The sequence below is a fragment of the Mesorhizobium sp. M7A.F.Ca.US.011.01.1.1 genome, assembly GCF_003998295.1.
Lineage (GTDB): Bacteria > Pseudomonadota > Alphaproteobacteria > Rhizobiales > Rhizobiaceae > Mesorhizobium.
On the sequence record NZ_RZRT01000001.1, the window covers coordinates 112,416 to 168,325 of the forward strand.

Genomic DNA, 55,910 nt, shown 5'->3' on the forward strand with positions numbered 1-55,910 from the left:
TGCGGGCAAGAGCCGCGGTCAGCCCTTCATGGTCGTTTCTTTCCAGGGCATCGTCATAGGCAGCGGTTCGGCCATAAAACATCTTTGCCAGCTTTTTCATGCGTTTGGGCACGCCCACGTCGCCAATGCCCAATTCCCGCAACGAATGGTCGACGTCGAGGAAGAACTCGTCGATCAGCACCTGGGCGACCTCTTGCGCCGCACCGCCCTTCCCGCGCAACCTGTGCTGGAACAGGAACATGTGCAGCGACAGCATCTCGAAACGGCCAAGCGGCGTGTCCGGCACATTCCAGTGGGAATAAAACACGGTCTGCCGCGCCGCCGCCACGATTTGTGCGTAAAGCGCCTCGGTGATAGCGCGGTTGGCGTAGCGTTCGCGGCCAAAAAAGCGCTGGAACATTGGGGATGGTCTCCTGGGGACCGTTTGTTGAAGTGGGCTTGTTGCATCGGCAAGCAAGCTGGTTTACCGGTTTCGCGGCCCAGCGCAAGTTGCGGCCAGCTAATGGAGTTGTTGTTGCGCGCGCTGAATTTCAAGTCGACCTTCTCGTCCAGGCCCGCCGGCGCGATCTCGCTGCTGATGATCGTTTCGGCACTGTCCGCCTGCCACACCTCCAAGATGATCGGCGACCTCAGCCCAAGTGAGACGCTGACGCAAGGTTACGTCATAGACCAGCAGGCAATCGACCTGGTGCCGGTCGGTTCGAGCCGCGAGCAGGTGCTTCTGGCGCTCGGAACACCGTCGACGACCGCGACCTTCGACAACGAGGCCTTCTATTACATTTCGCAGACGCGCAAGCGCTACGTCGCCTTCGACAAGCCACGGCTGATTGACCAGCATGTGCTGGCGGTCTATTTCGGCGCCGATGGCCGCGTCACCCAGATCGCCAATTACGGGATGAAAGACGGCAAGATGTTCGACTTCATCTCGCGCACCACACCGACCGGCGGCAAGGACCAGAACTTCCTCAGCCAGATCATCAACGGTGCCAGCAAGCTGGCACCCAGCATTCCGGGCGGCGGCGTCTAATTCCTTTCGGCTTCCATTCCGGAAGCCTCTTCATCTCAGGCGACCAAAAACCCGCGGGAGCGATCCTGCGGGTTTTTGTTATGGGGATCGTTCACCGGGTGTGGCCGTGGCCAAGGAAACGCGAGCCGAGCTTGGATGAGATGCTTGCACACCACGCACTGGAGGACCCAGGCGAGCGAAGCGCTGAAGGGTCGACGTTGTCATCGCTTCAACAAAAAACCCGCGGGATCGCTCCCGCGGGTTCTGTTTTCGAGTGGATGCTTTTGATCAGCCGTGCGCGAGCACGGCCAGCAGCAAGAGCGCGACGATGTTGGTAATCTTGATCGCCGGGTTGACGGCCGGACCGGCGGTGTCCTTGTAGGGATCGCCGACCGTGTCGCCGGTCACCGAAGCCTTGTGCGCCTCGGAACCCTTGAGATGCTTGATGCCGTCCTTGTCGACAAAGCCGTCTTCGAAGGACTTCTTGGCGTTGTCCCAGGCACCGCCGCCAGAGGTCATCGAGATGGCGACGAACAAGCCATTGACGATGACGCCGAGCAGCGAGGCACCAAGGGCGGCAAAAGCGGACGCCTTCGAGCCCGAGATCAGCAGCACGCCGAAATAGACCACGAGCGGCGCCAGCACCGGCAGCAGCGACGGGATGATCATTTCCCTGATTGCCGCCTTGGTCAGAAGGTCGACCGCGCGTGCGTAGTTCGGCTTCGAGGTGCCGGCCATGATGCCCGGATCCTCGCGGAACTGCTTGCGCACCTCCTCGACGATGGCGCCCGCCGCACGGCCGACGGCCGTCATGGCGATGCCGCCGAACAGATATGGGATCAGACCGCCGAAGATCAGGCCAGCGACGACGTAGGGGTTGGAGAGATCGAAAGAGATCTCGCCAATGCCCTGGAAGTAGGGATATTTGTCGCCATTGGCGGCAAAGAACTTCAGGTCGTTCGAGTAGGCGGCAAACAGCACCAGTGCGCCGAGACCGGCCGAACCGATGGCGTAGCCCTTGGTCACCGCCTTGGTGGTGTTGCCGACCGCGTCGAGCGCGTCGGTGGACTGGCGCACTTCCTTGGGCAGGCCGGCCATTTCGGCAATGCCGCCGGCATTGTCGGTGACCGGGCCGAAGGCGTCGAGCGCAACGATGATGCCGGCAAGACCGAGCATCGTCGTGACCGCGATCGCCGTGCCGAAGAGGCCGGCAAGCTGATAGGTCGAGATGATGCCGCCGACGATGACGATCGCCGGCAGCGCCGTCGATTCCAGCGAGACCGCAAGGCCCTGGATGACGTTGGTGCCGTGACCGGTGACCGACGCCTGGGCGATAGAGTTGACCGGGCGCTTGTTGGTGCCGGTGTAGTATTCGGTAATGACCACGATGAGACCGGTCACCACGAGGCCGATCAGGCCGCATATGAATAGGTTCTTGCCGGTGATGACCATGCCGGCGACGGTGCCGATCTCACCCCAGCCGAGGGTGACATGGGTGGCGACGCCGAGGCCGACGATGGATAGCAGGCCGGTGACGATCAGGCCCTTGTAGAGTGCGCCCATGATCGAGCCGTTGGAACCGAGCTTGACGAAGAAGGTGCCTACGATCGAGGTCAGGATGCAGGCGCCGCAGATAGCGAGCGGATAAAGCATGGCTGCACCCAGAACGGCGGTACCGCCAAAGAAGATGGCAGCCAGAACCATGGTGGCGACAACGGTCACCGCATAGGTTTCGAACAGGTCAGCGGCCATGCCGGCGCAGTCGCCGACATTGTCGCCGACATTGTCGGCGATGGTGGCCGGGTTGCGCGGATCGTCTTCGGGAATACCGGCTTCGACCTTGCCGACGAGATCGCCGCCGACGTCGGCGCCCTTGGTAAAGATGCCGCCGCCGAGACGGGCGAAGATCGAGATCAGCGATGCGCCAAAGCCGAGCGAGACCAGCGAGTCGATGACGATGCGGTCATTGGGCTGGAGGCCCATGAAGTGGGTCAGGATGAGGTAGTAGATCGAAACGCCGAGCAAGGCCAGGCCAGCAACCAGCATGCCGGTGATGGCGCCCGATTTGAACGCGATGTCGAGGCCGGCAGCGAGGCTGTTCGATGCGGCCTGCGCCGTACGAACATTCGCGCGAACGGAGACATGCATGCCGATGAAGCCGGCGGCGCCTGAAAGCACCGCACCGATCAGGAAGCCGATCGCGGCGGTGATGGACAGCAGCCACCAGGCGAGCAAGAGGACGACGACGCCAACGATGGCGATGGTGGTGTACTGACGCGCCAGATAGGCCTGTGCGCCCTCGCGGATGGCCGCGGAGATTTCCTGCATGCGTGCATTGCCCTGATCGGCCGCAAGGACCGAACGTGTCGCCCAGATGGCGTAAAGGATTGAAAGCAGGCCGCAGGCGATGACGGCGGAAATAATTGTCATTGCCGGATTTTCCTCGATTGATGGCCCAAAAGAACCCCTCCCTGGGCCGTTGAGACAAAGACCGGATTCCGAGCACGGAATCCGCCTCTTCGCAGCGGTGTATGCGAAACAGGGCTGCGAACGTCAAGATATTGTTCGGTTTTTGCCCGGCTTTCGCCTAAATGGTTGGGGCCAAGCGGCGGCTGCCGTTAGCACCCTCCTATTAGATCGATTGAAATTGGCCTTGACGCAGGACGCCGCTACTCGGCTTCCCGGCCCATGCGGCGCGCCGTGTAGCGCTCGATCGCCGACAGACCGTCATAGATCAGCACGGCTAGGGCTGCCACGATCAGGCCGCCCTGCAGGATGAAGGCGAGATTGTTGGACAACAGCCCGGCGATGATCACTTCGCCCAGCGTTTTGGCTGCCACGGTCGAACCGATGGTCGCGGTGGCAAGGCTGATCACCACCGACAGCCTGATGCCGCCGAGAATGATCGGGGCGCTGAGCGGCAGCTCGACCTTGGTGAGCCTTTGCCAACCGGTCATGCCGGCGCCGCGCGCCGCCTCGACGACATTGGCCGGCAGCGTCGTCAGGCCGGTCAGCGCATTTTCGAAAATCGGCAGCAGGCCGTAGAGAAACAGCGCGATCAGCGTCGGCTTCTCGCCGAAGCCGACGGCCGGCACGGAGAGTGCCAGCACCGCCACCGGCGGAAAGGTCTGACCGATGTTGACCAGGCTGCGCGATAGCGGCAGGAATTCGGCGCCGGCCGGCCTGGTGACCAGGATGGCAAGCGCCACGGCGACGATGGTTGCGGCCACGGTGGCGATCAGAACCGTGCGTAAATGCAGCAAGGTCAGCGTCAGCAGGCTGCCCTGGTTGTAGATCACCGGCGCATTGTTTTCGGTCAGCGGCTTCAGCCGCGGCTCGAACCAGCCCGGATTGGTGACGAAGGCAACGAGCAGCACCACCAAGGCTAGCCTGAGCAGCGATGGAAGCCAGGCCTTCATGCCGGCCTCGCCGCGCGCTTCACCAGCCCGTCGACGGTCACGCGGCCAAGCGGCTTGCCGTCGGTGCCTGTGACCGGCAGCGCCGGCCGACCCGACCACAACAATTCGGCCAGCGCGTCGCGCTGGCTGGCATCGCCGGGGATCGCCTCGCCTTCGGCGGAGCCCTTCTCCACGGCATCGCGGACCCGGCCTAGCGACAGCAACCGGAACGGCCGCTCGCTGGCGCCAACCAGGGTCTCGACGAAGGCGCTTGCCGGCTTTGCCAGGATCTCGGCGGGCTTGGCGTATTGCACCAGCTTGCCGGCATCCATGACCGCGATCTTGTCGCCCATATGCACGGCCTCTTCCATGTCGTGGGTGACGAGGATGATGGTGGTGCCGAAGCGCTTCTGGATCGCCAGCAGATCCTCCTGCGCCTTGGTGCGGATGATCGGGTCGAGGGCGCCGAACGGTTCGTCCATCAACAGCACGTTGGGCTCGGCGGCGAGTGCGCGGGCAACGCCGACGCGCTGCTGCTGGCCGCCGGACAGTTCGTGCGGATAGCGCGGCCCGAAGGCTTCGGGATCGAGCTGATAGAGCGTCATCAGCTCGTCGACCCGGGCCTTGATACGGTCCTTGTCCCAGCCAAGCAGCACCGGCACGGTGGCAATGTTCTGTGCCACCGTGCGATGCGGAAACAGGCCGTGGCCCTGGATGGCGTAGCCGATGCTCCGGCGCAACTCGTAGCCGGGCAGCGAACGATTGTCGGCGCCGTCGAGCTTGATGATGCCCGAGGTCGGTTCGACCAGCCGGTTGATCATGCGCAGCAGCGTCGTCTTGCCGGAACCGGACGTGCCGACAATGACGGCGATGGTGCGCGGCTCGATGACCATCGACACGTCATCGACCACGGTCGTCGCGTCATAGCGCTTGGTGATGCCTTCGATCTCGATCATGCCGTTTCAACCCTGCGCTTGGTGGCGGTCATTTCGATCACCGCATCGAGGATGATGGCGGCGGCAAAGGCGAGCGCGACCGTCGGCACGGCGCCGAGCAGCACAAGGTCCATTGCCGTCTGACCCACACCCTGGAAGACAAACACGCCGAAACCGCCGCCGCCGATCAGCGCGGCAATGGTGGCGAGGCCGATGTTCTGCACCAAAACGATGCGGATACCGGTGAGGATGACAGGAAAAGCCAGCGGAAACTCGATGCCGAACAGGCGCTGCCTGTCGGTCATGCCCATGCCGCGCGCCGCGTCGTTGGCCGCGCGCGGCACGCCGGCGAGACCGACCACGGTGTTGGCCACCACCGGCAGCAGCGAGTAAAGGAACAACGCGACGAAGGCGGGAGCGGTGCCGATGCCGCGAATACCGAGCGCGGCAGCCCCCGGCACATGCGCGGCAACCCAGCCGAGCGGCGCGATCAGCAGGCCGAACAGCGCGATCGAGGGAATGGTCTGGATGATGTTGAGCACGTTGAGAACCCCGGCCCGCAGATTTTCGACGCGATGGCACAGGATGCCGAGCGGCAGGCCGACGATCACCGCGGCGGCCAGCGAACCGAGCGCCAGCGTCACATGCTTGGAGCCCTCCGCCCAGAAACTGTCGGCGCGGTTGAAATATTCCTTCAGGATCGACAGATTGTCCCAGCTTCCCGAAATCAACAGCAGCCCGATCGCCAAAGCCGCGACCACAAGCACGCCAACCCGCGCCAATGGCGACAGGTTCAGCCTTGTCAGCACGTCGGCGAGCAAAAGCGTGAAGGCAAAGATCAGAATCCAGAAACCGGAGGCTGGCGAAACTCTGGCGAAGGTGTTGCCCGCCGGTGTGAGAAATGTTCCGGCGACACCGATCAGCAGCGCGAGCGCGGCAAGCGCCATCACGCTGGCGGCAAGGCGCAGCACAAGTGGTGTCTTGAACAGCGCGATGAGTGCTGCGGCGACAATGATGGCGAGCAGCAGCGTCCCGGTCGTTGCCGGCAGCGCCTCGATAATCGAGCGCGCCTGGCCGGGGACGATGCGGTTGGCACGGAACGTGGCAAAGGGCGCGGCGCAGGCCGCATAGGCTGATATCGCGGCGATGACCACGCCGAGCTTGTCGAAGCGGGGAGTCATGGTTGCCCCTCATGAGGGGCGATTTGCCACATCGCGCAGCTTTCTTTGGGGATTGGCGAAAACCGACGCGATATCCGATCTCCCCCCTTGCGGGGGAGATGGCCGGCAGGCCAGAGGGGGGTGTGAAGGATCGCCAACTTTCGGGTGTCGGCTTGTTCAGAAGCAACCCTGTCGAGGCACGCACCTTTGACGGGTTGAGAGGTCGGCGGGACAGCACCCCCCTCTGTCCTGCCGGACATCTCCCCCGCAAGGGGGGAGATCAGCAGCTTCCAGAGGGGGGTGCCTTGCACCGGTGTCACTGACTACTTCAAAAACCCGTTCTTCTTCAAAAAGTCCTCAGCGACGCCCTTGACCGGCTCGCCGCCGACCTGCACGCGACCGTTCAGTTCCTGCAGCGTGACGAGGTCGAGCTTGGCGAAGACCGGCTTCAGCAGCGTCTCGATCTCGGGATGTTCCTTCAGCACCGCTTCGCGGATGATCGGCGCCGGCTGGTAGACCGGCTGCACGCCCTTGTCGTCGTCGAGCACGACGAGCCCGGACGGTGCGATGCCGCCATCGGTGCCGTAGACCATGGCCGCATTGGCGCCGTTGGTCTGGTTGGCGGCCGCGGCGATGGTTGCCGCCGTGTCGCCGCCCGAGAGGGTGATCAGTTGGTCCGGTTTCAGCGTGAAGCCATAGGTGGTCTGGAAGGCCGGCAGCGCAGCCGCCGAATTGACGAACTCGGCGGAAGCCGCCAGCACCACCTGACCGCCGCCCGCGACATATTTGCCGAAATCGGTGAGCGTGGCGAGCTTGTTGGTGTCGGCGACTTCCTTGCGCAGCGCGATCGCCCAGGTGTTGTTGGCGGGCGACGGCGACAGCCAGACGATCTTGTTGGCGTCGTAGTCGAGCTTCTTGGCCGTTTCATAGGCCTTGGCGGCGTCTTTCCAGACGGGGTCGTCGGCCTTCTCGAAGAAGAAAGCGGCGTTGCCGGTGTATTCGGGATAGATGTCGATTTCGCCGGCGGTGATCGCCTTGCGCACCACCGGCGTGCCACCGAGCTGGATGCGGTCGGATGTCTTGATGTTGTTGGCGTTGAGGACGAGCTGGATGATGTTGCCGAGCACGCCGCCCTCGGTGTCGATCTTGGAAGAGACAACCACCTGGGCATTGGCGGAAGCCACCGTGACGCCGAGCGCCAATGCGGCGCTGGCGAGAAACTTGACTGAAAACATCGTGAAACCCCTTGCTATGAACCGAAACGCAATGACCGCATATGAGCATGGCTTCAACGGCCAGTCGGGGCACACGGTTTCATAACAAGGGGGACCAGCGCAATATTTTTGTTCCAAAGGCCGTTTTCGAGGCGGCGCTGGCGATCTGCCGCCATCTGGCGGATAATGCAATGAGGGTGCGGGTGGCAAACACGGAGAGCGTGTCATGGCCATACACAAAGTCGGTTACCTCATCGGAAGTCTCGCCCGGGAATCCATCAACCGCAAGCTCGCGAAGGCGCTCGTGCAACTGGCTCCTCCGGAACTGGAAATGACGGAAATCGCCTTCAGGGATCTGCCTCTCTACAGCTACGATTATGATGCGGATTTCCCACCGGTCGCCCGGGATTTCAAAAAGGCGATCGCTTCCGTTCAGGCCGTCCTGTTCGTTACCCCGGAGTACAATCGCTCGATCCCTGGCGGATTAAAGAACGCGATCGATTGGGCCAGCCGCCCCTATGGAAAGAATTCATTCGCGCGCAAACCGTCCGCCGTCATCGGAACATCGCCGGGCGCCATCGCAACCGCTGTCGCTCAACAAAGCCTGCGCAGCGTTCTGAGCTTCTGCAACTCACCCCAGATGAATGCGCCGGAAGCTTATATCCAGTTCACGCCGGGACTGATAACGGCCGACGGCGAAGTGACGGTCGAATCCACCGAGGACTTCCTACGCAACTACATGGCTGAGTTCCACATGTTCATAGCGCGGGTGCTTCAGGTGTTGCCGCCGGATGCATAGGCTTGGCGTCAAACCGGGCGCGCGCTCGTCAGCTTGAGCGCGCCGAGCGCCACGAAGCACAGGACGGTGACCGGAAAGACTATCCAGTTCAGCATCTCCCAGCCCCAGGCGTTGTAGACCATGCCCGACATCAGCGAGGCGCAGGCGACGGAGCCGAACAGGACGAAGTCGTGGAAGCCTTGCACCTTGCCCTTTTCCGACGGCCGGTAGGTGGCGGCCACCATCGCGGTCGCGCCAATGAAGCCGAAGTTCCAGCCAAGGCCTAGCAGGATCAGCGACGTCCAGAACTGCCACAGCGCCAAGCCCGACAGAGCGACAATGGCGCAGCCGATGAGCAGGATCAGGCCGGTGGCCACGATGCGTTCGGCGCCGAAGCGATGGATCAGCGAGCCGGTGAAGAAGCTTGGCGCGAACATCGCCATGACGTGCCAGGAGATGCCGAGCGTCGCGTCGTTCTCCGACAGGCCGCAACCGACCATGGCCAGCGGTGCGCCCGTCATGACGAAGCTCATCAGCGCATAGCTGCCAACCGCGCAGAAAAGCGCGGCGACGAAACGCGGCTGCGTGACGATTTCAGCCAGCGGCCTGGCGTCGCTGTCGGCGATCTCCACCTTGCCGGATGCTTTCGCCGGCAGCCGCAGGAACGACAGGATGATGGCGCCGACCGCTGCCAGCGGCAGGATGGAGACGAACGAACCGGCAAACATGACCGGCGCAAGCAATTCGCGGGTGAAGATGACGATCTGCGGTCCGAGGATGGCGGTGACGATGCCGCCGGCCAGCACGAAGGAGATGGCGCGCGCCTTGAATTCAGGCGGTGCGTTGTCGGCGGCGGCGAAGCGGAACTGCTGGACGAAGGCGCCGCCGACACCGATCGTGAGCAAGCCAAAGGCAAACAGCCAGAAGCTGCCTTGAAAAAGCGCTAGCGTGGCGATCAGGCCACCGAGCGCCGTGACGATCGTGCCGGTCATGAAACCGCCGCGCTGGCCCATACTACGGATGATAGCCGCCGCAGGCAGCGCGCCGAGCGCCACGCCGATGTTGAAGCCGGTGATCGGCGCTGTCGCCAATGATTTGTCGGGACCAAGCAGATATTGCCCGGCCAGCGCCCCCACGGAGATGGCGATGGGGGCCGCCGAGCCGATGATCGCCTGCGAGGCGGCGAGGATCAAAGCGGTGCGGCGCGCCTCCTGACCAGCCTCGAAGGCGATGGCCGTCATGATGCGTCCTTGCCGCGCCCTTCGCCACGCACCCGGCGTGACACGCGGTCGAGCACGGCGTTGACCAGCTTCGGCTCGTCCTCCTCGTAGAAGGCCTTGGCGATGTCGACATATTCGGAGACGATGACCGCGACGGGGACATCCTCGCGCTTCATCAACTCGTAGACGCCGGCACGCAGAATGGCACGCAGCGTCGAATCGAGCCGCGACAATGGCCAGTCCTCGGTCAGCGCCTGGCGGATGATCGGATCGATGGTCTTCTGGTTCTCGACGACACCCGCCAGAATAGCGCGAAACCATTGCGCATCGGCCTCGCGGTAGAGCGCGCCGTCGACTTCCTTGCCGAGACGAAAGGCCTCGTATTCGGCGGTGATCTCGAAGACGCCACTGCCGGCGACATCCATCTGATAGAGCGCCTGCACGGCGGCCAGACGGGCAGCGCCGCGTTTGTTGGCGTGGCGCACCGAGGGCTGGCCGGGCGAAGCGGGTTCGCTCACGATCGCGCTCCCAGTTGTTCCTTGAGGGCAATCATGGTCAGCGCCGCACGCGCGGCAAAGCCGCCCTTGTCGCCTTCCGAGCGCTTGGCGCGAGTCCAGGCCTGGGCGTCATTCTCGGTGGTGAGGATGCCATTGCCTATGCAGACCGAGTCCTGCACGCTCAAATCCATGAGCGCGCGGCTGGATTCATTGGCGACAATGTCGAAATGATAGGTGTCTCCGCGGACGACGGTGCCGAGCGCGACAAAGCCATCATAATGTGTGCCGCCTTCCGTCGCGCCGTCCAGTGCAAAGGTGATCACCGCGGGGATTTCGAGCGAACCTGGAACGGTGACGACATCATAAGTCGCGCCCGCTTCATCGAGCGCGCTTGTCGCGCCATCGAGCAGCGCGTCGGCAAGGTCGTCGTGAAAGCGCGCTTCGACAATGAGCAGATGCGCCTTCGCCTTCGGACGAATGAAGGCTTTGCCGTGTTGGGATGTACCAGCCATAAAAGTCTCCGGGGAGTTGCCGGTGACTTAGGCCGAAGCCGGTTTGACCGCAAGCGGAAGATTGTCGGTGGCGTCGAAGGTCCGCAGAACTTGTTGGGTTTCCAGTGTTCAGATGCCTGTAACGTGACGGTAGCGACGCACCGTATCGCGCAGACGATCGTTCACCGATCGCGGATTGATCAAGGCTTCAACGAAGATTCTGCTGTCGTTGATAGACAGATCAAACCGCGAGTCCTCTTCGGTGTTCACATCGGCCTGCGTCTCACGCATCGGCTTTTTTGCCTGCGTGGAATTGACTCTGTTCTTGGTCATCAAAGCCCCTCTTTCGCTGCCTCCACCAGCCGCGCCGCATAGCGGGCCATGGTGTCGATCTCGAGATTGACGCGGTCGCCGACCTTGCGCTCGCCCCAGGTCGTCACGGTCAGCGAATGGTGGATCAAAAGTACGTCGAAGCGCGTGCCTTCGACCTTGTTGACGGTGAGCGAGGTGCCGTCGAGCGCGACGGAGCCCTTGGGCGCGATGAACTTCGCCAGGTCGCGCGGCGCCTCCAGCGTGAAGCGCACAGCGTCGCCCTCATCCTTGCGCTCGACGATCTCGGCCATGCCGTCGACATGGCCCGAAACGATGTGGCCGCCGAGTTCGTCGCCGATCTTCAGCGCACGTTCCAGATTGACCTTGGTGCCGGATTTCCAGCCCGAGGCCGTCGTCAGCCTGAGCGCCTCTTCCCAAGCCTCGACCTCGAACCAGCGCGCGTTCGAGCCGCTGTCGGGCAAGGCAGTGACTGTCAGGCAAACACCGCCGCAGGAGATCGAGGCGCCGATGGCGATGTTCTCAGGGTCATAGGCGGTGTCGATACGCAACCCCACCCCTTCCCTCAGCGGCTTGACGGAAGCGACAGTGCCGACATCGGTGACAATTCCGGTAAACATCGGTGTTGATCCTAGAGGTCTCTTATCCACTCGGCGTAGCTGTCTTCGCCGAAACGCATGTCGCGCAGCTTGCGAAATCCTGCCGGGATATGGTCGGCGTCGATCGGCGATGCAATGCCGTCGTCGCCGATCGCTTCCGGCCCCTGGAACAGCACAATGCGGTCGACCAGCCCATCGGCCAGGAAGGCGCTCGCCACCTTGGCGCCGCCCTCGACCAGCACGCTGCCCATGCCGAGCGCGGCCAGGTCCTCGAGCAGTTCCGGCAGCGCGATGCCGCCCTCATGAGTCTCGGTGCCTATGAAGCGGACGCCAGCGCGTTCGAGCGCTGCCCGCCGCAGCGGATCGGCCTCCAGGCAGGCGGCGACATAGAGCGGCACCCGGTCGACGCCCGAAACCAGCTTCGAGGCCTCCGGCAACCGGATCTGGCGGTCGAGCACGATGCGGGCAGGCGAACGGTTCTCCAGCCCCGGCAAACGCACCGTCAGGGCTGGATCATCCTCAAGGGCCGTCCCGATACCAACCAGTATGCCATCCGCCTCGGCCCGCATCAGATACACTTCGCGGCGCGCGATATCTCCGGTGATCGACACCTGCCCACCGCCTTCCCTGCCGATCTTGCCGTCGCTGGAAAGCGCAAGCTTGAGAATCACTTCTGGGCGTTTTCTCAATGATCGGATCAAATAGCCGGCCATCTGCTCGGCGGCTTGCTCGGCCAACACCTTCTCGACCACCTCGACACCGGCGGCACGCAGGATCGCGTAACCCTTGCCGGATACGCGCGAATCGGGATCGCTGGCCGCACCGACGACGCGTGCGACACCGGCATTGACCAGCGCATTGGCGCAAGGCGGCGTGCGGCCGTGATGGGCGCAAGGCTCCAGCGTGACGTAAGCGGTGGCGCCGCGCGCGAGGTCGCCGGCCTCGGCCAAGGCCTCGGTCTCGGCATGCGGGCGGCCGCCGACAGCAGTGACGCCGGTGCCGACGATCATCGGGCCGTTGCCGTCATCGCGTACGATCAGCGTGCCGACGGAGGGGTTGGTCGCGGTGCGCCCGGCATTTTTTCGCGACAGTCTGAGTGCCGCCGCCATGAAGCGGCGATCAAGGGCGGCCTGTTCGCTTGCAGTCATGCTCAGCTGGCTTCCTCTTCACCCTTGATTTCGTCGCCCTTGAGTTCGCCCAGCAATTCGTGGAAATCCTTGGCCTCGCGAAAATTGCGGTAGACCGAGGCGAAGCGGACATAGGCGACATCGTCGAGCGATTTCAGCGCTTCCATGACCAGCCGGCCGACCTCGCCGGAGGCCACTTCGGTCTCGCCGGAACTTTCGAGCTGGCGCACGATGCCGGTCACAGCGCGGTCGATGCGCTCGGGATCGACATTGCGTTTGCGCACGGCGATCTCCACCGAACGCAGCAGCTTGTCGCGGTCGAAGGGTACTTTGCGGCCCGATTTCTTGACCACGACGAGGTCGCGCAACTGCACGCGCTCGAAGGTGGTGAAGCGACCGCCGCAATCGGGGCAGACGCGTCGCCTGCGGATCGCCGCGCCATCCTCGGCGGGGCGCGAATCCTTCACCTGCGTATCTTCCGACTGGCAATAGGGACAGCGCATGGAGAAGCCTTTGGTTGGCGAATCTGGTGAAGCGAAAGGCTTAGAGGTTTTTGCAGCGATGGCAAAGTGTCGCCAACGGCCCCTCGCCCTTCAGAGCCCCTCGTCGCACAGAGATAGCGAGGCGCAAGCAGGATTGCCAGCCTCGCCAGGCGGCCGCACAGCGTACCGATGTCTTCAGGGAGCGACGTCGGCGGTCGGAAATCCGCATGATGTGCCGAGACTGCGATAGGCCTTGGTGAAGCCGTCCATGGATATGCTTCCAACCGGCACGTCGCCGAAGGAGACGTCAAGCACCGATGCCCGCCGCATGGCGCGCAGGAGCGCCAGGCTGGTCTTGGCCTGGTTGTCCACGGTCCAGCTGAGCCGGCCGTTGACGGCGCCATCAGAATGGAGTTTTGCGGCGACACGGCCCTTGTCGTCGCCGAAGGTGGCGGCGACGGACTTGCCCGCCGGCAGATCCTTGTTGTCGAGGGCGATCGTTACGGACGGGTAGGCATCCGGCGGCAGTGCATCGCCGTTCGTGATGACGAGCGTCAAGGTACCGGGCACGCCGCCCGCGCCGATAAAGGCGGTCGAGGCAGCACAGGTCTTGCGCAGATCCTCACCGGTGTCGACCTCGTCGACCAGGGTCGACCATCTGCCGAAAGTTTCCAGCTTGGGTGCCGCCTGGGCGGGCGCCGCCGGCTCGGCCTGAGGTGCGGGTTGCGCGGGCGCGGCTTGAGCAGGGGCGGTTTGCGCCAAGGCGATGCCGGGGAAAGGCACGGCGATCAAAGCAGCCAGAGCGCCAACGGCGCTAAGGTCGGCGAAACGAAACGGTCGCATCATCAAGGCTCCTGCCGGTCGCCCCGGCCTGCTGAAATGACGCTTGTCGTTGCAGCAGGCGGTAAGACTTCCTATCGCGTCAGCCGAGATAGGGATAGAGCGGGAAGCGATCGGTCAGCGCCACGACCTTGGCCTTGACCGCAGCTTCGACAGCGGCATTGCCCTCGTCGGAATTCGCAACCTTGAGACCGTCCAGCACTTCGGCGATCAGCTTGCCGATCTCGCGGAATTCGGCCTGGCCGAAGCCGCGCGTGGTGCCGGCCGGGGTGCCGAGACGCACACCCGAGGTGACGAACGGCTTTTCCGGGTCGAACGGGATGCCGTTCTTGTTGCAGGTGATGTTGGCGCGGCCCAGCGCCGCCTCGGCGCGCTTGCCGGTGGCGTTCTTGGGCCTGAGGTCGACCAGCATGAGATGGTTGTCGGTGCCGCCGGAGACGATGTCGAGACCAGTCTCCTTGAGGCTGGAGGCCAACGCCTTGGCGTTGGCGGCGACGCTCTCGGCATAGACCTTGAAGCTCGGCTTCAGCGCTTCACCGAAGGCAACCGCCTTGGCGGCGATGACATGCATCAGCGGGCCGCCCTGCAAGCCGGGGAACACCGCCGAATTCATCTTCTTGGCGATGTCCTCGTCATTGCACAGGATCATGCCGCCGCGCGGGCCGCGCAGCGATTTATGCGTCGTGGTGGTCACGACATGGGCATGCGGCAGCGGCGACGGATGCACGCCGCCGGCGACCAGGCCGGCGATGTGCGCCATGTCGACCATCAGATAGGCGCCGACCGCGTCGGCGATCTCGCGAAACCGCTTCCAGTCCCAGACGCGCGAATAGGCGGTGCCGCCGGCCAGGATCAGCTTCGGCCTGGTCTCATGGGCGGTCTTCTCGATGGCGTCCATGTCGAGCAGATGGTCGTCCTGGCGCACGCCGTAGGAGACGACCTTGAACCATTTGCCGCTCATGTTGACCGGCGAACCGTGGGTCAGATGGCCGCCGGAATTGAGGTCGAGGCCCATGAACGTGTCGCCCGGCTGCAAGAGCGCCAGGAACACCGCCTGGTTCATCTGGCTGCCGGAATTCGGCTGGACGTTGGCGAAGTTGCAGCCGAACAGCTTCTTGGCGCGCTCGATGGCCAGTTCCTCGGCCACGTCGACGAACTGGCAGCCGCCATAATAGCGCTTGCCGGGATAGCCCTCGGCATATTTGTTGGTCATGATCGAGCCCTGCGCCTCAAGCACGGCGCGGGACACAATGTTTTCCGAGGCGATCAGCTCGATCTCGTGGCGCTGGCGGCCGAGTTCGTTGCGGATGGCGCCAAAAATCTCCGGATCGGCATCTTCCAGCGTGGTTTCGAAGAAGGATTCGAATTTGTTCGACACTGCCGCTGCTGTTGCCATGGCCTGAAATCCTCGGGGTTCGGGGGCAATTTTCGATTTATGCAAGTCGTTGCCCCAAAACCGCTGCACACTTTTGGGCGACTTGCATTTGCCGGGCCATTAACACAGTTGTTTTCGCCCCGCCACGTTTGCGGCGCGAAATTTGCTGGCCGGTTTGCGCCAGCGAGGCAACAAGAGGCTATTTCCTCGCCTTGCGGCCTTTCAGCAGTGCCTCGGTAAGCGTGATTTCGGCAAACAGCGCCTGCGACGTATGGTCGTTGATCTCGCCGCTGCGAAACATGGCGCGCACGGCCTCGCGCTCGGCTTCGATGCCGGCAGATCTCAATTCGAGTTCCAGCCTTCCGGCTTCGCGCGCCTCAGCGCGGGCCTCATCGGCTTCGTCCGAGGCGGCGATGCGGCGCCGGTAGCCGGCGACGATGTTCTCGGCGGCGGCAAGCCTGGCGCCGGGCACCTCGCCTCCCTCATCATCAGCGGCTCCGGCAATGCTCTCGATGCGCGCGATTGCCGCCTTGGCGGCGCCGACGCGCGCCAGGCGCTCCTCGGCGGCGCCGGCATCCTCACCGGGCTCGACCAGCCCCCTGGCGATCGTCGGCAGAGCGAGGCTGGCGATGACCAGCGAGCAGATGATGACGCCGGCGGCCAGAAAAATGACCAAGTCGCGCGCCGGAAACGGCGAGCCGTCCGGCATGGCGAGCGGCAGTGACAGGATGCCGGCCAGCGTAATGGCGCCGCGCACGCCGGCCACCGAACCGGCAAGCCGCACGCGCAACCCGAACGGCTCCACCTTGCGCTTGCCCAGACGCGCGGCGATGCCGGCCGCGATATCGCCCACCCAGATCCACAGGAAGCGCAACGCGATCAGGCACAGCGTCAGCGCGATGACGGTCGCGATCGGCTGGATGATCGGGTGCAGGCTCATGAGTTCCGGCGGCACATGGCGGATGATGTCGGGAAGCTGCAGGCCGAGCACGATGAAGAGAGCGCCGTTGAAAACGAAGGAAAGCGTCGTCCACAGCGACATCGTCTGCATGCGCGCCGAGACACCGAGGAAGCGAAACACGCCGGAGCCGCCGGTGAGCAGGCCGGCGGTAACAGCCGCCAGGATGCCGGAAGCTCCGACATGCTCGGCGCCGAGATAGGCGATGAAGGGCAGCAGGACCATCACCAGCACCTGCGCCTCGGCCGGCACGCCGCCGATCCGGTTGAGCAGTTGCAGCAGCTTGGCGGCAACGAACAGCGCCGCCACGCCGATCAGGATGCCGATCGCCACGGCATAGAGAAAACTGAGCGAAGCCGCGGCAAGGGAAAAGCTGCCGGTCAGCACCGCCGCGACGGCAAAGCGGAACATGACCAGCCCCGACGCATCGTTGAGCAGCGACTCGCCTTCCAGAATGTGCATCAGCCGCGCCGGGACGACATTTCTGTCGACGATCGAGGACACGGCCACCGCGTCGGTCGGCGACAGCACCGCGGCGAGCGCGAAAGCGACGACCAGCGGGATGCTCGGCACCAGCCAGTGCAAGGCGTAGCCGAAGCCGACGATGGTGAAGAAGACGAGCCCTATGGCAAGATCGAGGATCGGTCCGCGCAGCGCCATCAATTCACGCTTCGGCGCGCCATAGGCATCGCCGAACAGCAGCGGCGGAATGAATACCAGCAGAAACAGTTCCGGATTGATCTCGACATGGATGCCGCGCACCGGCCAGGCGAGCGCGGCACCGATCGCAATCTGCAGCACCGGCAACGGCACCCGCACCAGGCGAACCAGAGCGCCGGAAAGCGCCACGAAGACGAGCACGACCAGAATGAAGACGGCGACTTCCATGGTCCGGTTCCAGGCTTTCCGCCGACCAAAGCCGGCCGATCCGTCCAGCCGCCCGTCCCGTGAAAAACGCCGCGGCCCCCCAATCAATAAAAAGGCCGCCCTGAGAGGCGGCCTTTTTAGATAAGAATCAAATGCTTACAGCGCAGACGTGATCTGCAGTTCGTTGTTGCCATCAAGCGCGTAGACGTCGTCGCGGAACTGCACCACGCCCGGACCGGTCGACCAGGCCGAGAGATAGAGGAAGTGGACCGGCACCGGATTGGTGACCTGGATCGGCGTGTTTTCACCGGTCTTGATCGCCGCCTCGAAATGCTGGCGATCCCAGCCGGGCGTGTCGCGCAGGATCCAGGTGACGAGGTCGCGCACATTCTGCACGCGCACGCAGCCCGAGGAATCGAAACGCAGCATCTTGCCGAACAGGCTCTGCTGCGGCGTGTCGTGCATGTAGACGCCGTCAGGGCTCGGGAAATTGATCTTCACCGAGGCCATGGCGTTTTCCGAGCCGGGATCCTGGCGGAACCGGTACTTGGCGGCGTCGTCGGTCGACCAGTCCACATTCATCGGATCGACTTCGCTGCCATCGGGCGCGAACAGGCGGATGTGGCTGTTCTTGAGATAATCGGGATTTTTCCGCATCAGCGGAATGATGTCCTTGCGCACGATCGAGACGGGCGCGTTCCAGTATGGATTGACGATGATCTCGTTGATCTTGGAATTGACGATCGGCGTCTGCCGGTCGATCTTGCCGACGATCGCGGTGTGGCGAAGCACGACACGGTCGTTCTCTACCGCTTCGACCTGCGCTGCCGGTATGTCGACCAGCACGTAGCGGCTGCCCAGCGTGCCGGCCTTCTCGCGCAGCCGCTGCAGATTGGTCTGCAACTGGCCAAGCCGGATCTGCGCCGAAACGTTCATCGCCGCATAGGTGTATTTGCCGAGCGCACCATCGGCAGGCAGGCCGTGACGCAGCTGGAAGCGCTTGACCGCCGAGTCGACATAGGAATCGAAAGCCGTCGAAATGCCGGCGCTCTGCGACAGGTCGCCGGAAACCATCAGCCGCTTGCGCAACGGCACCACATCCGGGTCGTCGACGCCAAGCTGCAGCTTCTTGGTCGCGGGAACCTCGACCCAGCCACCCTGCCCGACAATGTTCTGGTATTGCCCGACCGCCTGTTCCGTGAAGGCGACGGTCTGCGGGCTGAAGATCGGCAGCGTCGAGGCCACCTTGCCGCCCTCGCTGGCGCGGGCGTCGAACTGGTCGTCCCAATTGCCGCGCGCTGAGGATTTCAGGATATCACCGATCACATCCTGCGCATTGGCGCCGCCGGCGACCACCGCGGCTGCGAGCGCGGAGGCTCCGGAGAGGAAAAAACGACGGCTGGTTCTCATGGACGTTCCAGACATTTGTAGCAGTTCGATCACTTGCTGCGTTGATCACCGGGCGATCTCGCCCGCACTGTAAAATTGGCAATCTTAACAATTAGCCAACCATGCTCCGTATCACCTTGGTGTGACAGCGCCCAGGCGCGATACGGATTGCGGGTGAACGCATGGTCTTCACACCAGCATCACTGCCACTCTCGGTTCCATTGGAATATGGCGGCAACGTGGCCTTGGCCCGCGATTTGCATCGGGCGCCGCAGCGAAATGAAAGGCCCGTGCTTTTTCGGTATCGATCGGCATCCTTGATCGCGTCAAGCAGACGGCGGTTCGGCCGCTCCACGAGACGCGCTGCCTATCCTCACGATCCCTCAGTGTGAGGTTTCAACCTTTGGGCCCGGACCTGGCTTCGCCTTCAATTCCGAACATCGTTGCAACACCTCATGCTGGGGGTAGCGCAGGACTTTGTTGTCCTCGAGTTTGAGCAGCAGCTCCCGCCTCTTGTCTGTGCTCTCGCCATCCGTACACGTCATATCCAGGATGACGACATCCAGGCGGTTGATCTTCTGAACCTTGTCCAACGTGCAGCGGACCTCCCACATCTCCATTGCTTTGTCGGTAAACGTCACTATCGAGTCATTGTTGTCACAGGGCTCGCTGCCTTCCCCAGCGAAAGAATCCTTCCACCACTCCTCGGCAAAAGCCGTTTGCGAGACCAACAAAAGCACTGCGGCAACCGAGCAAATCTTCGAGCGTTTTCCCTCACTCATGACGCGCCCCTCCAGGCCGTGACATTAGGCACTGCTGCAGCGAAAGCAAACCTGGCCGGATATTTGGGCTTTGGGATCAGGAAAAGAAAAGGCCGATGCCTCTCGGCACCGGCCCTGACTGAAGGTCGATATTTCGGCCGCGCTTCTGTGGCGCGGGCCGGATCCGATGCAGCGCCTTACATCCGGTAGGCGATGGTGTCGTTCCAGAAGCGGTCGAGCCGCTGCAAAGCGCGGTTCATCTGCTTGAACTCGTCGGCGTTGATGCCGCCGACCTGTTCGATCGAGCCGACATGACGCTCGTAGAGTCCGGCGACGACCTCGGCCACCTCGTTGCCCTTCGGCGTCAGCGAGACACGGACCGAACGGCGGTCGATGCGCGAGCGCTGGTGGTTGATGAAGCCGAGATCGACCAGCTTCTTCAGATTGTAGGAGACGTTCGAGCCGAGATAGTAGCCACGCGAGCGCAGCTCGCCGGCGGTCAGCTCGGAATTGCCTATATTGAACAGCAGCAGCGCCTGGATGGCATTGATGTCGGAACGGCCGTTGCGGTCGAATTCGTCCTTGATCACATCAAGCAGGCGGCGGTGCAGCCGCTCAACAAGCTGCAGCGATTCCATGTACAGGGAACGGATAGCCTCGCGGCGATCGTCGGATACGTTGGCGGTCTTCGCCGCCGGACGCGAATTGATCATTGTCTTTGCCTCTCGTTTGTCGCCCTGGTGATTTTTTGTTTTTCACCTTGATGGCGACACTATCGAATACTCATAAAATTCGACTTAAACGCTAGGGCTAACAAGAGCTTACCGGTAAGAGGTTTCGCAAGAGGCTTAACGAACGGTCACCCGAGCAAGGATAATTAACCTAAAGATTTCGGCAACGATTGCGGGGCTCATTCGAGGCGACAGCCGGGCCGCCAATGGGTTCAACGGCTTAGTGGCGGACCGGGCGCTTCTGCAGGTAGATGACGACGCGGAAGACAATGTAGAGCACCGCCACCGCCGCATGCGAGACGACAATCAGCAAGCGATGGCCGAATAGCTCGGGAAAGCCGGCATACATGACCGTCTCGGTCACCGCGCAAATGAACCAGATCACCGGGCCCCAGGACGCCAGCATCCACAGGCCGGCAGCGGCAAAGGGGAAGAACACGGCAAGCACCACCGCCGCGACCTGCCAGTGCACGGGCATCAGGTCGAACCGCCACAGCGTACCCGGATAAAAGCCGATCAACCTGATCCAGTAGAGAATGCCGAACAGCAGACAGTAGCCCGATATGACGCGCTGGAACCAGGCGAAGATCACCTCCACCCCGGAGGGCTGGAGCACGACGCGCCTCGAGGTCACCTCGCTCATATCAAGAGTTCCCGTTCGCCGAGCGGGGCGAAATAGGCGTCGACATCCGCTTCGCTGACCGCAGCGAGGCTTGCCGGCCGCCATTGCGGCTTCGAGCCCTTGTCGATGATGGCGGCGCGGATACCTTCGTAGAAATCATGGCCGGCGAGCATCCGATTGAGGATGCGGAACTCCATTTTCATGCAGGCTTCCATGGACAGCGTCAGTCCGGCGCTGATCTGCCGCCAGGCGACGCGCAGGCTGGTCGGCGAGCGGGTGCGGATCGTCGCCAGTGTCTTTGCCGCGAACTCATCGGCGGCGGCCGCACGCTCGAGGCTGTCGATGACGCGGTTCAGGGACGGTTGCGAAAAATGGCGAACAATCGCCTCCAGCGTCGGCCTGTCGGTTTCTCGCCTTGCCTGCACGAAGAAGCCGCGCAGCACCGATTCCGGATCGCCGGTCAGCGCCAGCCGGTCGAGGAAGCCAGCCTGGTCCTCGGCCTTGATGGTATGGGTGGCCAGCCCCGACCACAGCGCATCGCCATAGCGGATGCGATTGCCGGTCAGCGCCAGATACATACCGAAGGAGCCGCCGAGGTCAGGCAGCAGGTGGCTGGCGCCAACATCCGGAAAGAAGCCGATGCCGACTTCCGGCATGGCAAATTGGGCATTCTCGGTCATCACCCGGTGCGAGCCGTGGAAGGAGATGCCGACACCACCGCCCATGACGATGCCGTCAATCAGGGCCACGTAAGGTTTCCTATAACTGTTGATGCGGGCGTTGAGGCGATATTCGTCGGCGAAGAACTCGACCGGCGGTTTTCCCGCCCGGCCTGTCTCATAGACATGCAGGATATCGCCGCCGGCCGAAAAGGCCCTGCCCTCTGCCTTGACGACGATGACGTCGATGCCCTGGTCGGCCTCCCAGGCGGAAAGAGCAGCGTCGAGCGCCCCGATCATGCGGTGCGTCAAGGCATTGAGCGCCTGCGGCCGCGTCAAGGTGACGACGCCGGCCCGGCCCAGATGTTCGAAGCGGATCTCGTCGCCTCCGCCAAAATCCATCGTGAAGAATCCCTCCCCCGGCCGCCGGGACTGAAGTGCTAAAGCGTGGCGCATGGGTGCGTCAATGGCGAGCACACCGGTGCAAGCTCTGGCCCGGACCAGGAGCCGGTACTAAAAATCGAGCTGCAATACTGAAAAACTGGATAGAGTTCATTGCAGCGCAGCTCTGGCGGGTCTTCGAACGGGACGATTGGTTATGACTCGATTTTCACGCTTTGCGCCGGTGGCAATTGGGCTGAGCATCTGCTTGGCTGTTCACCCTGTCATGGCGGGGACTTTGGAAGACCTCTACAGTTCGCAGACCATCGTCAACGGCAAGTACGAGAAGAACCGCCAGTCCGGCTTCAAGCGCTGTCTCGACGCGGTTCTGGTGCGGGTTTCCGGTGATCAGCGCCTGCCGGCGAAACCTGAAATGACGGTATTGCATGATAAGGCCGGCAGCTTCGTCGCTGGCTTTCGCTACCGCGACCGCATGGAAGGCATTCCCAACCATGACGATCAAGGCACCTACGACCGGCCTCACAACCTTTACTGCCAGTACAAGCCTGAAGTGATCGACCCGGTGCTTGCTTCGCTCGGCAGCAGGCCATGGCTGACCGCGCGGCCACGGCTGGCGGTGTTTTTGGCGACGGAGCGCGGAACAATGCATTACGCGCTCGATGCCGATGGCGACCGTGGCATGCCGATGCGCGAATCGTTCGGCAATGCCGCCGTACCGCTGGCCATGCAGGTGGCTTTTCCCACGGCAGCACAGCTGGCGCAGGCCGGATTGGACGATCGGGCGCTTCGCAATGCCCAGATGACAAAGCTCGACACACTCGCGAAGAAGGCCGGCGCCGACCAAGCGCTTTCCGGCAGTCTCATCTGGAGCGACAAGGAACTGGGCTGGATCGCCGACTGGCGGCTGGCCATGGCCGGCAAGACCTACATCTGGCAGGTGCGCGGTGTCGGCTTCGACGAGGCTTTCCGTGTCGCCATCAGGGGCGCAGCACAAATTCTGTCAGGCAATGGGCAACCCGAATAGACCTCGACCGCGTCGCTGGCACAATCGTGCCGCATTGGTCAGCGGCGGGAGCTCGTGGTAAAAGCCTGCCCGAACGAGAGTATTGGCGATGAACAAATTCACCCCCGCAAAGCCCGCCGGCGCGCGCGGCGTCGACGAGATCACCGGCAGCCGCCGTCTGCGCCGCATGCGCAAGGCCGACTGGTCGCGCCGTCTCGTGCAGGAGAACAGGCTCTCCGTTGACGACCTGATCTGGCCGATCTTCGTCGTCGAGGGCAAGGGTGTCCGCGAGCCGATCGCCGCCATGCCCGGCGTCTTCCGCCTGTCGATCGATCTCGCCGTCAAGGAGGCCGAGCGCGCGGCAAAACTCGGCATTCCGGCACTCGCCACCTTCCCCAATGTCGACATCTCGCTGCGCGACCAGACCGGCTCGCACATCCTCGATCCCAACAATGTCATCAACCGCGCCACCCGTGCGATCAAGGATGCGGTGCCGCAGATCGGCATCATCACCGACGCAGCGCTCGACCCGTTCACCAGCCACGGCCATGACGGCATCCTGCGCGACGGCATCATCGTCAACGACGAGACAGTGGAACAGGTGACCGCCGCTGCTGTCATCCAGGCCGCCGCCGGTGCCGACATCATCGCGCCGTCCGACATGATGGACGGCCGCATCGGCGCCATCCGGGACGCGCTTGACGCCAATGGTTTTCAGGACGTCGCGATCATGTCCTATGCGACCAAATTCGCCTCGGCCTTCTACGGTCCCTATCGCGAGGCGGTGGGCACCGCCGGTCTGCTCAAGGGCGACAAGAAGACCTATTACATCGACCATGCCAATTCCGACGAAGCGGTGAGAGAGGCCGAACAGGACATTGCCGAGGGCGCCGACATGCTGATGGTCAAGCCCGGCCTGCCCTATCTCGACATCATCCGGCGGCTGAAAGACGAGTTCCAGATGCCGACCTTCGCCTACCAGGTGTCGGGCGAATATTCGATGATCAAGGCGGCAGGCGCCAATGGCTGGATCGACGGCGAGAAGGCAATGCTGGAATCGCTGCTCGCCTTCAAGCGCGCCGGCTGCGACGGCATTTTGACCTATTTCGCGCCCGAAGTGGCGGAGCTGCTCAAGGGGTGATTTCTCTTCCCGACGATGACCGGTCGCGGCAACCAATGTCGGCGAATCCGCTTCTACATCCCTACCAATTTCCGGCTCCTGGCCGGGGAATCCATAGCGGGGGTCGCTTGACCCCCTACTTGGGCTTCGTTCGCGCTTGAAATACCGCTTGCAATTCACAATCAGTTTGATACAAAACAACTGCTTGCAAAATACAATCGGTTACCGAGGAGGCTCGCATGTCCAAACTTCGCGTCAACGCTTTCACCCTGTCGCTCGACGGCTATGGCGCCGGTCCCGATCAGGATCTGCAAAATCCGCTCGGCGTCGGTGGGGAATCCTTGCACAAGTGGTTTGTCGACACCCGCACCTTCCGAGAGATGGTGCTCGGACAAGATGGCGACACCACCGACGTCAACGAGGCGTTCGCGGCGCGCAGCTTCGAAAATGTCGGCGCCTGGATCCTCGGCCGAAACATGTTCGGACCGATCCGCGGCGAGTGGCCTGACGACAGCTGGAAGGGCTGGTGGGGCGACAACCCGCCCTATCATGTGCCGGTTTTCGTGCTCACCCATCACGAGCGGGAACCGATCACGATGGAGGGCGGCACCACTTTCCACTTCGTCACTGACGGTATCCATTCAGCTCTTGAACAGGCTAAGGCTGCCGCTGGCGGCAAGGACGTGCGGGTCGGCGGCGGCGTCGCCACCATCCGGCAATATCTGCAGGAAAAACTGATCGACGAGATGCATCTGGCGATCGCGCCGGTGCTGCTGGGCACGGGCGAGAACCTTTTTGCCGACCTCGACATGCTCAAGCTCGGTTATGTCTGCAACGAGCAGGTGGCGACGCCGCTCGCCACGCACGTCATCATCAAGCGGGCGTAGTTACAGCTCTTTCTCCCCGTCACTATACGGGGAGAAATGCCCGGCAGGGCAATGAGGGGCGGCGCCAGCCAGCCGAATAGTATGGCGCCCAAAACGCCATCGAGGGCAATATAACAGCAGAATAGCGCTCTGCCAGCATTGCGAATTTTTCAGACTCAACGGCCGAAGTCGGCGCCGCCCCTCATCCGCCTGCCGGCACCTTCTCCCCGTATAGAGACGGGGAGAAGGGAGCGATCCATCAATACTTCTCCGGCACGTAAAGCTCGCGCGGCAGCACTTGGCGTTCGTATTCGGGGTTGAAGACGCGCTCCGGCAGCGTGATCTCCTCGTGCGGCACCTCCTCGTAGGGCAATTGCTTGAGCAGATGGTCGATGCAGTTCAGCCGCGCGCGCTTCTTGTCGTTGCCCTCGACGATGAACCAGGGCGCTTCCGAGATGTTGGTGCGGGCGAAGGTCTCTTCCTTGGCCTTGGTGTATTGCTCCCAGCGCACGCGCGACTGCAGGTCCATCGGCGACAGTTTCCACTGCTTCATCGGATCATGGATGCGCATCAGGAAGCGCATCTGCTGTTCCTCGTCGGTGATCGAGAACCAGTATTTGACCACGGTAATGCCCGAGCGGACCAGCATGCGCTCGAACTCCGGCACGTCGTGAAAGAATTCTTCGACCTGATCGGGCTGGGCAAAGCCCATCACCCGCTCGACGCCCGAGCGGTTGTACCATGAGCGGTCGAACAGCACGATCTCGCCGCCGGCCGGCAGATGCGGGACATAGCGCTGGAAATACCATTGCGACTTTTCGCGCTCGGTCGGTGCCGGCAGTGCCACGACACGGCAGATGCGAGGGTTGAGCCGCTGGGTGATGCGCTTGATGACACCGCCCTTGCCGGCCGAGTCGCGTCCCTCGAAGATCACCACCAGCTTCTTCTTGTGGTAGGCGACCCAGGACTGCAGCTTGATCAATTCGGACTGCAGGCTGATCAGGTCGCGAAAATATTGCATGCGATCGATCGAAGGCGGATGCGAATTCTTGTAGATCTTGGCGATCTCCATCGACAGCGCCGGCTCCGACATTTCGAGCTCATAGTCTTCGTCGAGCGTGTCGGCGAGTTCGGCTTCAAGCCAATCCCTGGCCCCAGAATTCTGTTTTAGCTCGGTCATTATCGGCTGCTCCACTTGCAAGCTCTGTCGATCGGCGCCCCAAACTCCCGGCTTACAGCCCGGAACGGCAACGCCTGAGCCGACTTCAATATAGGCCCGCAATGACGGTTTTATTGCAGCCTGACCTGATCGCCATCACTGCAAAAACCCGCGAGGCATGATCGATCCGCCGCCCTGGCATGGAGACATACCGCGCAAATTGTCCTACAAATAGCAGCCACATTCGGGCGCCCTTCCCAACCCCTTCTCAATGCAATCGCGAGGACCGACATGGAATACCGCACTCTCGGCCGTTCCGGCCTGAAAGTATCGACGCTGACCATGGGCACCATGACTTTCGGCGGCGCCGGTGCATTTTCGGCTGTCGGCAAGACCGACCTCGACGAGGCGCGCCGGATGATCGATCTCTGCATCGACGCCGGCATCAATGTCATCGACACCGCCAATGTCTATTCGAACGGCATGTCGGAAGAAATCATCGGCGAAGCGCTCGGCGGCAAGCGCAAGGGCGACGTGCTGATCGCCTCCAAGGCACGGATGCGGATCGGCAAAGGTCCCAACGATGAAGGCCTGTCGCGCCATCACCTGATCCGCGAATGCGAGAAGAGCCTGAAGCGGCTCAGGACCGACGTCATCGACATCTATTTCCTGCACGAATGGGATGGTGTGACACCGCTGGAGGAAACCATCGCGGCGCTCGACACGCTGGTTGCCCAGGGCAAGGTCCGCTATGTCGGCTGCTCCAACTATTCCGGCTGGCAGGTGATGAAGGCGCTCGGCATCAGCGACAGCCATCATCAGCCGCGCTTCGTCACGCAGCAGATCCATTACACGCTGGAAGCGCGCGAGGCGGAGTACGAACTGCTGCCGATTTCCGTCGACCAGGGGTTGGGCGTTCTGGTCTGGAGCCCGCTTGCCGGCGGATTGCTGTCGGGCAAATACCGCCGTGACAGCCCCACCGCCCGGCAGCTCGCCGGCTGGTCCGAACCGCCGATCCGCGACGAGGACCGGCTGTGGCGGATCGTCGATGTGCTGGTCGAGATCGGCACGCAGCGCGGCGTGTCGGCAGCGCAGGTGGCGCTGGCCTGGCTGCTCGGCCGGCCGGCCGTCAGTTCGCTGGTGATCGGCGGCAGGGCGGAAACGCAGTTCCGGGACAACATCGCGGCGGCAAGCCTGGTGCTTTCCGGCGAGGAGCGCGAGCGCCTCGACGCGGTCAGCCGGCCGCCCTTGCTCTATCCCTACTGGCACCAGCAGCTGACGGCAAAGGACCGTTTTGGTGCCGCCGATCTGGTGATTGACCGAAGCGGCATCTGATCAGCAAATCGACGGCGATAGGTATCGTCACCGCAATGATGGGCCTGGCCGCTTGATTGCGACGCGCATCTTGCAAGCCTGGCCATCATCGACGCACTATCGCTTCAGCTGTTGTGTTTGACGGCTAATGCTCCTAGGCAGGACCAGAGCCGCGAGGCAGTGAAAAGGAGCCGATATGGCGCGACCACCAAATTACGACCAGGAACGCAAGGAACGCGACCGCCAGAAGGCGGCCAAGAAGGCCGAGAAGCTGGCAGCCAAGGTTGCAGCGAGGGAACGTTCGAAGCCCGAGGACGAAACCGAAGCCGAAACCGAAACGGCAAAGTGACGGCAAACGGCCCGCAGATGCGGGCCGCGCCTCAATTCGGATTGTCGCCTGAAGTCAGGCCGGCGCCTTGTCGCTGACGAAGACGTCCACTTCACGCGCTGCCGCGATGAAGGCGCGCCTGGCGTTCATCGCCGGCTTGTCGCCGGCGAGTGCGTCATGGCAGGCTTGCAGGGCCGCGCGATGCTTGGGGCTGCGCTTGCCGGGCCAGCTGTTGAGGAGGTAGTCGGAAGCCTCACGCGCCGTGCGCAAGAGCTGAGTGCTTCCCGCCGCGACTGACTTCACAGTCACAGGTGTTTCAAATCGGTTGTTTTCCATCGCCGCTCCTTACGCCATCGGCGTCTGCGAAGCGAGGCGAAAGTGCGCATACGTCAAGACGCCGCTTTGCGCCCTTCATCTACCTTTAAGCAGCAACGACGGCAAAGCCTCTGGCGCGAAGACCACGCCGATCATTGGCCAGCGACGTCACCAGCCGGTCGCGGCTGCCGACAATGTGGCCCGAGAGCAGGCGCGCGGCTTCATCGGCGTCGCCAAGGCGCGTGGCCGCCAGAATGGCGCGATGTTCAGCCCAGGCGCGGGCAAGGGCCGCTTCGTCGCGAACCTCCAGCCAGCGCGCCCGCGACAGACGCGTCATGGCATCGCGGACCGCCTTAAACAGGAATTCGTTGCCCGACAGGCGCGCCAGTTCGATGTGAAAATCCATGCCGACGCGGTGCCATTCCTCGCGCGGCGTGTCGTTGTCGCAGGACTCCAGCATCGCCTCGATGACATCGACGGCGCTCCGGTCCGCCAGGCTGCATGTCAGGCGAAGTGCCGCAACCTCGACTGCTTCCCTATAGACGGCGATCTGCTCGAGTTCAGCCAGATTGATGGGCGACACCGTCCAGCCGCGCCCGTCCCTGCCAACCAGGCCCTCGGTCTCAAGCCGCAGCAGTGCTGCCCTGACCGGGGTTCGCGACGCGCCGAAGCGGCTCTCGATCCAGCGCTCGGTCAGCTTCTCGCCGGGACCGATCTCGAGGCCCAGGATCATTTGCCGAAGCTGTTTCTCGACGCTCTGCATCTGCGACATTTTTGCTCCCGGTTTCCGGTCGTTATGGCTTCGGACCGTTTGACGACGTTCACATTTCAGGTTGCATTGACAGCGGTCAAGCTTGCGTCCATGAGGGGTACCATCTTGGTATCCCAAATTGGTATCCGCAGCAACCATCGAGAAAAGAGTTGCTGGGACAGGACATATGACATGCAGCAGAGCACGCCCCCGGCGACCGACAGCACCTACAACATCCACTGGCGGCGCAATCTGTTCGTGTGCTTTGCCGGCTCGTTCTCGACGCTTGTCGCCATGACGCTGCTTTTGCCGTTCCTGCCGCTCTATATCGAGCAGCTCGGCGCCGAGGGCCACGCGGCGATCGTGCAGTGGTCGGGGATCGCCTATGGCGCGACATTCTTCGCGGCGGCGCTGGTGGCGCCGCTCTGGGGACGTCTCGGCGACCGCTACGGCCGCAAGGTGATGCTGGTTCGCGCCAGCTTCGGCATGGCCATATGCATGTCGCTGACCGGCATGGTGCAGACGGTCTGGCAACTGGTGCTGCTGCGGCTGCTGATCGGTTTTGCCGGCGGCTATTCCTCGGGATCGACCATCCTCGTCGCCATGCAGACGCCGAAGGAGCGTTCCGGCTGGGCGTTGGGCCTGCTGTCGGCCGGTATCACGGGTGGGGCTCTGGTCGGCCCGCTGGTTGGCGGCGCACTGCCGCCGCTGATCGGCATCCGCGCTACCTTTCTCCTCTCCGGCGGCGTCATCTTCCTGGCGTTCCTGGCGACCACGTTTCTGATCAAAGAGAATCCCCGGCCGAAACCGGCAGACGCCGCGTCGAAGCAGAAGCCGAAAGGCGGCTGGGCACAAATCCCCGACAAGCGGCCTGTCGTCGCCATGCTGGCGACCGGCATGCTGTTGAGCTTCGCCACCATGTCGATCGAGCCGATCATCACCGTCTATGTGCAGCAGTTGATTGCGGACCAAAGCCGCGTGACGCTGATATCAGGCGTCGTCATGTCGGCGGCGGCCCTTGGCGCCATCCTGTCGGCCTCGCGCCTTGGCAAGCTCGCCGACCGCGTCGGCCACTGGAACGTCATCATCGGCGCACTTGCCGTCTCGGCGCTGCTGCTGATCCCGCAGGCCTTCGTCACACAGAGCTGGCAACTCATCGGCCTGCGCTTCCTGATGGGCCTGGCGCTGGGCGGGCTGTTGCCCTGCATCACCAGCGTGATCCGCCACAATGTGCCTGACGGCGTCGGCGGCAATGTGCTCGGGCTGTCGATCTCCGCCCAATATATCGGGCAAGTCGCCGGCCCCTTGCTGGGCGGCTTTGCCGGCGGTCATTTCGGCATGCGCTCGGTGTTTCTGTGCACATCCGTCTTGATGGCTGGAGGCGCGGTGTATAACTGGCTGGCACAGTCACGCCGCGAGCAGGACATGCTTGCCAACCCCGGCAAGCCCTGACCGGGTCAGGCATATCCCTCTGATACCACGGAGCCACGGACATGAGCACGGCCGAGCAATTTTCCGGCACCAGCACCCGTATCCTCGTCCTGGCCGGAGGCCTCTGTGGCGCGGCCGGCGTGGCGCTGTCGGCCGCGGCGGCGCATCTGGGCGGCGCCTTCGTCGGCACCGCCGCATCGTTCCTGCTGATGCATGCGCCGGTCTTCCTTGTCGCCGGATTGCTTGGCGCGAACCGGACCCTGCGCATCGGCAGCCTGATCCTGCTGGTCGGGCTCCTGCTATTCTGCGGCGATCTCCTGGCCCGCGATTTCATCGGGTCGCGGCTGTTCCCGCTGTCGGCGCCGACCGGCGGCACCTTACTCATCGCCGGCTGGCTGACGATCGCCGCCTCGGCGCTGGTGCGCGTGCGCTCCTGACGCCTCGGCGCGCCCGCCGGCACCAAACGTCAAAGCGTGGCTGCTAGTCCTGCCGACGCTCGGGCTTGATGAGCAATTCGCGATTGCGTCGCCGCAGCTTGGCCAACCAGCGCTCTTGCGGCCTTTTGGAAGCCGGCGCGATGCCCCAATAGTTGCGGTAGATGTCTTCGAACAGATAGCTGACGGGGTGCATGATGTGCTTCCTTTAGATTCTTGAATCGATCCAATCGACAGGCGCGAAAACCGACCCCGCTCAGCTCCGCTTGCGCTCCACAAGGAACCGCAACTCGCGAACCCATGGGCTGGCTTTGCCGCGGCGCTTCTGCGTCGTGGTGTTCGACGAGATGCTCCAGTCGTTGCGGTAAATGTCTTCGAACAGAAAATTGACGGGATGCATGGCACAACTCCCCTGAATATCTTGAATCGATCCAATTCAAAGAATCATCGCTCACTTGGATCGATTCAAATATACGCCTTGGCGAGGCTGCGATCAAGTCAAAATTTGAACCGATCCAACGAAAGTGTTAGATGGGAGGAATTCAGGAGACGAAAATGGCGCCATTGACCTCTGCAAAGACAAGACCGGTCCGGCTGGCGGACATTGCCAAGGCGGCCGGCGTCTCGCATGGCACCGCGTCCAACGTGTTCGCCCGCCCGGAGATCGTGCGCGAGGAGGTCCGCGAACGGGTCAAGGCGGCAGCCGAGGCAATGGGATATGGCGGACCCGACCCCAAGGGCCGGCTGCTGCGCGCCGGCAAGGTCAATGCCATCGGTGTCGCGACCGCCGAGCCGCTGTCCTATTTCTTCGACGACCCTTTCGCCCGGGTGATGATGGCCAGCATCTCACAGGCTTGCGACGCGACCGGTGCGGGGATTTCGCTGGTCTCCGCAGCCAACAACGAACAGCTTGCCTGGAACATACAGAGTGCGCTGGTCGACGGTTTCATCGTCTTTTGCGTCGATGGCGGTTCAAGGCTGGTCGAACTGGCGCGTGAACGCAAACTCCCCTTTGTCGCGCTCGATCTCGATTCGGACGACGACGACGCCGTTGCAGCGATCGGCGTCGACAACATCGCCGGGGCTGGCCTGGCGGCCCGCCATCTGACCGAGCTTGGGCATCGTCGCTTTGCCGTGCTTGCCCTGCCCGTCGCGGACTCCGGCGTCGGCCCCACCACAAGGGAGCAGATGGAGAAGGCCCTCTATTCCGGGACGCGCGACCGCCTGCGTGGCTATTTCGCGGAACTCTCCCGCGTCGACATCGACGTCGAGCGTGTTCCGATCTACGAAACCGTCAATGACGAGGAAAGCGTGTGGGCCGGCCTCGATCATATTTTCGCCGGTGCCGAGACCCCGACCGCCATCCTGGCTATGTCAGACAGGATGGCCTTGCATGCATTGGACTGGCTGCGGCAGCGTGGCATCACGGTACCGGGCGACGTTTCGATCGTCGGCTTCGACGGTGTTCCGGAAGGAGCGGTTTCCAGTCCGCCGCTGACCACGATCGTCCAGCCGATCGCCGAGATGGGCCGTCTTGCCGTCAAGGCGATCCTTGAAAATGATGGCTCGTTCAGCCGGCAATCGCTGCCGGTCCAACTCGTGGTGCGAGCTTCATCCGGCCCCTCGCCCGCCTAAGCTCAACGGCCCATTCTTGTCGCCATGGTCGGCATAGCGAAGGATGCAGCATGGACGGGCGGTGCGGCGTGAGCCGGCCTGCTTTTGGCGGACCAGCCAAGGCCCGAAAGCCATTCGAGATAGTAGGCAAGCGCGAACTGCATGACGATGCCGGCCGATATCAACAGGCTGTCATAGGCAAATCCGCCCGGATTGATCAGCTTCAGCACCTGCGCCGCCATCGCGAGCACCGTGCCGGCAATGAAGACCGGCAACGATCGTTTGCCCAATATGGCAAGCGGATGATCGCGCCCGGTGCGAAACAGGTTCGAGATGGCGGGGAATGCCACGATCAGGTAGCTCACCGCCAATATATGCAGCAGCCTCGGCAGCGACAGAAACGTCTTGTCGAAGCCGGTCAGCACCGGAGGCAGGCCAAACCAGGAGATATGCCCCCAAAGCGGGCTGTGCACCCAGACCAGCGCGGTTGCGGTGTAGGCCAAGGCAGCGCCAACCAGCCAGCGATTGACCGGGATGGTGCCGCCGCGACGCACATGCAGCGTGCCTGCCAGGCCGATGTTGAAAAGGAACTGCCACGACAGCGGGTTGAGAAACCAGAAGCCGGGCTCGGGATAGTTGGGTGGGGCAATCTGATAAATCCCCGCGACCAGCCACAGGGCGCCGGATGCTACCAGTGCCAGGACCGGCCGATAATTCACAATGAGCAGGAACACCGGCGTCAGCAAGAGCAGCACCGCATAGACGGGCAGTATGTTGTTGTAGCCGAGTTGGTGGCCGAGCGTCACGATGCCGATCAGCACCTGCGGCGTATTCTTGATCAACGGCTCGATGTTGATCATCATCAGAAGCTCCGGCCGCCTGACGAACACTGCCGCCGCGCAGAAGATGGCCATCACCACCATGGTGGTGACGATGTGGGCGGCATAGAGGACACCGGCGCGGCGCCACATCTTCAACGTTGCCAGCAGCCGGTTTCCAGGTTGGAATTTCCTGCCATAGGCAAGTGCGACCGAAATGCCGGAGATCAGTACGAAGACTTCCGCCGCATCGGAAAAGCCGAAATTCTTGTAGGTCAGATACTCGAAGGCGGTACCTGGCACATGGTCGACATAGATGGTCAGCAAAGCGAGAGCACGGAGCACGTCTATGCGCGTGTCGCGCTCAGTGCGATCCGGGACACGCGACTCGCGGTCTGGGACACGCGCATCGCGGTCCGGGGAAATCTGGGTGGTCATCGACAAAAAGGCCTCAAAGCTGGTTGTTCATACCGGGCAATGCGGCCGCCGGCGCACCGCTTCGAATTCTCCCGAAGGAATGTTATCGGCGGAGAAACGGACTGTAATGCGCCCGGTTCAATCAACTTTCGCGGAGCTTGAAAATATTGCGTTTTGAAGCCGGCAAATTGAGCGAAACCTCATATAATCAAGAGGATGCGCGATGATCGGAGAGACCTCACAAGATGGTGCGCTGCGGCGTGATCTCGCCTTCAGCTACCGGCTTTACAGCCCGGCGGATTCAATCGGCGAATGTCTCTTCCTGCTGCATGGATCGGGTGTCGACGAGACGACATTGGTGCCGCTGGCACGAGAGATCGCACCGCGGGCCAAGCTGATCGCGGTGCGTGGCCGCATTGTCCAGGAGGATGGTTTCCGCTGGTTCGGGCGCATCACGCCGACGCGCTTCGAACAGCACAGCATCCGCACCGAAACCGATGCCTTTGCGGGCTTCGTCGCCGACGCGGCCACACGCCACCATCTCGATCTCTCACGCGCGACGTTCCTCGGCTATTCGAATGGCGCCAATCTGGTTTCGAGCCTGATGCTGCTGCATCCGGGTCTTATAGAGAGCGCCGCACTGCTGCGGCCGATGCCGGTGCTCGATGACGTGCCGGCGACGGATCTGTCAAAGGTGCGGGTGCTGATGATCGCCGGCGCCACCGACCTCACCTATGCGCCTTTCGCCCCTGCTCTGGTGACATTGCTCAGCCGGCATGGCGCCGAGATCGACGCCAGGATTGTCCCGTCAGGTCATGAATTCGGCAGCGCCGACGCCGCAATCCTCAGGCAATGGCTGTCGGGATCGGCAGCGGTGGCGACGGCAGGCTGACTGGCTCCCCAACATGACCAACCTGCCTACCCTCGTCCCATCCTATTCCAGGCATCCAGTCCGGCGATCTTGTAGGCTTCGGCGAGCGTCGGATAGTTGAAGGTGTTGTTGACGAAGAAGTCGACGGTGCCGCCGAGGTTGATCACCGCCTGGCCGATGTGGATGAGCTCGGTGGCGCCCTCGCCGATGATGTGCGCGCCGAGCAGACGGCGCGTTTCGATCGAAAAGAGCAGCTTCAGGAAACCGGTGTTGACGCCCATGATGTGGCCGCGCGAGGTTTCGCGAAAGCGCGCTACGCCGACCTCATAGGCCGCACCGCTTTCACGCACCTGTTCCTCGGACTGGCCAACCGTCGAGATTTCCGGCACCGCATAGATGCCATAGGGGAATGTTTCCGGTGGCGGCGGCAAAGGCACGCCGAAGGCATGGCAGGCGGCCACCCTGCCCTGCTCCATCGACGTCGAGGCCAGGCTCGGAAAGCCGATCACGTCGCCGGCGGCATAGATGTTGGGCACGCTGGTCTGGAACGTATGCGGATCGACCTTGATACGGCCCCTGGAATCGGCGTCGATACCGACCACATCGAGGCCCAGGCTGCCGACATTGCCGGTGCGGCCGGCGGCGTAGAGCACGACCTCGGAACGGATAGTGCGGCCATCGGCCAGTTCCACCTCGGCGGCATCAGGCTTGGAGCGGATTTCCTTCACCGCGCTGCCCAGCCGGATGGTCATGCCACGATCGCGCATCTGGTGAATGAAATCGTCGACGATCTCGCGGTCGACGAAATCGAGGATGGAGTTGCGCGGCTCGACCAAGGTTACCGGCACGTCAAGCGCGGAAAAGATCGTCGCATATTCGACCCCGATGACGCCGGCGCCGATCACGTCAGCGTGCGCGGCAAGCGATCAAGCTCCAGCATCTCGTCACTGTCGAAGATTCGGGTCTTGTCGAAAGGCACATCGCGCGGCCGGTGCGGCCTGGTGCCGACCGCGATCAGCGCATTGGCAAAACCGACCTCGCTGTAGTCGCCGGTATCTGATGTCAGGCTGACCTTGTTGGGGCCAAGGAATTTCACCGCAGCCCGGGCGCTCTTGACCGTGTTGCGCATGAACTGGTGCTGCAGCACCTCGACCTCATGGTCGAGCGTCTTGTGCAGGCGCTCGACCAGATCGCCGACCGAGATATCCTGCTTGACCCGGTAACCGCGCCCGTAGAAGCCACGCTCGCGCCAGCCGGAAAGATTGAGCACCGTTTCGCGCAGCGTTTTCGATGGGATGGTGCCGGTATGCACCGAGACACCGCCCAGACGCCGGCCGCGGTCGACCACCAGCACCGACTTGCCGAGCTTGGCCGACTGTACCGCGGCACGGCGACCGGAAGGGCCGCTGCCGATGACGAGCATGTCGTAGTCCATATTGCCCCGTCCCCTACCCCTAGCGCTGTTGCGCCACCTGTGCGCTTTGCTGCCCCGCAGCAAGCTAATGCTATCCGCGCCGCAAATTCAACCGGTTCAGATTGCACCCGACGCCATCGAAGCCAGTGCACCGCAAGAAGCCCGATCTTGATTCCGCCACGGGCCTTCACCATTTCATGGCTGAGCGGTCCGCACCCTATGTCGGACCTTGTTACGAGGAAATGACATGAACGCGCGCGTTCTCGACGGCGAAATCATCACCAGCAGGCTCGACGATGTCAGGGCCTATGACGGCGTGCGCACGAAGCGCATTCTGGCTTTCGTGATCGACTATGTCATCGTCGCGCTGCTTACCATTCCGTTTGCCATTCTGGTGTTCTTCCTCGGGCTTTTGACCCTCGGGCTTGGTTGGATGCTGTTCGGCATCCTGGTGCCGGCCGTCGCCATCCTCTACATCTGGAACACGCTGGGCAGCACCGACCAGGCCACCACGGGCATGAAGATGATGAGCATCCGCCTCGACCGGCTCGACGGCAGGCCGATCGACGGCCTCACCGCGGTCGTCCATTCGGTGCTGTTCTGGGCCGGCAATGTCATCCTGTCGCCGCTCGTCCTGCTGGTGACGCTGTTTTCCGACCGCAAGCGCACCTTGCACGATCTTTTGCTTGCCACGGTCGTCAGCCGCACCGACCGCTGAAACGGCCCTCTGAAGAGCAGTCGCAACCGATTGAGCACAAATGCGAAGGCGTCGAGTCGACCACGCCCACACAATCCTATTGAATTTTTCGCCGTCCGCGCCAAAGGTAGAGCGATTCGAAGGAGTGTTTCCAAGGCTCGATGACGCAGCATCCGACCCAGTCGCCGCAGTTCTTCCTGACCGCGCCATCGCCGTGCCCCTATCTCGACGGCCAGTTCGAGCGCAAGGTGTTCACGCACCTGGTTGGCGACAAGGCGGCGGAGATGAACGACCTCTTGACGCAAGGCGGCTTCCGGCGCTCGCAGAATATCGCTTACAGGCCGGCCTGCGAGACCTGCCGCGCCTGTGTTTCGGTACGCATCCTCGCCCAGGAATTCGTCGCCAGCCGCAACATGAAGCGCGTGCTGCAGCACAATTCCGACCTCGTCGGCCACATGCACAATGCCGAGCCTTCGACCGAACAATATTCCCTGTTCCGCAGCTATCTCGACGCCCGTCACCGCCGTGGCGGCATGTCCGACATGACGGTGCTCGACTATGCGATGATGGTCGAGGATACCCATGTCGACACCAAGGTGATCGAGTATCGGCGGCGTGGACCCGATACGTTCATCACCGGCAAGGGACAGGGCGAGCTGATCGCGGTGGCGCTCACCGACAAGATGGCCGACGGCCTGTCGATGGTCTATTCCTACTTCAATCCCGATTTCGAGGAACGGTCGCTCGGCACGTTCATGATCCTCGACCACATCGCCCGCGCCAGGGCGATGGGCCTGCCCCATGTCTATCTCGGCTACTGGGTCAACGGCTCGCGCAAGATGAATTATAAGATGCGCTTCATGCCGCAGGAGCATCTCGGCCCGAAGGGCTGGGAGCGTTACACCAACGAAGCGGTCGCGCGCTGATTACTCTTTCCCAAGTCCGGGCTTAAACATTTTCAATCGAGACGATGCTGGTCTTTCCGCTGGTTGGCGGAGAGCGTGCGATTGCGCCGGTCCGCCATCCTCTCCCGAATTCATTGTGAAAGTCGCTGCATGTCGTCTCACGATACTCACACCAAAGGACTTCTGCTCACCGCGCTTGGCGGGCTGACGCTGACCTTGGACATCCCGCTGATCCGGCTCGCCCACGGCGAGGCGTGGACAATCTTGCTGCTGCGCACCGGCTGCACCTTGGCCGCGGCACTGATCATGTGGACCATCTGGCGCTCGTTCAGCAAGAATGCGCCGCAGCTCATCCCGGGCTGGTCGGGCCTGATCGTTGCCGCGATCTACGGGGTTGGCGCGATTGCCTTCATCACAGGCGTCTACAACACCTCGACCGCCAACCTGGTTTTCATCCTGGCCTTCACCACCATGTTTGCCGCGCTGCTTTCATGGATGTTCCTGAAGGAGCGACCGCGGCCGCTGACCTTTGCGGCATTGGCCATGATGATCGTCGGCGTCGCCATCATCGTCGGTGATTCCGTTGGCACCGGACATCTGTTCGGCGACCTGATGGCATTGTGTTCGGCCTTCCTGATCGCCTGCGCCATCACCATCTCGCGCGCCAGCGGCAAGGATATGGGCTTTACCTCACTGATCGGCGTCGTCCTGCCTTTCGGGCTGGCGGCGTTCATGGTCTCCAAGACCGGCTTTCAGGTGGAGGCGCCATGGTGGATCATCCTCAACGGCGCCCTCATCATGCCGATAGCGTTCTTCTGCCTTGCCACCGGGCCGAAATACATTTCGGGCGCTGAAGTGGCGATGTTCTACCTGCTCGAAACCGTGCTGGCGCCGGTCTGGGTGTGGATGATCTTTGCCGAAACACCGACGCGCAACAGCCTGATCGGCGGCGGGATCCTGATCGTCACACTGGTCGCGCATTCGCTGTGGCAACTTCACGAGGGACGCAAGCGGCGTGGCGACCTTGCGGTGCAACATCCGGTCTGAGGTGCGTTGAGATCAGGCGCTGGCCTTCTTCGCCACGTCAGGTTCCGGCAGGACCTCGATTTGCGGACCGGCTTCGATTTCGGCTGCCGAGCCCGGGATGATGTCGTCGGCCAATTCGACCTCGCGCAGCCATTCGCGCCAGATCGCGACCAGCAGCGCCATCAGCACCGGACCGATGAACAGGCCGAGAAATCCCATGGTCTTGACGCCGCCGATCAGACCGAAAAAGGTCGGCAGGAAGGGCAGTTTTATCGGCCCGCCGACGAGCTTCGGGCGCAATGTCTTGTCGACGATGAACAGTTCGACCGCACCCCAGATGAACAGCGCCAGCCCGGCCATCGGCGAGCCGCTGGCGGCGAGGTAGATCGAGACCAGCGTGAAGGACAGCGGTGCACCGCCGGGGATCAGCGCCATGACGCCGGTCAGGGCGCCGAGTGTTACCGGTGACGGCACGCCGGCCAGCCAGTAGGCAATGCCCAGCACCAGGCCTTCGCCGATGGCGATGACCGTCATGCCGGTCACCGTCGACGAGATCGTTGCCGGCACGACGCGCGAGATCCGCTCCCATCTGGTCGGCAGGATACGCTCGCCGAGACGGTCGACCTGGCCGGCAAAATGCTCGCCGTCGCGATAGGCGAAGAACAGCGCGATCATCATGAACAAAAGCGTCAACAGCAGGCCGAAAGCGCTGCCGCCGGCCGCCAGCACGCCGCGATAGATGCTGCCGATGTTGGCGCCGCTGACCAGCTGGATCAGTTCACCGATGCCGCCCGGATGGCCAAAATTGGTCGTCCATTGCTGGTTCAGCCACTCGCCCACGACAGGCATGGTGGCGATCCAGTGCGGTGTCACCGCGCCATGACGGTTGGTCTCGATCGCCCAGGCGACCCATTCGCGGACCTCGTTGATCGCATAGGTGCCGGCGAGCGCGATCGGGATCACCAGGAAGGCGAGGATGAAGAGGATGGCTAAGGTCGCGGCGATGGTGCGGTTGCCACTGACCGCGACAAGCAGGCGGCGGTAAAGCGGCCAGCTGGCGAAAGCGATGACGAGCGCCGCCAGCACCGGAAAGAGGAAGCCGTGGAAGAAATAAACGCCAGCGGCGACGATCAGCACCAGCAGCCAGCGCGCCGCCGACAGCGGTGGGATGACGGCGGACCTGAGCGGCGTCGACAGGCCGAACAGGCGTTGCTGCCGTTCCGGTTTCTGGACTTTTGCTTCCTTCAAACGCAGGCCTCTTCCAAACACACTTTCCCCTTATGCACCGATATAGTGCAGCAATCGTGACGATAGTCCAAATGGTTGGTGATCTCCCCCCTTGAGGGGGAGATGGCCGGCAGGCCAGAGGGGGTCGCCGCGCGTGAAGCGCTAACCTTCTCTGTTCAAAGGTAGGAGGCCGCGTCCAGTCGTACCGACCCCCTCTGTCGCCCTTGGCGACATCTCCCCTCGAGGGGGGAGATTGGCTACCCAAATTTCCCCGTCCTCGGGAATCCCTTCGGCACCATGCGTCCGGCTGAGGCGCGAGCGCCGATCCACTCAGTCAGTTCCTCACGCGACCGGATGAAAGTGCGGTCGGCCGAATCCTGCCAGGACAGGCCGGTCTCCAGCGTGAACGGCTTGAGGTCGAGAAGGCCGCCATCCTTGTATTTCTGCAGGCGCACGCCCTTGCCGCGGCCCATCTCCGGAATCTCGGCGAGCGCGAACACCAGCATCTTGCGATTCTCGCCGACGATGGCGAGATGGTCGCCGGTGACCGGGATGCAGCGCTTGGCTTCGTCCGGCGCCTTGACGTTCATCACCTGCTTGCCCTTGCGGGTGTTGGCGACGACTTCCTCCTCCGGCACGATGAAACCGTTGGCGTCGTGCGAGGCCAGCAGCAGCTTGCGCTTTGGGTCGTGAACGAAGGCGGTGACGATGTCCTGGTCATTGTCCATGTCGACGATGATGCGGATCGGCTCGCCATGGCCGCGCCCGCCGGGCAGCCGGTCGGCGCCGATGGTGTAGAATTTGCCGCCGGTGGTGAAGACCAGCACCTTGTCGGTGGTCTGGGCATGGAAGGCGAGCTTGAGGCTGTCGCCCTCCTTGAAGGTCAGCGTCGAGAAATCGGCCAGATGCCCCTTCATCGCCCGCAGCCAGCCCTTTTCCGAGACGACGACGGTGACCGGCTCGCGCTCGATCATGGCATGGGCAATGTCGGTCAGATCATGCTCGGGCGCGTCGGCGAACTGGGTGCGGCGCTTGCCGAGCTCGGTCTCCGGACCGAACTTGTCGCGGATGTTGGTGACTTCCCATTTGATCGTCGCCCACTGCTTCTCGTTTGAAGCAAGCAGTGCCTCGATCTGCTTCTTCTCCGCGCTCAGGCCGTCGAATTCCTTGCGGATCTCGAATTCTTCGAGCTTGCGCAAAGCGCGCAGCCGCATGTTGAGGATGGCTTCGGCCTGGTTGTCGGTGAGCGACCAGCGGGCCATCATCACCTGCTTTGGCTCATCCTCCTCGCGGATGATCCTGATCACCTCGTCGATGTTGAGGTAGGCGATCAGGTAGCCGGCAAGTATCTCCAGCCGTCTTTCGATCTCGCCAAGCCGATGTTTCGAGCGGCGGATCAAAACCTCGCGGCGGTGCTCGAGCCATTCCTGCAGTACGCCCTTCAGCGACAGCACGTTGGGCACCTTGCCGCGCGACAGGACGTTCATATTGAGCGGGAAGCGGCTTTCGAGCTCGGTCAGCTTGAACAGCGATTCCATCAGGATGCCGGGATCGACCGAACGGCTCTTCGGCACCAGCACGACGCGGACGTCCTCGGCGCTTTCGTCCCTGATGTCCTCGAGCAGCGGCAGCTTGCGTGCCATCAGCAGCTCGGCGATCTTCTCGATCAGCCGCGCCTTCTGCACGCCGTAGGGAATTTCGGTGACGACGATGCTCCAGGTACCCCTGCCCTGGTCCTCCTGGAACCACTTCGAGCGCACGCGAAAGCCACCGCGGCCGGTTTCGTAGGCTTCGAGGATGGAGGCGCGGCTGTCGACGATGATGCCGCCGGTCGGGAAATCCGGCCCCTGGACAAAGTCCATCAGCTTCGCCACCGGCGCGTCCCGGTTTTCGATCAGGTGAAGTGCGGCATCGCAAAGCTCCGCGGCGTTGTGGGGTGGGATCGATGTCGCCATGCCCACCGCGATGCCGGACGAGCCGTTGGCCAGCAGGTTCGGGAAGGCGCCGGGCAAAACCACCGGCTCCTCGTCTTCTTCATTGTAGGTCGGCCGATAATCGACGGCATCCTCGGTGATGCCGGACAACAGTTCGGTCGCCACATCGGTCATGCGCGCTTCGGTGTAGCGCATGGCGGCAGCGTTATCGCCATCGATGTTGCCGAAATTGCCTTGCCCGTCGACCAGGGGATAGCGCATCGAGAAATCCTGCGCCAAACGCACCAGCGCATCATAAATCGACTGGTCGCCATGCGGATGGAACTTGCCCATCACCTCGCCGACGATGCGGGCGCATTTGGCAAAGCCCTGGTCGGGGTTGAGCCGCAGCAGGCGCATGGCGTGCATGATGCGGCGATGGACCGGCTTCAGTCCGTCGCGCACATCGGGCAGTGCCCGGTGCATGATGGTCGACAGCGCATAGGCCAGATAGCGCTCTTCCAGCGCCTTCTTCAGATCGACCGGCTCAATGTGATCGCCACCGCCATTTTCAGGCGGCAAAAGCCTTTTTCCCATGGGCTCGGACTAGCCGAGCGGGTGATTCGCGGCAAGAGCCCGACAGAGATACCGGCCCTTCTGCAACATGAAACCGCACCCCAGGGGATGTCGGCCAACATCAGCCTGTTACATGCGGGTTCTATGGCCAAGCGCGACGATATCCGGCTATCGGCTCTTCATGACAAATTCACCGGTTTGCGCAAAGACGGCGGGATCAGGTTTGCCTTTCACCGCGATTTTTGACCAATGTGCCCGGACACGCCTTTTTCCGGTCCAGTTCGTCACGGAATGGTGATGGCGCAAAATAATTGAAAAAACAATTTCAGGACACTCTCAGGGACCTTGCGATGACAATCAAACGCTCAACTCTCACGAAATTAGCTTTTTCGACCTTCTTGCTCACGCTGCCGCTGAATGCGGCACTCGCACAGGATACGGCAGTGGCCGACCGGCTGAAGGCCGCGCTTGTCGCACAAGGTGTCGACATCACCTGGACCGGCGTGACCGGCGACAACACCAGCATGGTGCTGCAGGGCGTTGCCATCAAACCGGCGGCGGAGAAGGAAGCGCTTCCCATCGGCGACGTCAAACTCGAAGGCGTCACCGAGGCAAATGGCGGATATGACATCGCCACCGTATCGACGGCTGCCTTCACACACAGCAAGGACGGCGTCACCCTCGACCTCAGCCCCTTCGTCATCCATGACATGACAGTTCCGGCCGACGGCGCCACCGGCCCGCTCGGCTCGCTGATGATGTACAAGTCCGCCGAACTCTCGAACATGACCGTCAAGGTCGCCGACAAGACCGCCTTCTCGATGGATGGACTTGCCATCGAGATCACGCCGCCGGCGGACGGCAAGGCGATGGAATTCACCGCCACCACGGAGAAATTCAACGCCGACCTGACGCTGGTGGACGATCCCAAGTCCAAGGAAGTCATCAACGCGCTCGGCTACCAGAACATCGCGGGCAATCTCGAAATGGCCGGCACCTGGCAGCCCACGGACGGCAAGATGGAACTGTCGAAATACGACATCTCGGTCGAGAATGCCGGCACGCTCGGCATGACGTTCAATCTCGGCGGCTACACGCTGGACTTTATCAAGTCGCTGCAGGAAATGCAGAAGAAGATGGCGGCACAGCCTGAAGGCGCCGACAATTCGGCGCAAGGCATGGCCATGCTCGGCCTGTTGCAGCAGCTTTCGTTCAACAGCGCCTCGATCCGCTTCGACGACGATTCGCTGACCAACAAGGTTCTGGACTATGTCGGCAAGCAGCAAGGCATGTCCGGCAAGGACATCGCCAACCAGGCCAAGGCGATCGTGCCGTTTGGCATGGCGCAGCTCAACAATCCGGAACTGACGGCGCAGGTTACGGCCGCGGTCAGCAAATTCCTCGACGATCCGAAGAGCCTCGAAATCTCGGCCGAGCCGCCGGCATCCGTGCCGTTCGCACTGATCATGGCGGGCGCCATGTCCAACCCGCTCGACCTGCCGAAGACGCTCGGCGTCACCGTCAAGGCCAACGAAGACTGATCGAAGCGACCTCAAGATGCGAAAAGCCCGGCAGCGATGCCGGGCTTTGTCGGGATTAGCGAATCGAAAGAATCGGTTCGGGCGGTTCTTTAAAGCATCGCCCGAAGCGCGATCAGGCGTCCTTCTTGGGCACGGCAACGCGCAGCGCCAGCTCGCGAAGCTGCTGCGGGCTCGCTTCCGACGGTGCGTTCATCAACAGATCGTAGGCCTGCTGGTTCATCGGGAACATGGTGATCTCACGCAGGTTCTTGGCGCCGAGCAGCAGCATGACGACGCGGTCGACACCGGCCGCCATGCCGCCATGCGGCGGCGCGCCATACTGGAAGGCACGATAGAGGCCGCCGAAGCGCTCCTCGACCGTGGCGCGATCCAGCCCGACCGTCTCGAACGCCTTGACCATGGTTTCGGGCAGATGGTTGCGGATACCGCCGCTGGCGATCTCGAACCCGTTGCAGACCATGTCGTATTGGAACGCCTTGATGCCTAGCAGGTCCTCGCCATTCAGCGCATCGATGCCACCTTGCGGCATCGAGAACGGGTTGTGGGCGAAGTCAATCTTCTTCTCTTCCTCGTTCCATTCGAAGAACGGAAAGTCGACGATCCAGCACAGTTCGAAACGCTCGCGATCGACCAGGTTCAGCTCCTCGCCGGCACGGGTGCGCGCAGCCCCCGCAAAGGAGACGAACTTCTTCGGGTCGCCTGCAACGAAGAAGGCGGCGTCGCCATCGGCAAGGCCGAGCTGAAGGCGGATCGCCTCCGTGCGCTCCTCGCCGATGTTCTTGGCGAGTGGGCCGGCGCCTTCGAGCTTGTCGCCCTCCTTGCGCCAGAAGATATAGCCCAGCCCCGGCTGGCCCTCGCCCTGCGCCCAGGAATTCATGCGGTCGCAGAAGGCGCGGCTGCCGCCGGTCTTGGCCGGAATGCCCCATACTTCGGCCTTCGGATCGTTGGCCAGGATGTTGGCGAACACCTTGAAGCCGGAATCGCGAAAGTGGTCGGAAACGGCCTGCATCTCGATCGGGTTGCGCAGGTCCGGCTTGTCTGAACCGTATTTGCGCATGGCGACATCATAGGGAATGCGCTGGAACTTCTGCGTCACCGGCTTGCCGTTGGCGAAGGTCTCGAAGACCCCGCGCATGACCGGCTCCATGGTCGACAGCACGTCGTCCTGTTCGACGAAGCTCATTTCGAGGTCGAGCTGGTAGAATTCGCCGGGCAGACGATCGGCGCGCGGATCCTCGTCGCGGAAGCAGGGCGCGATCTGGAAGTAGCGGTCGAAGCCCGACACCATGATCAGCTGCTTGTATTGCTGCGGCGCCTGCGGCAGCGCGTAGAAGGTGCCGGGATGGATGCGCGACGGCACCAGGAAGTCGCGCGCGCCTTCCGGCGACGACGCGGTGAGGATCGGCGTCGAGAATTCGGTGAAGCCGACCTCGCCCATGCGCTTGCGCATTTCCGCGATGATTTTTGTCCGCGCAATGATGTTCTTGTGCAGCGTCTCGCGGCGCAGGTCGAGAAAACGGTATTTCAGCCTGATATCCTCGGGATAATCCGGCTCACCGAACACCGGCAGCGGCAATTCCTTGGCCGCCGACAGCACTTCGATCTCGCGGGCGAAAATCTCGATCTCCCCGGTCGGCAGGTTCGCGTTCGTGGTGTCGGGCAAGCGAGCCTTGACCTCGCCGTCGACGCGGATGACCCACTCGCCGCGCACGGTTTCGGCGACCTTGAAGGCAGGCGAATCCGGATCGGCGACGATCTGGGTCAGGCCATAATTGTCGCGCAGGTCGATGAAGAGCAGGCCGCCATGATCGCGCACGCGATGCACCCAGCCCGACAGGCGAACCGTCGAGCCGACGTCGCTCTTCCTCAACTGGGCACAGGTATGGCTGCGGTAACGGTGCATTGTCATTGGTAAAGTCCGGGGTGCTCTAGTTGCCGGCCGAGGCATCACGGCCCGGCCCTGAAAATTTGCGCGAAAAGCGCATGGGAGGCCGGATTTGTCAAGGCAAGCGGCCCGTGTTGGTATCTTGGTTCCGCTTTCCCAGGCAACCTATGAGCCCAGTGCCGATAGCCGAAGACGCTGGGCAAGGTGCTCGACGACCAATGCAGCACTGGCGGACGACGTTGCGGCATGATGAAGGCGAATTTCCGCCCCCGGCAGCGGGGGCACATGCCGGCCGGGATGGACATCTCGCAGGCCAGGCGCCAGCATGCTGCCTTTGACCACGGTGATCGCAAGGCCCTGCTCGACGATTGCCTCCGTGGCTGAAAGGCTTGGACTGACATAGGCCAAACGCCATGGCCGGCCTGCCTTGTCGAGCGCCTCAATGGCCCAGGAGCGAAACAGGCAATCGGGGCTCGACAGAGCGACGGGCAGTGGATCGAGTTCCTCGACGGCACGGGTCGCCGCCGCTGCCCAAATCGCCCTTTCGCGGCATATCAGATCCCCCTCGGTTGTGCCTTCCGGATGCATGGCGATGACGGCGTCGAACGACGACCCAAGTCGTTTGAGGAGCCGGGCAGTGAGACCGATCTCCATTTCGACCTGCACGAGCGGAAATCGCTCGGCGATGTCTGCGAGGAGGCGCGGCAGGATCTTGGTGCCATAGTCTTCCATGACCCCGATGCGAACCTGCCCAGCCACCCGCTGACTGGAAACACGCGCAATCGCCTGCTCATTGAGAGCAAGTATGCGGCGGGCATCGATCAGAAAGCCCTCCCCGGCGGCGGTGAGTTCAACGCGGGCTGTCGAGCGCCGGAACAAGATGGTCTCGATGCGCTCCTCAAGACGTTTCACCTGCAAGCTGACGGCCGCCTGCGTTCTATTGAGCTGCTCGGCGGCTCGCGTGAACGAGAGGCGCTCGGCAACGACGACGAAGGCCCGCAGCAGGTCCGGATCGAGATTCGGGATGCTCATAGTGGAATGTTATCAAACTCATTGAGCTTATTCGATTCCTTATGGCCCGCCTGCCCGATATCGCTGGTTCAGAGTTGGCAAGGTCAGGAACCATGGAAGTCACAGGAGTGCTCGCCGCGATTCTCTCCAGCGCTTTTGGGGGCACCGCCGTTGGCGCAACGCGATATCTCGCGGGCACGCTCGATCCTCTCGCTATCGGTGCGGTCCGGTTCGGCGGCGGCTTTCTGGTTTTGGCCGCCGTAGCTCTCTGGCGACGAGACAGGTGGCCGCCGAAGAGCGACTGGCTCGGCACTGGTGCATTGGGTTTTCTGTTCTTCGGGCTGTTTCCGGTGCTCTTCAATGGAGCCCTTGTCTACACGACGGCCGCGCGAGGTGCGCTTGCGCTTTCGACACTGCCTCTGCTCACAATGCTTGCCGGGGCAGTTCTGAGGATCGAGCCGCCGACCATCCGCAAGATCGTCAGTGTCCTGATCGCAATGGCAGGGGTGGCCGTAGCGCTCGGCACGAGCCTGACGACTGCTCCCCCAGATGCCTGGCGCGGAGATCTCCTCATGGTCGCGGCCGCTTTCTGCATGGCGCTCTACAACGTCTGGTCGAGACCATTTCTATCCCGCACCGCGCCAATCCCGTTCGTGGCGTTTGGCATGGGCGCGGGCGCGGTCTGCCTATCGGTCCTGGTGGTTTCGAACGGAGGCTTCGCGCGACTTGCCACTCTCAGCGCACCTCAGTGGATCGCGAGCGCATATCTGGCCATAATTTGCGGCGCGTTCATTTTCTTCCTCTGGGCATTCGCGCTCGAGCGCGCGTCGCCGACACTGGTTGCCGTCTCCGTTGCGGTTAATCCGGTGACGGCATCGATCTTTGGTGTCGTCTTCCTGGGCGAACAGGTAAGCGCGAACCTGATTGTCGGGCTGGTGGCAGTCCTCGCAGGAATAGGCATCGCAACGGGAGCAGCCGAGCGGCTCAGCCTGTGGCCCGACGATCGGCAGTCACGTCGAAGGCAGCCTTGAGCGCTGACCAAGCAAAACGCGGAAACGAATCCAGGCGAATACAGCGATCATCCCTGTTGGCGCTGGGAATTGCTGCTGGCGTTGGCCAGGGCGATGGTTCAAGAAGGGATCACCGACACGTGATCGCCCCTTCATGTCCTCCATCCGCCCGATGATCCCGCTTCTTCTCGCCGCCGGCATTTTGCTCGGCGGCAATGGGCTGCAGAGCACGCTGATCGCGCTGCGCGGCGCGCAGGAAGGGTTTTCGGCTTCCGACATCGGCCTGATGGGCACCTTCTACTTCGCCGGCTTCCTGCTCGGCTGCCTGGCCATCACCCGCATCATGAAGGCGGTTGGCCATATCAGGGCGTTTTCGGCGCTGGCGGCGATCGCCTCGGTGGGCACCTTGCTTCTGGTGCTGGTCATCGATCCGGTGATGTGGTGCGCGGTGCGCCTTGCCGGCGGCTTCTGCTTCGCCGGGCTGTTCACCATCGTCGAAAGCTGGCTGAATTCCGGCGTCGGCAATCACGACCGGGCACGCGTGCTGGCGATCTACCGTATGGTCGACATCGGTTCGGTGACATCAGCCCAGTTCCTGATCCCGGTCTTCGGCGCCGGCGGTTTCGCCATATTCGCCATCATGTCGATGATGATCACCTTGTCGCTGGTGCCGGTGTCGCTCGGCGACCGCTCCAACCCGGCACCACCCGAAGAGGTCAAGCTCGACCTGGCGCGCGTCTGGCGGATTTCGCCGCTGGGCTGCTTCGGCTGTATCGCCGTCGGCGTCACCAACAGCGCCTTTCGCACCCTGTCGCCGGTCTATGCCGAGCAGATCGGCATGTCGGTCGCCGATGTCGTCACCTTCGTCAGCGTCGGCATTTTCGGCGGCGCCATCATCCAGTATCCGCTGGGTTACCTCTCCGACCGCTGGGACCGGCGCCGGGTGCTGCTGATGACGACGTGCTGCGCGATGTTCTCGGCGCTGGCGCTGGTGTTCATCGCCGGCAGCAATCCGGCGCTCAACTTCATCTTCATCTTCATCTTCGGCTGTTTCGCCATGCCGCTCTATTCGCTGTCGGCGGCGCATTCCAACGACCGCGCCGACACGGGCGAGTTCGTACTGATCAACGCGGCGCTGATGCTGTTCTATTCCTTCGGCGCGATTGGCGGCCCGTTCGCCGCCTCGACGGCAATGCAGTATTTCGGACCGGGCGCCCTGTTTGTATTCAGCGCGGTGGTCTATGCGATCTTCATCGCCGTCATCCTTTACCGCATGCAGGCCCGGTCCGGTGTGCCGGCAGGCAGGCGCGGCCGCTTCACCGCGCTCCTGCGCACCTCGACGATTTTCGCACGGCTGGCCAGAAGAAACGGCGATTCCGATGGTCCGGGAACCTCATGATGGCGGTGCCAAAGCTTGACGAAAGCCCCGGCGGCTGAAATCTAGGAAGACCTTACTCCTGCCAAAAGCGATTTGATGCACGTCATCACCACCCAGAAAGAACTCGAGACCGTTCTCGCCGCTTTCGAAAAGTCGGATTTCGTCACCGTCGACACCGAATTCATTCGAGAAACGACGTTTTGGCCGATCCTGTGCCTGATCCAGATGGCCGCCCCTGGCGTGACGGCGCTGATCGATCCGCTGGCGCCCGATATCGACCTGAAGCCGTTCTTCCATCTGATGGCCAACGAGGCGGTGGTCAAAGTCTTCCACGCCGCGCGGCAGGACATCGAAATCATCGTCCATCTCGGCGATCTGGTTCCGCATCCGGTGTTCGACACGCAAGTGGCGGCGATGGTCTGCGGCTTCGGCGACAGCGTTTCCTACGATCAGCTCGTGCAGCGGATCACCGGGGCGCGGCTCGACAAGTCGTCGCGCTTCACCGACTGGCGCCACCGGCCGCTTTCCGACAAGCAGCTCGACTACGCGCTGGCCGACGTCACGCATCTCATCGAGGTCTATCAGCACCTCAGCGCCGAATTGGAGCGGGAAAACCGCGCCCATTGGCTCAACGAGGAGATGGAGGTGCTGACCTCGCGCGAAACCTATGATCCGCATCCCGAGGACGCCTGGAAGCGGCTGAAGATGCGGCTGCGCAAACCGCAGGAATTGGCGATCGTGCAGGGCGTTGCGGCGTGGCGTGAGCGCGAGGCGCGCGAACGCGACGTCCCGCGCGGCCGCGTGCTCAAGGACGACGCGATCTACGAGGTGGCGCAGCAGGCGCCGCGCGACACGGCAGCCCTTGGCAAGCTGCGCACGACACCGAAGGGCTGGGAGCGCTCGTCGACGGCGACGGCGCTGCTCGGCGCGGTCAACACCGCACTTGCCTTGCCCAAGGAGCAGATGCCGAAATTGCCGAAGAGTTTCCAGCCGCCCGAGGGCTCGAGCGCCGCGGCGGAACTGTTGAAGGTGCTGCTGCGGATCGTCGCCGAAAAGGAAGGCGTCGCCTCGAAGGTGCTGGCCTCCAGCGACGACATCGACCGTATCGCCGCCGAGGGCGAGGAAGCCGACGTACCGGCCCTGCAGGGCTGGCGCCGCGCGGTGTTCGGCGAGGCCGCGCTCAAGCTGGTGCGCGGCGAGATCGGCATCAAGTTCGACAAACGCAAGATAGCGGTGTTCGATCTGTAGACGAGCGTCCTTTCCTTCTCCCGCAAATGGGGAAGGGAGAGCTGCTCTGCTCAGACCGCGCCGAGCAGGTGCAGCGCGAACCAGATCCATCCCAGCAGAAGAATCACCGCACTGACGAAGAATGACCGGCTGCGCAGCAGCAGATTGTTGCTGGTCAGGTGAACCCAGGCATGGAAATAGCGCGACGCGACGAAAATCCACATCAGCGCCAGGGTCAGATAGTTGACGCCGTTGGTCAGGTGCAGCGTCAGGCACAGCACATAGAACAGCACCGGCAATTCGAACTGGTTGGTGAGATTGGCGGCAACGGTGACGCTGGAGGCCGGCTCGGTCGAACGCACCTTGAACTGACCGGGTTTCGCCTCGCCTGACCTGACTGCGCCGTACCTGCGGCGACCCAACACGCAGTAGACGATGTAGATCAGCAGCACATGCGCCAGAACAGGCCAGAAGATCGTGGTCTGGTTCACGAAGTGTCCCCTACCCGGCTGTGCTTTCCGCGCGGCATCAGGCCTGGCGTTTCTGGCCTGCCAGCCAGAAGGCGGCAATGACGATCACCGGTATGGCGAAAAGCGCGAATTTGGTAACGGTGAGCGCCGAGGCGAAAGACAGCGAGTCCGGGTTGGCCGACAGGAAATCGGACAGAAGCCGCGCCACCGCAAAGTTCTGAACGTAATGTGCAAGCGTGTAGGGAAGCACCAGGACCAACGCGAAAATCGACTGCAGCTGCGCCGGCAGCACGCGGAAAGCCTTCAATCGCCGGCCGGCGGCCAGGATGAGGCTGACCAGCGTGACCGACAGCAGCGCCGGGAACAACAGATCGAAGGTCAGATAATGCCAGACGAGAATGATCTCGCCGCCGCGCCGGCCGAGCGCCGTTAGCCAGGCCATGCCTTCGTCCGGCGTAAACCCTAAAATGCGCATGTCGAGTGACGGCAAGCCGCCGCTCAACTGGCGGAAATAGAAGAATTCCAGAGCCGTCATGGCGATGAAAACCACCACTGACAGGAAACAGAGCGCGCCTGCGTGGCGCGATAGCCGCAGGATCGTTGCCGTCAGGTTCCGCCCGAGCCCGTACTGGTCAGGCTCCGCCGGGATAGTTCGGGCTTTCGCGGGTAATCGTGACGTCATGGGCGTGGCTTTCACGAAGTCCGGCATTGGATATGCGCACAAAAGTGGCGCGCTCGCGGAAATCGGCAAGATCACGGCCACCAACATAACCCATAGCGGCTTTCAGCCCGCCTGCAAGCTGGTGCAACACTCCGGACACAGGTCCTTTGTAGGGTACCTGCCCCTCGATGCCTTCAGGGACCAGTTTCAGCGTGTCGCGCACCTCGGCCTGGAAGTAGCGATCGGCGGAGCCGCGGGCCATGGCGCCAACCGAGCCCATGCCGCGATAGGCCTTGAAGGAGCGGCCTTGGTGCAGATAGACCTCGCCAGGGCTTTCGTCGGTTCCGGCCAGCAGCGAGCCGATCATGGCGGCACTGGCGCCGGCGGCCAGCGCCTTGGCGAGATCGCCGGAATATTTGATGCCGCCATCGGCGATCACCGAGACGCCGGATTTGTGCGCCGTCTCGACAGCCGACATGATGGCGGAAAGCTGCGGCACGCCGACGCCGGCAACGATGCGGGTGGTGCAGATGGAACCCGGACCGATGCCGACCTTGACGGCGTCCGCCCCGGCGTCGATCAGCGCCTGCGTGCCCGCGGCGGTGGCGACGTTGCCGGCCAGGATGCGGACCGAGTTGGATAGTTTTTTCGCCCGCGTGACAGCGTCGAGCACGCGCTGCGAGTGGCCATGCGCGGTGTCGATCACCAGAAGGTCGACGCCGGCATCGATGAGGCGTTCGGCGCGCTCGAAACCGTCATCGCCAACGCTGGTGGCGGCGGCGGCACGCAAGCGGCCCTGCGAGTCCTTGCTGGCGTGCGGGTTGAGCTGCGACTTCTCGATGTCCTTGACGGTGATCAATCCGACGCAATTGCCCTGCCTGTCGACGACCACCAGTTTTTCGATGCGGTGCTGATGCAGAAGCCGCTTGGCCTCGTCCTGGTCGACATTCTCCTTGACCGTGATCAGGTTGTCACGGGTCATCAGTTCATGGACTTTCTGCGCCGGATCGGACGCAAAGCGCACGTCGCGATTGGTCAGGATGCCGATCAGCCGTCCGATCTTGTGACCGCCGCTGCCGCCGTTCTCGACCACCGGAATGCCCGAGATCGAATAGCTGCGCATCAGGCCCAGCGCGTCGGCGAGCGTCGCGTCGGGGCCGATGGTGACGGGATTGACCACCATGCCGGATTCGAATTTCTTGACCTGCCGCACCTGCTCGGCCTGTTCGGCCGGCGAGAAATTGCGGTGGATGACGCCAATGCCGCCGGCCTGGGCCATGGCGATGGCGAGCCTGGCCTCGGTGACGGTGTCCATCGCCGCCGAGAGGATCGGCACGTTGAGGTCGATGTCGCCGGCGATGCGGGTGCGGACATCGGTCTCGCCAGGCATGACCTCGGAATGACCCGGCTGCAGCAGCACGTCGTCAAAGGTCAGCGCCAATGCGCCGGTGGACGTTTCGATGATTTTTGCCATGGCCAGTCCCTCGATATAAAACGCGGTGGGGGAATACAAAAAAGCGCTGGACCGGAATGGACAGCGCCGACTCGTTTCTTCCCTTTCAGGATTGGCGCTGGCTGGTACCACGTCCCGGCGCCGATGAAAAGCCGATGATTTCGCGCTCCCGGAAAGGTGACTTTTCGGCGAAGGATGCGACCTATGGTTGCCGGTCGCACAAAAGTGACAGCAAATTAATGCGACATCCCGGCGAAGGCATGATAACCGCCCGCCTCAAGGCCGACATGCAACCGGCAACGCACATTCAAGTCTGGACGCGTTCCTTGAACCGCACCATTCCACTTATACTGGCGGTCGCCCTTTTCATGGAAAACATGGATTCGACCGTCATCGCGACATCGCTGCCGGCGATCGCCGTCGACATCTACACCAGCCCGATCGCGCTCAAGCTGGCGCTGACTGCCTATCTGGTATCGCTGGCGATCTTCATTCCGATCAGCGGCTGGATGGCAGACCGTTTCGGCGCCAAGAATATCTTTCGCGCCGCGATCGCCGTCTTCATCGTCGGGTCGATCGCCTGCGCCCTCTCCGGTTCGCTGCCGGCTTTCGTGGTGTCGCGCTTCCTGCAAGGCATCGGCGGCGCCATGATGACGCCCGTCGGGCGGCTGGTGCTGGTGCGCGCGACACCGAAAAGCGAACTCGTCGCGGCGATGTCCTGGCTGACCGTTCCGGCGCTGGTCGGACCGTTGGTCGGCCCGCCGGTCGGTGGCTTCATCACCACCTACTTCACCTGGCACTGGATTTTCCTGATCAATGTGCCGATCGGTCTGATCGGCATCTGGCTGGCGACGCGTTTCCTGCCGGAGACCGAACCCGCGCAGACCCCACCACTTGATTTCATCGGCTTCGTGCTGAGCGGGCTGGCGGCATCCGGCGTGGTGTTCGGCCTGTCGGTGGTCAGCTTGCCCTATCTGCCGCCAATCATCGGTGTCCTCACCGTAGCGGTCGGCCTCGTATCGGGCGCGCTCTATCTGCTGCATGCGCGCCACGCCAAAAACCCGCTGCTGGCGCTCGAACTGTTCCGCAACCAGGTGTTCCGCTCCTCGGTGCTTGGCGGCGGACTGTTCCGCATCGGCATTGGTGCTGTGCCGTTCCTGCTGCCGCTGATGTTCCAGATCGGCTTTGGGCTGACGCCGTTCCAGTCCGGCATGATCACCTTCGTCTCTGCAATCGGCGCCATCGGCATGAAATTCGTCACCGCGCTGATCTTCCGCGTCGCCGGCTTCCGCCGCGTTCTGGTTGTCGGTTCGCTGGTCGCCGCCGCCTCGATCGCCATCAACGGCCTGTTCACACCCGACACACCTTATCTCTTGATGCTGGCCATGCTGCTCGTCGGCGGCTTCATCCGCTCGATGTTCTTCACTGGCGTCAATGCGCTCGCCTATGCCGAGGTTTCGGCTGAAGACACCAGCAAGGCGACGCCGATTACAGCAGTGTTCCAGCAGTTGTCGGTCGCGCTCGGCGTGGCGCTGGCCGGCGGCATCCTGGAAGTGTCCACAAGCCTGAACGACAGGTCACTGACGCTGGCGGATTTCCACACAGCGTTTTTCGTCGTCGCGGCGATTTCGGCCGCCGCATCGTTGTCTTTCATGCGGCTGGCACCCGATGCCGGCAACGCCATCTCCGGTCACGGCCGGCTGACAACACCCAAGACGCTGGAAACGGTGAGCCCACCCAGCAATTGATGCGGCTGGCTTTACGTTTCGTTGTCCTCCGGCCCTTCGCTATGGCTCCGGGCGCTCGAGTCCTTCGGAACGTCCACTGGACGTTCCGATCCGCCTGGCGGCGGGCCGGCCTCTCGCCCTTTAAAATCCTTGGCCAGCAGATAGAGCTCGACCGATTCATCCCGCGACGCCGGCGGCTTGACGTGATGGACGGAGCGGAAGTTCTTCTTGAGCATGGAGAGCAACTCGTTTTCGGCGCCGCCCTGGAAAGTCTTGGCGAGGAAATGCCCGCCCGGCTTCAGCACCGACAGCGCAAAATCGGCTGCCACCTCGCACAGATGCATGGTGCGAATATGGTCCGTCCGCTTGTGGCCGGTGGTCGGGGCCGCCATGTCGGACAGCACGATGTCCGGATCCCCACCCAGCGCCTCGGCCAGCTTTTGCGGCGCCAGCGGATCGAGGAAATCCATCAACAGCACCGGCGCGCCGGGCACGGCGTCCATTTCGAGATAATCGATGCCGATGACATGCGGCTTGTCGGCCGTCGATTTCGTCCGCGCGGCGGCAACCTGGCACCAGCCGCCGGGGGCGGCGCCGAGATCGATCACCTTCATGCCGGGTTTCAGGAGATGATGCTTGTCGTCGATCTCGATCAGCTTGTAGGCCGCGCGCGAGCGATAGCCGTCAGCCTTGGAGCGCTGGACATAGGGATCGTTGATGTGGCGCTGCAGCCAGCGGCGCGACGATTCCTTCAGCCCGCTCTTCTTCTTGATCCGCGTCTTCAGCACACGAATGCTGGCGGACCCTGGTTTTTCCGGTTTCTTCGTCATTGCTTGATTTCTTGTCTGAGTTTTCTAGCTCGCCGAGTTGTGGCCGTTTTTCGACGTCTGCGCGTTTCGTGAACGGCTTCCCCCACTCCGTCTCGGCTTCGCCGAGCCACCTCTCCCCACTCCGGAGGGAGAGGAAGGGTGCCAAGGCCGGCGTCCTCGCGCCTTTCCTCTCCCCCGTCGATCGGGGGAGAGGTGTCGAGCGAAGCTCGACGGAGTGGGGGTCGACTGCTCACGCTCTGCCACGCCCATCGTTGCGCCAGACGCCATCATCGGCCATCAGTTCGCTCAAAATACCTTCGCGCAGGCCACGATCGGCGACTCGCAGCCGCTCGGACGGCCACACGGCGCGGATCGCCTCGAGGATAGCACAGCCGGCCAGCACCAGGTCGGCGCGATCGGCACCGATGCAAGGGTTGGCGCAGCGCTGCTGGAAATCCCAGCCAACCAGTCTTTCGACCATGCGATCGACGCTGTCGCGGTCCATCCACAGCCCATCGACACGGCGGCGATCGTAGCGCTCGAGCTCAAGGTGAACGCCGGCCAGCGTCGTCACGGTTCCGGACGTGCCCAGCAGATGGAAATTCGGGCTGGCCTTGAGATGGCTCAGCCGATCGCGACCGTCGAAGCTGGCCAGCCGGCCGGCAACGTCGTCGACCATGGCGGCAAAGATCTCGCGC

General features: G+C 62.8%; 56 protein-coding genes and 1 pseudogene (2 of these 57 cut by a window edge). 20 read left to right on the top strand and 37 right to left on the bottom strand.

Annotation, left to right across the window (positions count from 1 at the left end):
* Positions 1-400 carry the 5' portion of a ubiquinol-cytochrome C chaperone family protein gene (locus tag EOA13_RS00555; protein ID WP_127289391.1) on the bottom strand. 149 nt of this gene lie to the left of the window's left edge, so the window shows 400 of its 549 coding nt (coding positions 1-400); it begins with the start codon at positions 398-400; its stop codon lies off the left edge, out of view.
* Between the two features lie 114 nt (positions 401-514).
* Here EOA13_RS00555 and EOA13_RS00560 point away from each other — a divergent pair, with 114 nt between their 5' ends.
* Positions 515-1,027: an outer membrane protein assembly factor BamE gene (locus tag EOA13_RS00560; RefSeq protein ID WP_023810238.1), complete on the top strand. Its 513-nt coding sequence runs from the start codon at positions 515-517 to the stop codon at positions 1,025-1,027.
* A gap of 267 nt (positions 1,028-1,294) precedes the next feature.
* On the opposite strand, the gene EOA13_RS00565 is transcribed toward EOA13_RS00560, so the two are convergent.
* The 5 genes from EOA13_RS00565 to EOA13_RS00590 all read right to left on the bottom strand — a co-directional run bounded on the left by EOA13_RS00565 (position 1,295) and on the right by EOA13_RS00590 (position 7,734).
* Positions 1,295-3,436 carry a sodium-translocating pyrophosphatase gene (locus tag EOA13_RS00565; RefSeq protein ID WP_127288810.1) on the bottom strand — a complete coding sequence of 714 codons (2,142 nt, stop codon included), beginning with the start codon at positions 3,434-3,436 and terminating at the stop codon, positions 1,295-1,297.
* Positions 3,437-3,675: 239 nt separating this feature from the next.
* Positions 3,676-4,425, bottom strand: coding sequence for an ABC transporter permease (locus tag EOA13_RS00570; protein ID WP_127288812.1), 750 nt, complete (start codon positions 4,423-4,425; stop codon positions 3,676-3,678).
* Entirely contained in the window at positions 4,422-5,360 is a 939-nt protein-coding gene (locus tag EOA13_RS00575; RefSeq protein ID WP_127288814.1) for an ABC transporter ATP-binding protein, read from the bottom strand. The genes EOA13_RS00570 and EOA13_RS00575 overlap by 4 nt, the downstream gene beginning before the upstream one ends.
* Positions 5,357-6,520, bottom strand: coding sequence for an ABC transporter permease (locus tag EOA13_RS00580; RefSeq protein WP_127288816.1), 1,164 nt, complete (start codon positions 6,518-6,520; stop codon positions 5,357-5,359). Before EOA13_RS00580 ends, EOA13_RS00575 begins: the two co-directional genes overlap by 4 nt.
* A 302-nt stretch (positions 6,521-6,822) precedes the next feature.
* Positions 6,823-7,734 (bottom strand): ABC transporter substrate-binding protein, encoded by a 912-nt coding sequence (locus tag EOA13_RS00590; protein WP_127288820.1) that lies wholly within the window; start codon positions 7,732-7,734, stop codon positions 6,823-6,825.
* 205 nt (positions 7,735-7,939) lie between these two features.
* Between EOA13_RS00590 and EOA13_RS00595 the strand changes: the two genes are divergently transcribed.
* Positions 7,940-8,512 carry an NADPH-dependent FMN reductase gene (locus EOA13_RS00595; RefSeq protein ID WP_127288822.1) on the top strand — a complete coding sequence of 191 codons (573 nt, stop codon included), beginning with the start codon at positions 7,940-7,942 and terminating at the stop codon, positions 8,510-8,512.
* 8 nt (positions 8,513-8,520) lie between these two features.
* On the opposite strand, the gene EOA13_RS00600 is transcribed toward EOA13_RS00595, so the two are convergent.
* From EOA13_RS00600 to EOA13_RS00670, 15 genes are all read right to left on the bottom strand, one after another.
* Positions 8,521-9,732, bottom strand: coding sequence for an MFS transporter (locus EOA13_RS00600; protein WP_127288824.1), 1,212 nt, complete (start codon positions 9,730-9,732; stop codon positions 8,521-8,523).
* A complete protein-coding gene (nusB, locus tag EOA13_RS00605) occupies positions 9,729-10,229 on the bottom strand; it encodes a transcription antitermination factor NusB (RefSeq protein WP_023810231.1) in 501 nt (166 codons plus the stop codon). Before nusB ends, EOA13_RS00600 begins: the two co-directional genes overlap by 4 nt.
* Positions 10,226-10,720 carry a 6,7-dimethyl-8-ribityllumazine synthase gene (gene ribH / locus EOA13_RS00610; RefSeq protein ID WP_013532245.1) on the bottom strand — a complete coding sequence of 165 codons (495 nt, stop codon included), beginning with the start codon at positions 10,718-10,720 and terminating at the stop codon, positions 10,226-10,228. The genes nusB and ribH overlap by 4 nt, the downstream gene beginning before the upstream one ends.
* Before the next feature lie 108 nt (positions 10,721-10,828).
* Positions 10,829-11,032 (bottom strand): DUF1778 domain-containing protein, encoded by a 204-nt coding sequence (locus tag EOA13_RS00615; protein ID WP_127288826.1) that lies wholly within the window; start codon positions 11,030-11,032, stop codon positions 10,829-10,831.
* Positions 11,032-11,649: a riboflavin synthase gene (locus tag EOA13_RS00620; protein ID WP_127288828.1), complete on the bottom strand. Its 618-nt coding sequence runs from the start codon at positions 11,647-11,649 to the stop codon at positions 11,032-11,034. Before EOA13_RS00620 ends, EOA13_RS00615 begins: the two co-directional genes overlap by 1 nt.
* Before the next feature lie 11 nt (positions 11,650-11,660).
* Positions 11,661-12,776 (bottom strand): bifunctional diaminohydroxyphosphoribosylaminopyrimidine deaminase/5-amino-6-(5-phosphoribosylamino)uracil reductase RibD, encoded by a 1,116-nt coding sequence (gene ribD, locus EOA13_RS00625; RefSeq protein ID WP_127288830.1) that lies wholly within the window; start codon positions 12,774-12,776, stop codon positions 11,661-11,663.
* Between the two features lie 2 nt (positions 12,777-12,778).
* Positions 12,779-13,258: a transcriptional regulator NrdR gene (gene nrdR, locus EOA13_RS00630; protein WP_023810227.1), complete on the bottom strand. Its 480-nt coding sequence runs from the start codon at positions 13,256-13,258 to the stop codon at positions 12,779-12,781.
* Positions 13,259-13,432: 174 nt separating this feature from the next.
* Positions 13,433-14,083, bottom strand: coding sequence for a hypothetical protein (locus tag EOA13_RS00635; protein WP_127288832.1), 651 nt, complete (start codon positions 14,081-14,083; stop codon positions 13,433-13,435).
* Between the two features lie 76 nt (positions 14,084-14,159).
* Positions 14,160-15,473, bottom strand: coding sequence for a serine hydroxymethyltransferase (gene glyA, locus EOA13_RS00640; RefSeq protein WP_127288834.1), 1,314 nt, complete (start codon positions 15,471-15,473; stop codon positions 14,160-14,162).
* A gap of 178 nt (positions 15,474-15,651) precedes the next feature.
* Positions 15,652-17,298, bottom strand: coding sequence for a Na+/H+ antiporter (locus EOA13_RS00645; RefSeq protein WP_127288836.1), 1,647 nt, complete (start codon positions 17,296-17,298; stop codon positions 15,652-15,654).
* 135 nt (positions 17,299-17,433) lie between these two features.
* On the bottom strand, positions 17,434-18,687 hold the full coding sequence (locus EOA13_RS00650) for a L,D-transpeptidase family protein (protein WP_023810224.1): 1,254 nt from the start codon (positions 18,685-18,687) through the stop codon (positions 17,434-17,436).
* A gap of 362 nt (positions 18,688-19,049) precedes the next feature.
* Positions 19,050-19,448 carry a hypothetical protein gene (locus EOA13_RS00655; protein WP_127288838.1) on the bottom strand — a complete coding sequence of 133 codons (399 nt, stop codon included), beginning with the start codon at positions 19,446-19,448 and terminating at the stop codon, positions 19,050-19,052.
* A 176-nt stretch (positions 19,449-19,624) separates the two neighbouring features.
* Positions 19,625-20,140: a winged helix DNA-binding protein gene (locus EOA13_RS00660; protein WP_127288840.1), complete on the bottom strand. Its 516-nt coding sequence runs from the start codon at positions 20,138-20,140 to the stop codon at positions 19,625-19,627.
* Between the two features lie 238 nt (positions 20,141-20,378).
* On the bottom strand, positions 20,379-20,801 hold the full coding sequence (locus EOA13_RS00665; protein ID WP_023810222.1) for a DUF6163 family protein: 423 nt from the start codon (positions 20,799-20,801) through the stop codon (positions 20,379-20,381).
* Positions 20,798-21,841 carry an enoyl-CoA hydratase/isomerase family protein gene (locus tag EOA13_RS00670; RefSeq protein ID WP_127288842.1) on the bottom strand — a complete coding sequence of 348 codons (1,044 nt, stop codon included), beginning with the start codon at positions 21,839-21,841 and terminating at the stop codon, positions 20,798-20,800. The genes EOA13_RS00665 and EOA13_RS00670 overlap by 4 nt, the downstream gene beginning before the upstream one ends.
* A 247-nt stretch (positions 21,842-22,088) precedes the next feature.
* Here EOA13_RS00670 and EOA13_RS00675 point away from each other — a divergent pair, with 247 nt between their 5' ends.
* From EOA13_RS00675 to EOA13_RS00685, 3 genes are all read left to right on the top strand, one after another.
* Positions 22,089-22,865: a DUF2066 domain-containing protein gene (locus tag EOA13_RS00675; protein WP_245490277.1), complete on the top strand. Its 777-nt coding sequence runs from the start codon at positions 22,089-22,091 to the stop codon at positions 22,863-22,865.
* 88 nt (positions 22,866-22,953) lie between these two features.
* Positions 22,954-23,985 carry a porphobilinogen synthase gene (gene hemB, locus EOA13_RS00680; protein WP_127288846.1) on the top strand — a complete coding sequence of 344 codons (1,032 nt, stop codon included), beginning with the start codon at positions 22,954-22,956 and terminating at the stop codon, positions 23,983-23,985.
* Between the two features lie 218 nt (positions 23,986-24,203).
* Complete coding sequence (locus tag EOA13_RS00685) at positions 24,204-24,851, top strand: dihydrofolate reductase family protein (RefSeq protein WP_127288848.1); 648 nt, start codon at positions 24,204-24,206, stop codon at positions 24,849-24,851.
* Between the two features lie 238 nt (positions 24,852-25,089).
* Here EOA13_RS00685 and ppk2 read toward each other — a convergent pair whose 3' ends face one another.
* Entirely contained in the window at positions 25,090-26,010 is a 921-nt protein-coding gene (ppk2, locus tag EOA13_RS00690) for a polyphosphate kinase 2 (RefSeq protein WP_127288850.1), read from the bottom strand.
* A gap of 270 nt (positions 26,011-26,280) precedes the next feature.
* Here ppk2 and EOA13_RS00695 point away from each other — a divergent pair, with 270 nt between their 5' ends.
* Both EOA13_RS00695 and EOA13_RS00700 read left to right on the top strand, forming a co-directional pair.
* Positions 26,281-27,324 carry an aldo/keto reductase gene (locus EOA13_RS00695; protein ID WP_127288852.1) on the top strand — a complete coding sequence of 348 codons (1,044 nt, stop codon included), beginning with the start codon at positions 26,281-26,283 and terminating at the stop codon, positions 27,322-27,324.
* A 175-nt stretch (positions 27,325-27,499) separates the two neighbouring features.
* Entirely contained in the window at positions 27,500-27,652 is a 153-nt protein-coding gene (locus tag EOA13_RS00700) for a hypothetical protein (RefSeq protein WP_013532262.1), read from the top strand.
* 54 nt (positions 27,653-27,706) lie between these two features.
* Here the strand turns inward: EOA13_RS00700 and EOA13_RS00705 are convergent, their stop codons facing one another.
* Both EOA13_RS00705 and EOA13_RS00710 read right to left on the bottom strand, forming a co-directional pair.
* The gene (locus EOA13_RS00705; RefSeq protein WP_013532263.1) at positions 27,707-27,967 is read right to left on the bottom strand and encodes a DUF982 domain-containing protein; all 261 of its coding nucleotides are present in this window, start codon (positions 27,965-27,967) and stop codon (positions 27,707-27,709) included.
* Positions 27,968-28,052: 85 nt separating this feature from the next.
* Positions 28,053-28,718 (bottom strand): GntR family transcriptional regulator, encoded by a 666-nt coding sequence (locus EOA13_RS00710; RefSeq protein WP_127288854.1) that lies wholly within the window; start codon positions 28,716-28,718, stop codon positions 28,053-28,055.
* A 171-nt stretch (positions 28,719-28,889) separates the two neighbouring features.
* Between EOA13_RS00710 and EOA13_RS00715 the strand changes: the two genes are divergently transcribed.
* A complete protein-coding gene (locus EOA13_RS00715; RefSeq protein ID WP_127288856.1) occupies positions 28,890-30,149 on the top strand; it encodes a multidrug efflux MFS transporter in 1,260 nt (419 codons plus the stop codon).
* Positions 30,150-30,190: 41 nt separating this feature from the next.
* On the top strand, positions 30,191-30,565 hold the full coding sequence (locus EOA13_RS00720) for a DUF423 domain-containing protein (protein ID WP_127288858.1): 375 nt from the start codon (positions 30,191-30,193) through the stop codon (positions 30,563-30,565).
* A gap of 43 nt (positions 30,566-30,608) precedes the next feature.
* Here the strand turns inward: EOA13_RS00720 and EOA13_RS00725 are convergent, their stop codons facing one another.
* Together EOA13_RS00725 and EOA13_RS00730 are read right to left on the bottom strand one after the other, a co-directional pair.
* Complete coding sequence (locus EOA13_RS00725; protein WP_127288860.1) at positions 30,609-30,758, bottom strand: hypothetical protein; 150 nt, start codon at positions 30,756-30,758, stop codon at positions 30,609-30,611.
* A 60-nt stretch (positions 30,759-30,818) separates the two neighbouring features.
* Positions 30,819-30,962: a hypothetical protein gene (locus EOA13_RS00730; RefSeq protein WP_126068772.1), complete on the bottom strand. Its 144-nt coding sequence runs from the start codon at positions 30,960-30,962 to the stop codon at positions 30,819-30,821.
* Between the two features lie 155 nt (positions 30,963-31,117).
* Between EOA13_RS00730 and EOA13_RS00735 the strand changes: the two genes are divergently transcribed.
* Positions 31,118-32,197 (top strand): substrate-binding domain-containing protein, encoded by a 1,080-nt coding sequence (locus EOA13_RS00735; RefSeq protein WP_127288862.1) that lies wholly within the window; start codon positions 31,118-31,120, stop codon positions 32,195-32,197.
* 2 nt (positions 32,198-32,199) lie between these two features.
* Here the strand turns inward: EOA13_RS00735 and EOA13_RS00740 are convergent, their stop codons facing one another.
* Complete coding sequence (locus EOA13_RS00740) at positions 32,200-33,432, bottom strand: OpgC family protein (protein ID WP_127288864.1); 1,233 nt, start codon at positions 33,430-33,432, stop codon at positions 32,200-32,202.
* Positions 33,433-33,634: 202 nt separating this feature from the next.
* On the opposite strand from EOA13_RS00740, the gene EOA13_RS00745 reads away from it, so the two are divergent.
* Positions 33,635-34,303, top strand: a complete 669-nt coding sequence (locus EOA13_RS00745; RefSeq protein ID WP_127288866.1) for an alpha/beta hydrolase — start codon at positions 33,635-33,637, stop codon at positions 34,301-34,303.
* A gap of 26 nt (positions 34,304-34,329) precedes the next feature.
* Here EOA13_RS00745 and sthA read toward each other — a convergent pair.
* Positions 34,330-35,717 (bottom strand): annotated as a pseudogene (gene sthA / locus EOA13_RS00750) (Si-specific NAD(P)(+) transhydrogenase).
* A gap of 226 nt (positions 35,718-35,943) precedes the next feature.
* Here sthA and EOA13_RS00755 point away from each other — a divergent pair.
* The 3 genes from EOA13_RS00755 to EOA13_RS00770 all read left to right on the top strand — a co-directional run bounded on the left by EOA13_RS00755 (position 35,944) and on the right by EOA13_RS00770 (position 38,345).
* Positions 35,944-36,414 carry an RDD family protein gene (locus EOA13_RS00755; protein WP_127288868.1) on the top strand — a complete coding sequence of 157 codons (471 nt, stop codon included), beginning with the start codon at positions 35,944-35,946 and terminating at the stop codon, positions 36,412-36,414.
* A gap of 140 nt (positions 36,415-36,554) precedes the next feature.
* Positions 36,555-37,319, top strand: coding sequence for an arginyltransferase (locus EOA13_RS00765; RefSeq protein WP_023810205.1), 765 nt, complete (start codon positions 36,555-36,557; stop codon positions 37,317-37,319).
* A gap of 129 nt (positions 37,320-37,448) precedes the next feature.
* Positions 37,449-38,345, top strand: coding sequence for a DMT family transporter (locus tag EOA13_RS00770; RefSeq protein WP_127288870.1), 897 nt, complete (start codon positions 37,449-37,451; stop codon positions 38,343-38,345).
* A gap of 12 nt (positions 38,346-38,357) precedes the next feature.
* On the opposite strand, the gene EOA13_RS00775 is transcribed toward EOA13_RS00770, so the two are convergent.
* Positions 38,358-39,572: an AI-2E family transporter gene (locus EOA13_RS00775; protein ID WP_127288872.1), complete on the bottom strand. Its 1,215-nt coding sequence runs from the start codon at positions 39,570-39,572 to the stop codon at positions 38,358-38,360.
* Between the two features lie 236 nt (positions 39,573-39,808).
* Positions 39,809-42,061 (bottom strand): DNA topoisomerase IV subunit A, encoded by a 2,253-nt coding sequence (parC, locus tag EOA13_RS00780; protein ID WP_127288874.1) that lies wholly within the window; start codon positions 42,059-42,061, stop codon positions 39,809-39,811.
* Between parC and EOA13_RS00785 the strand changes: the two genes are divergently transcribed.
* Positions 42,017-42,286, top strand: a complete 270-nt coding sequence (locus EOA13_RS00785; protein ID WP_164779929.1) for a hypothetical protein — start codon at positions 42,017-42,019, stop codon at positions 42,284-42,286. The two genes, parC and EOA13_RS00785, sit on opposite strands and share 45 nt — an antisense overlap.
* 104 nt (positions 42,287-42,390) lie before the next feature.
* The gene (locus EOA13_RS00790; protein WP_127288878.1) at positions 42,391-43,581 is read left to right on the top strand and encodes a hypothetical protein; all 1,191 of its coding nucleotides are present in this window, start codon (positions 42,391-42,393) and stop codon (positions 43,579-43,581) included.
* A gap of 112 nt (positions 43,582-43,693) precedes the next feature.
* Here the strand turns inward: EOA13_RS00790 and aspS are convergent, their stop codons facing one another.
* Both aspS and EOA13_RS00800 read right to left on the bottom strand, forming a co-directional pair.
* A complete protein-coding gene (gene aspS / locus EOA13_RS00795) occupies positions 43,694-45,484 on the bottom strand; it encodes an aspartate--tRNA ligase (protein WP_164779948.1) in 1,791 nt (596 codons plus the stop codon).
* 147 nt (positions 45,485-45,631) lie between these two features.
* Entirely contained in the window at positions 45,632-46,498 is an 867-nt protein-coding gene (locus EOA13_RS00800) for a LysR substrate-binding domain-containing protein (protein WP_127288882.1), read from the bottom strand.
* A gap of 41 nt (positions 46,499-46,539) precedes the next feature.
* On the opposite strand from EOA13_RS00800, the gene EOA13_RS00805 reads away from it, so the two are divergent.
* From EOA13_RS00805 to rnd, 3 genes are all read left to right on the top strand, one after another.
* Complete coding sequence (locus tag EOA13_RS00805) at positions 46,540-47,508, top strand: DMT family transporter (RefSeq protein WP_245490278.1); 969 nt, start codon at positions 46,540-46,542, stop codon at positions 47,506-47,508.
* A 133-nt stretch (positions 47,509-47,641) separates the two neighbouring features.
* Positions 47,642-48,886, top strand: coding sequence for an MFS transporter (locus EOA13_RS00810; protein WP_127288884.1), 1,245 nt, complete (start codon positions 47,642-47,644; stop codon positions 48,884-48,886).
* A 75-nt stretch (positions 48,887-48,961) separates the two neighbouring features.
* Positions 48,962-50,113: a ribonuclease D gene (gene rnd / locus EOA13_RS00815; RefSeq protein ID WP_127288886.1), complete on the top strand. Its 1,152-nt coding sequence runs from the start codon at positions 48,962-48,964 to the stop codon at positions 50,111-50,113.
* Positions 50,114-50,163: 50 nt separating this feature from the next.
* Here rnd and EOA13_RS00820 read toward each other — a convergent pair whose 3' ends face one another.
* Genes EOA13_RS00820 through guaB form a run of 3 tightly spaced genes read right to left on the bottom strand, consistent with a single transcriptional unit; the run spans position 50,164 to position 52,697 of the window.
* Positions 50,164-50,583 carry an MAPEG family protein gene (locus tag EOA13_RS00820; protein ID WP_127288888.1) on the bottom strand — a complete coding sequence of 140 codons (420 nt, stop codon included), beginning with the start codon at positions 50,581-50,583 and terminating at the stop codon, positions 50,164-50,166.
* A gap of 37 nt (positions 50,584-50,620) precedes the next feature.
* The gene (locus EOA13_RS00825; protein ID WP_127288890.1) at positions 50,621-51,244 is read right to left on the bottom strand and encodes a hypothetical protein; all 624 of its coding nucleotides are present in this window, start codon (positions 51,242-51,244) and stop codon (positions 50,621-50,623) included.
* Positions 51,195-52,697, bottom strand: coding sequence for an IMP dehydrogenase (guaB, locus tag EOA13_RS00830; protein ID WP_127258107.1), 1,503 nt, complete (start codon positions 52,695-52,697; stop codon positions 51,195-51,197). The genes EOA13_RS00825 and guaB overlap by 50 nt, the downstream gene beginning before the upstream one ends.
* Before the next feature lie 305 nt (positions 52,698-53,002).
* On the opposite strand from guaB, the gene EOA13_RS00835 reads away from it, so the two are divergent.
* A complete protein-coding gene (locus tag EOA13_RS00835; protein WP_127289397.1) occupies positions 53,003-54,424 on the top strand; it encodes an MFS transporter in 1,422 nt (473 codons plus the stop codon).
* 11 nt (positions 54,425-54,435) lie between these two features.
* Here EOA13_RS00835 and EOA13_RS00840 read toward each other — a convergent pair whose 3' ends face one another.
* Together EOA13_RS00840 and EOA13_RS00850 are read right to left on the bottom strand one after the other, a co-directional pair.
* On the bottom strand, positions 54,436-55,233 hold the full coding sequence (locus EOA13_RS00840; RefSeq protein ID WP_127288892.1) for an RlmE family RNA methyltransferase: 798 nt from the start codon (positions 55,231-55,233) through the stop codon (positions 54,436-54,438).
* Between the two features lie 229 nt (positions 55,234-55,462).
* Positions 55,463-55,910, bottom strand: the 3' end of a protein-coding gene (locus EOA13_RS00850; RefSeq protein ID WP_127288894.1) for a Ppx/GppA phosphatase family protein. 911 nt of this gene lie beyond the right edge of the window; only the last 448 of its 1,359 coding nucleotides appear in the window; its start codon lies beyond the right edge, outside the window; the stop codon is at positions 55,463-55,465.

Excerpts from the sequence above, each read along its gene's own strand:
- EOA13_RS00565 (WP_127288810.1), bottom strand. The coding sequence starts at position 3,436 with ATGACAATTATTTCCGCCGTCATCGCCTGCGGCCTGCTTTCAATCCTT.
- EOA13_RS00570 (WP_127288812.1), bottom strand. The coding sequence starts at position 4,425 with ATGAAGGCCTGGCTTCCATCGCTGCTCAGGCTAGCCTTGGTGGTGCTG.
- EOA13_RS00575 (WP_127288814.1), bottom strand. The coding sequence starts at position 5,360 with ATGATCGAGATCGAAGGCATCACCAAGCGCTATGACGCGACGACCGTG.
- EOA13_RS00580 (WP_127288816.1), bottom strand. The coding sequence starts at position 6,520 with ATGACTCCCCGCTTCGACAAGCTCGGCGTGGTCATCGCCGCGATATCA.
- EOA13_RS00590 (WP_127288820.1), bottom strand. The coding sequence starts at position 7,734 with ATGTTTTCAGTCAAGTTTCTCGCCAGCGCCGCATTGGCGCTCGGCGTC.
- EOA13_RS00595 (WP_127288822.1), top strand. The coding sequence starts at position 7,940 with ATGGCCATACACAAAGTCGGTTACCTCATCGGAAGTCTCGCCCGGGAA.
- EOA13_RS00600 (WP_127288824.1), bottom strand. The coding sequence starts at position 9,732 with ATGACGGCCATCGCCTTCGAGGCTGGTCAGGAGGCGCGCCGCACCGCT.
- ribH (WP_013532245.1), bottom strand. The coding sequence starts at position 10,720 with ATGGCTGGTACATCCCAACACGGCAAAGCCTTCATTCGTCCGAAGGCG.
- EOA13_RS00615 (WP_127288826.1), bottom strand. The coding sequence starts at position 11,032 with ATGACCAAGAACAGAGTCAATTCCACGCAGGCAAAAAAGCCGATGCGT.
- EOA13_RS00620 (WP_127288828.1), bottom strand. The coding sequence starts at position 11,649 with ATGTTTACCGGAATTGTCACCGATGTCGGCACTGTCGCTTCCGTCAAG.
- ribD (WP_127288830.1), bottom strand. The coding sequence starts at position 12,776 with ATGACTGCAAGCGAACAGGCCGCCCTTGATCGCCGCTTCATGGCGGCG.
- nrdR (WP_023810227.1), bottom strand. The coding sequence starts at position 13,258 with ATGCGCTGTCCCTATTGCCAGTCGGAAGATACGCAGGTGAAGGATTCG.
- EOA13_RS00635 (WP_127288832.1), bottom strand. The coding sequence starts at position 14,083 with ATGATGCGACCGTTTCGTTTCGCCGACCTTAGCGCCGTTGGCGCTCTG.
- glyA (WP_127288834.1), bottom strand. The coding sequence starts at position 15,473 with ATGGCAACAGCAGCGGCAGTGTCGAACAAATTCGAATCCTTCTTCGAA.
- EOA13_RS00645 (WP_127288836.1), bottom strand. The coding sequence starts at position 17,298 with ATGGAAGTCGCCGTCTTCATTCTGGTCGTGCTCGTCTTCGTGGCGCTT.
- EOA13_RS00650 (WP_023810224.1), bottom strand. The coding sequence starts at position 18,687 with ATGAGAACCAGCCGTCGTTTTTTCCTCTCCGGAGCCTCCGCGCTCGCA.
- EOA13_RS00655 (WP_127288838.1), bottom strand. The coding sequence starts at position 19,448 with ATGAGTGAGGGAAAACGCTCGAAGATTTGCTCGGTTGCCGCAGTGCTT.
- EOA13_RS00660 (WP_127288840.1), bottom strand. The coding sequence starts at position 20,140 with ATGATCAATTCGCGTCCGGCGGCGAAGACCGCCAACGTATCCGACGAT.
- EOA13_RS00665 (WP_023810222.1), bottom strand. The coding sequence starts at position 20,801 with ATGAGCGAGGTGACCTCGAGGCGCGTCGTGCTCCAGCCCTCCGGGGTG.
- EOA13_RS00670 (WP_127288842.1), bottom strand. The coding sequence starts at position 21,841 with ATGGATTTTGGCGGAGGCGACGAGATCCGCTTCGAACATCTGGGCCGG.
- hemB (WP_127288846.1), top strand. The coding sequence starts at position 22,954 with ATGAACAAATTCACCCCCGCAAAGCCCGCCGGCGCGCGCGGCGTCGAC.
- EOA13_RS00685 (WP_127288848.1), top strand. The coding sequence starts at position 24,204 with ATGTCCAAACTTCGCGTCAACGCTTTCACCCTGTCGCTCGACGGCTAT.
- ppk2 (WP_127288850.1), bottom strand. The coding sequence starts at position 26,010 with ATGACCGAGCTAAAACAGAATTCTGGGGCCAGGGATTGGCTTGAAGCC.
- EOA13_RS00695 (WP_127288852.1), top strand. The coding sequence starts at position 26,281 with ATGGAATACCGCACTCTCGGCCGTTCCGGCCTGAAAGTATCGACGCTG.
- EOA13_RS00700 (WP_013532262.1), top strand. The coding sequence starts at position 27,500 with ATGGCGCGACCACCAAATTACGACCAGGAACGCAAGGAACGCGACCGC.
- EOA13_RS00705 (WP_013532263.1), bottom strand. The coding sequence starts at position 27,967 with ATGGAAAACAACCGATTTGAAACACCTGTGACTGTGAAGTCAGTCGCG.
- EOA13_RS00710 (WP_127288854.1), bottom strand. The coding sequence starts at position 28,718 with ATGTCGCAGATGCAGAGCGTCGAGAAACAGCTTCGGCAAATGATCCTG.
- EOA13_RS00715 (WP_127288856.1), top strand. The coding sequence starts at position 28,890 with ATGCAGCAGAGCACGCCCCCGGCGACCGACAGCACCTACAACATCCAC.
- EOA13_RS00720 (WP_127288858.1), top strand. The coding sequence starts at position 30,191 with ATGAGCACGGCCGAGCAATTTTCCGGCACCAGCACCCGTATCCTCGTC.
- EOA13_RS00725 (WP_127288860.1), bottom strand. The coding sequence starts at position 30,758 with ATGCACCCCGTCAGCTATCTGTTCGAAGACATCTACCGCAACTATTGG.
- EOA13_RS00730 (WP_126068772.1), bottom strand. The coding sequence starts at position 30,962 with ATGCATCCCGTCAATTTTCTGTTCGAAGACATTTACCGCAACGACTGG.
- EOA13_RS00735 (WP_127288862.1), top strand. The coding sequence starts at position 31,118 with ATGGCGCCATTGACCTCTGCAAAGACAAGACCGGTCCGGCTGGCGGAC.
- EOA13_RS00740 (WP_127288864.1), bottom strand. The coding sequence starts at position 33,432 with ATGACCACCCAGATTTCCCCGGACCGCGATGCGCGTGTCCCAGACCGC.
- EOA13_RS00745 (WP_127288866.1), top strand. The coding sequence starts at position 33,635 with ATGATCGGAGAGACCTCACAAGATGGTGCGCTGCGGCGTGATCTCGCC.
- EOA13_RS00755 (WP_127288868.1), top strand. The coding sequence starts at position 35,944 with ATGAACGCGCGCGTTCTCGACGGCGAAATCATCACCAGCAGGCTCGAC.
- EOA13_RS00765 (WP_023810205.1), top strand. The coding sequence starts at position 36,555 with ATGACGCAGCATCCGACCCAGTCGCCGCAGTTCTTCCTGACCGCGCCA.
- EOA13_RS00770 (WP_127288870.1), top strand. The coding sequence starts at position 37,449 with ATGTCGTCTCACGATACTCACACCAAAGGACTTCTGCTCACCGCGCTT.
- parC (WP_127288874.1), bottom strand. The coding sequence starts at position 42,061 with ATGGGAAAAAGGCTTTTGCCGCCTGAAAATGGCGGTGGCGATCACATT.
- EOA13_RS00790 (WP_127288878.1), top strand. The coding sequence starts at position 42,391 with ATGACAATCAAACGCTCAACTCTCACGAAATTAGCTTTTTCGACCTTC.
- aspS (WP_164779948.1), bottom strand. The coding sequence starts at position 45,484 with ATGCACCGTTACCGCAGCCATACCTGTGCCCAGTTGAGGAAGAGCGAC.
- EOA13_RS00800 (WP_127288882.1), bottom strand. The coding sequence starts at position 46,498 with ATGAGCATCCCGAATCTCGATCCGGACCTGCTGCGGGCCTTCGTCGTC.
- EOA13_RS00805 (WP_245490278.1), top strand. The coding sequence starts at position 46,540 with ATGGCCCGCCTGCCCGATATCGCTGGTTCAGAGTTGGCAAGGTCAGGA.
- EOA13_RS00810 (WP_127288884.1), top strand. The coding sequence starts at position 47,642 with ATGTCCTCCATCCGCCCGATGATCCCGCTTCTTCTCGCCGCCGGCATT.
- rnd (WP_127288886.1), top strand. The coding sequence starts at position 48,962 with ATGCACGTCATCACCACCCAGAAAGAACTCGAGACCGTTCTCGCCGCT.
- EOA13_RS00825 (WP_127288890.1), bottom strand. The coding sequence starts at position 51,244 with ATGACGTCACGATTACCCGCGAAAGCCCGAACTATCCCGGCGGAGCCT.
- guaB (WP_127258107.1), bottom strand. The coding sequence starts at position 52,697 with ATGGCAAAAATCATCGAAACGTCCACCGGCGCATTGGCGCTGACCTTT.
- EOA13_RS00840 (WP_127288892.1), bottom strand. The coding sequence starts at position 55,233 with ATGACGAAGAAACCGGAAAAACCAGGGTCCGCCAGCATTCGTGTGCTG.